Origin of the sequence: Campylobacter sp. MIT 12-8780 (assembly GCF_006864535.1) — a bacterium.
In the GTDB taxonomy this organism is placed as follows: Bacteria; Campylobacterota; Campylobacteria; order Campylobacterales; family Campylobacteraceae; genus Campylobacter_D.
Map to the genome: position 1 here is coordinate 56034 of NZ_QHLL01000001.1, position 56822 is coordinate 112855.

A 56822-nucleotide genomic window follows, 5' to 3' on the forward strand; every position below is an offset into this window, starting at 1 on the left:
TGCTTATGAATTTTTCATTTTTAAGCATATTTTCAAGCTTGCTTTGTTCTTTCTCAATTTTAAGCTTTTGATTTTCAAGCCTTTGTAAAACAGCACTTAGATCAACATTTTCAAGCGGTATAAATACGCTTAAATTTTCACTCACATCAGCACTTGCATTGCTTATTTTTTCAGTGATAAACTCCACTTCCTCGCTCTTTGAAAGCAGACTAATAAAATGCGTATAAGCTTTTAAAGCTTCATTTAAACTTATATCATTAAGCTTGATAAAGGCTTTTTTGATCTTACTTTGATCAATCAAAGCTTTGGCACGACGTATGCTTACTATACTTTCTATGACGAGATTAAAAAGCTTTTCACTTTTTTCATTTTGTGCTTTAAAGCGTGGAAATTTGGCTATCATCAAGGAAGGCGAGTTGGCAAGCTCTGTATTACTAAGCTTATGATATAAATACTCGCTGATAAAAGGCATAAAAGGATTTAAAAGCTTTAAAGCCTCTTTAAATATACTGCCAAGCTCTTTTACACTACTTTTTTCAGCCTTGCTTAGCTCTATGCCCCAGTCGCAAAACTCGTCCCAAAAGAAGCGATAAAGGGTATTTGCAGCGTCATTAAAGCGGTATTGCTCTAAATTTGCTCTTAGCTCTTTTATGCAAGCTTCAAGCCTACTTTGCATGTATAATCCAAGCTCGCTTTTTAACTCTATCTTTTCTAGCTCAGCAAAGCTTTTTTCATTGAGAAGTAGATAATTTGTGGCATTATAAAGCTTGTTTGTAAAATTGCGAATTTGCATAAGCTTATCATTACTTAGCCTTATATCGCGTCCTTGCACGGCTGAGATAGCTAGAGTAAAACGCAAAATATCAGCGCTGTATTCTTTGATAAGCTCATTTGGATCGATGACATTGCCAAGTGATTTACTCATCTTTCGTCCAAGTTCATCTTTTACTAAAGCGTGCAGATACACTTGCTTAAAAGGGAGCTCATGAAGGGCATTTGTGCTTTGAAAAAGCATTCTTGCTACCCAAAAAAAGAGTATATCAAAGCCTGTTATAAGCAAAGAATTTGGATAAAAATCCTTTAAATCCTCTTTTTGATAAAGTTTGCCTTCGCCCCAGCCTTCATTGCCCCAGCCCAAAGTACTCATCGCCCAAAGTCCTGAGCTAAACCAAGTATCAAGCACATCTTGATCTTGTTTAAAATTTACACCCTTGCATTTTGGGCACTCATGAGGTGTATTTTGGCTTACAAACTCAGCCCCACATTCACAATAAAAAACCGGAATTTGATGTCCCCACCAAAGCTGACGCGAGATACACCAGTCTTTTAAATCCCTCATCCATGCATTAAAAGAATTGATCCAATGGCTTGGAAAAAAGCACATTTCTTTAGCATTTACCCTCTCAATGCTTTCCTTAGCTACTTTAGCACTGACAAACCATTGTTTTGAGATATAAGGCTCAACCACATTTTTACAACGATAGCAAAGTCCTATTTGATTGTCATAATCTTCTATCTTTTCAACAAAGCCGTGTTTTTCAAGCTCATTGATGATAAGCGCTCTTGCTTCAAGTCTTTCAAGTCCCTTAAACTGCAAACAATGCTCGTTTAAAATACCTTTTTCATCAAAGATGGTGATAAATTCTAAATTATGCCTTAAGCCCACCTCATAGTCGTTGTGATCATGAGCTGGTGTAACCTTAACTACTCCTGTTCCAAAGTCCATATCCACATGCTCATCAGCAATAATCTTAAGTTCTTTACCCACAAGAGGTAAGATGAGTTTTTTACCAATTAGGTGCTTATATCGCTCATCGTTTGGATTAACCATCACTGCTGTATCACCAAAATAAGTCTCTGGACGCGTAGTAGCTACGACAAGATAGTCCTTGCTTTCTTTTAAAAAATACCTTAGATGATAGAGTTTGCCTTTATTTTCTTTGTATTCTACTTCTATATCACTTAGCGCGCCGTCCTTGCAGCACCAATTAATCATTCTATCGCCTCTAAAGATCAAGCCTTGATCATAAAGCGAGATAAAAGCCTTTTTTACAGCGTTTGCAAGCCCTTGATCCATAGTAAAACGCAAACGGCTCCAAGCTGGGCTAATGCCAAGAGTTCTCATCTGTTCTACTATCTTACCACCGCTTTGTTCTTTCCACTGCCATACTTTTTTGATGAATTCTTCTCTGCCGATTTGCTCTTTTTTAATGCCTTGAGCTAAAAGCTGTTTTTCAACTACATTTTGAGTCGCAATGCCAGCATGATCAAGTCCGGGCTGATACAGCACCCTAAAGCCGTCCATTCTTTTATAGCGCGTGATGATATCTTGCAAGCTAAAAGTAAGCGCATGTCCTATGTGAAGCACGCCTGTAACATTAGGCGGAGGCATCATAATGCAGAAATTTTTGCCCTCGCTTTGCAAATGTAAATTCCCATCAACTTCAAAATACCCTCGCTCCTCACATATCTTATAATACTCTTGTTCAACACTTTTATCATACATTTTAAAATAGCCCTTTTAAAAATAAAATAGCTAGATAATACCCAAATTTGCCTAAGTTTTTGTTGAAAAAGAGCCAAGAATTTGCATTTTCTAGTCAAAATCAAAGCAAGCTTAGATAAAAATATAAAAAAATAGCCTAAAATTGGCTTTTGATTTTAGGCTATTCAAAAAGAGTCTCAACACGGCGATTGACATAACGTTTGCTTTCGTCCATATCGTGAGTAAGTTGTTTGTCTTTTCCAAAGCTTTGAATGATGATTTTACCACTTATCCTTAAAAACTCACTTGCTACAGCTGCACTTCTTTTAAGCCCAAGCATATAATTATACGCTGCATTTCCCACCTCATCAGTATGTCCGCTTAAAACAATGCTTTTAATCTTGCTTTGTGGTTTAAGCGTGGCTTTAAGTTCGTTGATATAAAAGCTATTTTTAATGCTTTGCATTGAGCTTTGGTTGAATTTAAACCAAAGAGGTGGTAAGGGTTTAGGGCTTGCGATAAAGTTTGTTTCATCAAGTAAGCTTTTATTAAAAAGCGTGATTTTGATATTTTCTGTGTTTGTTTTTTCGACAAATAAAGCGTATTCTAAAAAGCCACCTCTTCTTGAAAGCGTGGTGGTGATAGAATTGATCGTTTTTCTTTCATTTGCATGAAGCTTTTGTGAATCAACAATATACACATCATATCGTGGCTCACCAAGACTTCTATCGTGTCTAGATCGCTTCAGCAAGGCTTCATACTCGCTTCTTAAACTCTGCATTGTGGAGGCTGAATTTGGCTTTGAAGCTCTTTGTGTGCTTGCTGGTGTGCTTTGCTCAAGGGCTTTGTTTTGAGGAGAGTTTTGAGCTGGTGTGGTATTTTGTTGTGGTGGAAGTTGTTGAGGTTGAGCCTTGCTCGTTTGAGTGCTTTGAGGAGAAGTTTGTGTTTTTGGCTCATAAAAACTGATATTCTTAGGATCTGAACTCGTAAGCACATAATACCCAACAGCACACAAAATAAGCACCACAAGGATAAGTAAAATCATCAGCTTATTTTTCATCATTTTTCCTTACAATGTATAAATTGCAAAAAAAGCTATTTAAAATGCTAAATTTTAAAGCATTTTGACTGATAGCTTCTTTTTTCATAACACTACCAAAAAAAGCCTTATTTGTCAAATTTACATGCAAAATCAACTCATTTTGCATATTTTTTTACAAAAAATTCAAACAAAGCTACTGAAAAAACCATAAAAAACTTTGTTTATCTCAACCTTAATGCAAAAAATGTCTCACACCAGTAAAATATAAAGCCATGCCATACTCATTAGCAGCTTGTATAACCTCATCATCTCTTATACTGCCTCCGGGCTCTACTATGGCTTTAACCCCAACCTTACTTGCTTCATCTATGCTGTCCCTAAAAGGAAAAAAGGCTTCACTTGCTAAAACGCAGCCTTTTAAATCAAGCCCCAAGTCTTTAGCCTTAGCAATGGCTGCTTTTGCTGCGTCAATGCGACTTGTCATACCCATGCCTATAGCTAGCATGGCTGAGTCTTTGACATACACTACATTATTTGACTTGGTTAAAGCGGCGATTTTAAGAGCGATTTCTAAGTCTTTAAATTCTTCTTTGCTGGCTGCTCTTGTGCTTTTTAAAGTCGCTTGTTTAAGCTCGTTTAAACCCACCTTGTCGCTATTTTGATACACAAAGCCCCCGCTTATATGCTTAAAATCAAAAGCATCATAAGTAGGGCGTAAAAACTTGCTTTCTTGAGTGAAAATTTTTATACGCTTTTTATTTTCAAATACTTCTAAAGCCTTTTTATCCACACTTGCAGCAATAATTACTTCAACATAAATTTCATTGATCTTTAAGGCTAAAGCCTCATCTAAAAGCCCATTTATCGCCACCACGCCTCCATAAGCACTTACTGGATCACATTGTAAAGCTTCTATATAACTTTGCATTAAGTTTTCCTTCAGGGCAAAACCACAAGGATTAGCATGCTTTATGATGGCTACGGCTGGTTCTTTATCAAAGCTTGAAGCTAAATTTAAGGCTGCGTTGATGTCGGTGAGATTATTAAAACTTGCCTCGCCTTTTAGGGCTTTAAAATGGGTGCTAAAAAAATCTTCAAATTCATATAAAGCCCCTTGTTGATGAGGATTTTCGCCATATTTAGTATCAATTACCTTGCGTCCTATGATAAATTTACTTGCTCCAAAGCCTTTATTGAAGCGATCATTGAGATAATTTGCGATAAAACCATCATAATTTGCACTATGTTCATAAGCTTTTATCATCAATTTTAGCCTAAATTCCTCATCAGCTTTACCCTCTTTTAAGGCTTTTAAAACTTTGGCATAATCAGCCTTATCACAAAGCACCAAAACGCTTTTATAGTTTTTTGCCGCTGCTCTTAGCATACAAGGACCGCCTATGTCTATATTTTCGACTATCTCATCAAAATCATCAGTTTTTTGAGTGGTTTGCTTAAAAGGATATAAGTTCACGCATACCAAATCAATAGCCTCAATGCCCTGCTCTTTAGCCTCTTGCTCGTGATCTTTTCTTTTATATAAAATGCCCCCATGAATTCTTGGGTGCAGGGTTTTAACGCGTCCTTCAAAAAGCTCATTTTGTCTTGTAAAATCGCTCACTTCTTGCACCTTTAAGCCCTCTTGCTTGAGTAAATTATAAGTGCCTCCAGTTGAAAGTAGTTCAAAACCTAAATTCACAAGCTCTTTAGCAAATTCCACCACGCCTTCTTTATCGCTCACACTAATGAGTGCTTTTTTCATGATTGTTCTCCTTTTTTTCTGCTGATAATTTTATATCAAATTTAAAACTTAATTCTCTAAATACTTCTTAAGCTTTTCATAAGCTTCGTTAATCTCTTGAAATTTAGCCGCACCTTGTTTAAGCTCGGCTTCGCTGACATTATTTGCGTTTAAGATATCTGGGTGGTATTTTTTGGCTAAGGCTCTGTATCTTTTCTTAAGTTCATTTATATCAGCATTTTTATCAAGCTCTAGCACCTTATAAGCTTCATCAAGGCTAAGTTCTTTGGAGTTTGAGCTATGCCTAAAACTTGCGATAAAACTTTCAAGCTCTAAAGTACTTACACCAAAGGCTGAAGCGATGAGACTTAAAAGCTTGATCTTAGTATCATTCATCACTCCATCTATGCTAGCAACATATACAAACATTCTTAAGACATTCAAACGTTCATTTTGAGGCAGCGGAACCTCACGCATAAACTCATACGCCACACTTTGCGTATCATTAAGCTCGTTTTTATGCTCGTTAAAACTTGCCTTTAAAAAAGCTCTTTCTTTCTCATCGCTTGCATTGGCATTTAAAATTTGAGTGATCATATCCGCTTCGCTTTGAGAAACTCTACCATCGCTTTTTGCAATCTTAGCTAAAAGCGCAACGACATAATAATTCATCTTTCTTTTATACTCATCAAGCCTTTGCTCATAAATTCCTTGAGCAAAGCTCTTGCCAAAACCTTTGCTTGCTCTTGTGAATTTTTGAAAAGTGCTTGATGATTGCCCTGCCATGTAGTTTTTATAATACCAAACAAAGGCAAAAATTGCCAAAAGCAAAAGTATAAAAGCCATTATAAAAGTTCCTTTTTAAAGCTTGAAAAATAAAGCTCATCAAGTTCTTGCTTGCTTAAAGTGAGAGTATTAAGCTTAAAAATTTGTTCTTTTGTGCTTACGCCAAGTTTGATATAATTTACCCCAAACTCTTTTGCAAGCGCTTCAAAAGCCGCCTCATCACTTACACCTACTACTGCTCTGCTTGCACTTTCATCAAAAAGCAAGGCTTCATCGCTTATTTTTGGGTGTTTAAAACATATTTCAGCTTTTATGCCAACTTCGCTAATAGCGCACATTTTTGCCAAGCACACAGCCAAACCTCCTACGCCAACGCTATTTGCACATTCTAAAAGCTTGTTTTCATTTGCCTTTAAAAGCAAATCCCAAAGCTTAAGCTCTGCATTAAAATCAAGTTCATTTAACCTACCCTCGCACAACTTATCTTGCACCTTTGCCACAAGTGAGCCCACAAACTCGCCTTTGGTATCGCCAAGCAGGTAAAGACTGATGTTTTCTTTTTCAAGGCTTGATTTTAAGGAGTTTTGAGCTTTCTCATTTAAACCAACGCACACTATAGTCGGGCTTGGGTAAATGCTTACCCCATCAGTTTCATTATATAAGCTTACATTTCCACTCACAACAGGCGTATTTAAAGCCTTGCACGCTTCTTTTATGCCCTCGCAACCTTGAGCAAATTGCCACATCACCTCAGCATTTAAAGGACTACCATAATTTAAACAATCACTAATCGCCAAAGGCTTTGCCCCAGCACACGCTACCTTGCGTCCAGCATTCATCACATTTAAAGCCGCACCTTTATACGGATCGATGAAATTAAGCCTTGAATTACACTCCACAGCCATAGCTAAGGCTGCGTTGTTTTCTTTGACGCGTATGACGCTTGCACCTAACTTGCCATCAGCTTTAATGGTGTTTGTTTGCACGCTTGAGTCAAATTGATCGTAAATAAAAGCTTTATCAGCGATATTTTCATTACTTAAAAGTGCTTTAAGTGTATGAGTTGCTGAGTTTTTAAGCATAAAATCATACTCTTTCATAAGCTCTAAATACCTTGGCTTTTGCGTTTTTCTATCTAAAATAGGCGCTTTTTCGCTCAAAGGTGCGATTGGGATTTCTCCAACGAGCTCATTATGCCAAAAAAGCTCCATTTTGCCTGTATCACTTACTTCGCCAATCACTGCTGCATCAAGGGTGTATTTTTCAAAAATTTCAATCACTTCTTTTTCCTTGCCCTTTTTTGCGCAAATAAGCATTCTTTCTTGACTTTCGCTCAGCATTAATTCATAAGGACTCATACCCTCTTCTCTCATCGGCGTTTTATCAAGGTAAAGTTTCATGCCCGCACCACTTTTACCAGCCATTTCAAAAGAACTTGAAGTAAGCCCAGCCGCACCCATATCTTGAATGCCAATGATGAGATCTTTCTTAAAAAGCTCTAAACAGCTTTCCATTAAGAGTTTTTCAGTGAATGGATCGCCAATTTGCACGGTTGGACGCAAACTTTTGCTATTTTCACTAAAACTATCACTTGCCATAACAGCCCCGCCAAGCCCATCTCTACCTGTTTTTGAGCCTACATAAATCACTGGATTTCCAACACCTTCAGCCTTAGCATAAAATAACTCTTCTTGCTTGCAAATGCCAAGCGCAAAGGCATTAACTAAGATATTGCCATTAAAGCATTCATCAAAACTACACTCTCCACCTATAGTAGGCACACCCATGCAGTTTCCATAATGAGCTATACCACTTACCACACCTTTGACAAGGTATTTTTGGTGTTTAGCTATTTTAGCATCGTGTATATCGCCAAATTTTAAGGAATTTAAGCCAGCAACCACACGCGCACCCATAGTAAAAACATCACGCATAATCCCACCAACTCCAGTAGCAGCTCCTGCAAAAGGCTCGATAAAACTTGGGTGGTTGTGACTTTCTATCTTAAACACAGCTGCCATGCCTCCGCCTATATCGATCACACCAGCATTTTCTCCAGGTCCTTGTATCACCCAAGGTGCTTTTGTGGGAAAGCCATTAAGGTATTTTTTGCTTGACTTATACGAACAATGCTCGCTCCACATAGCTGAAAACACGCCAAGCTCGAGTAAATTTGGCTCTCTGCCTAGAATTTTAAGTATTTCTTTATACTCTTCATCGCTGATTTTATGTGCTTTTATAGTGTCCTTATCCATACTCACTCCTTTTTAAATTTACTTACCCAAACAAAAATGGCTAAACATCGCATCAAGTACTTCGCTGTGCTCTATCTTTTGCGTGTATTTAGCGATTTCATCTAAAGCTAAATGAAGCTCAAAGGCAAAAAGCTCAAGTGAATTTTCTTCAATTAAAACCTTAGCCCTTTGCAAAGCCTTGCTCGCCTCTTCAAAAGAATGCACTAGTTCTAAATTTGGCAAAACAAACTCCACACTTTCTAAAGAATTCAAGTATAACTTTAAAGCCTTTAAAAGCTCATCTAAAGGCTCTTTGGTGCAAAGTTTTATGAAAGATAAATCCTTTGGAAAATGAAATTTGGGCTTTAAATCGCTTTTATTCAGTAACAAAAAAACCTTTTTTTCACTTTTATCACCCAAAAAAGGCTTAACAAGCTCTAAAATCTCAGCATCTTCTTCATCAAAAGCCCTTGAGTTATCAAACACAGCAAGGATAATATCAGCCTTTGCAATAGCTTCTTTACTCAGCTTTATACCCATTTGTTCTATAGCATCATTTGAGTTTCTAATGCCGGCTGTATCGATAATCTTTGCTAGATGAGAGCCGATTTTTAGGCTTTCTTCTATGGTATCTCTTGTGGTGCCAGCTGTATTTGAAACTATAGCTCTTTCGTAGCTTAAAAGAGCATTTAAAAGCGAGGATTTGCCGACATTTGGCTTGCCAATGATAGCGATTTTAAAGCCCTCGATAAGTCCTTTTTTTGTTTTTGATATTGAAGTGATTTGCTCAAGCTTTTTGGCATTTTGCTCGCACATAGCTTGAATATCTTTGAGTAAATTTAAAGGCAGATCATCATCAGCATAATCAATGCTTGTTTCAACAAAAGCAAGGCTTTTAAGCAAATCATTTCTCATTTGCTCCAAAAGCGTTTGAAGCTTGCCTTCTAAATTTCTTGCGATAAGTTTTGCACCAAAGGCTGATTTGGCTTTGATAAGCTCGCTGATATGTAAGGCTTTTAAAAGACTCATTTTATCATTAAGGTATGCTCTTTTGCTAAATTCACCAGCATTTGCCAAACGAACCCCATACCTTAAAAGTTCTTCAAGCAAGATAAAAGCAACGCTAAAACCACCATGGCTTTGAAACTCAACCACATCTTCGCCCGTAAAGCTATAAGGAGCTTTAAAAAAAAGAAGGATAACTTCATCGATAAGTTCATTTTCTTGGGTGTAAATTTTGCTTAAATGGGCGTAGCGAGGCTTTAAATGCGCTCTTTTACTCATTAAAAGTGCGATTTCATAAGCTTTTATTCCGCTTAATCTGACTATAGATATGGCAGCTTCGCCTTGAGGTGTTGCTATAGCAGCTATGGTTTCATTCATCTTTTTTGAAAAAGTCATTCACCACAACGAATTTTTGATCACCATTTTGTCTTATGCCTACATATTTGTTTGGAAAACGTTCTCTTAGCTTTTCAAGAGCAATTTTTACAAGCACTCCATCTAAATGCTTGGTTTGTGCGCGTCCCGTAGCCTCGACTTTTTCGATGATATTTTTAAGATAAAAATCCATACCTTGTTCTTGATTTTTTAAAAACTCAGCAATTTCAAGCCTTACTAAAAGCTTGTATTTTGAATTGATCCAATTGTGAAGCAAATACGACAAAGCTTTATAACGATACCCTTCCTTACCTATCAAAAGCGCTGCATCCTCGCCATCAAGCTTAATATAAATACTATCTTTGCTATATACTCTAAGCTCGCTAATAGCTATCTTAAAGCCTGAAATAGCCATTAGGTTTTTAAGCTGGGTTTTAATCTCCTCAAGATAAAACTCCGGATCTTTAAGCTCTTGTTCTTCTTTATGAAAACTTGCAAAAATACTTTCTTCTTTGATCGTATATGATGGGGCTTTGAGCCTTTCTTTGCTTTTGTATTCTTGAGCTTGTTTTTCAAGCGTTTTTTCGGTATTTTTTTCACTTACTCTTTCGTCTAATCGTTCATCATGAGCTTTGATATATGGCTTTTTCTCATAAGAAAAGTTTTTATCTTCAAAACTTCGGTGTGTTTTGTCAAATTCTCTTTTTTTGTTTTGCTTGTCTGCTTTGTGATAAGGCTTTTTCTTGTTTTTTGCTTCTATGATCGCATTTTTTTGAAAAAAACCCAAAAAGCCTTTACTTGCTTGTTGGATAACTTCATATTCTAAATCCATAACAGAACAAGATAAGTTCTGTGCTGCCTGTGTTAAGGCACTTTGTAAATCTTTTGCTTCAACTCTCATTGTATTTGTTCCACTTCTTTATTTTTGTGATGTTCTTTTGCGAAAAGCTTATTTACAACCCATTGCTGTAAAAGCGAGCAAAGGTTGTTGGTGCACCAATACAGCGTAAGTCCAGCCGGAAAGGTAATGAAAAAGAAAGTAAAGATGATAGGCAAAAACTTCATAATCTTAGCCTGAGTTGGATCTTGTATAGCCATAGGTGTGATAAGCTGCTGTAAAAACATAGTCGCTCCCATAAAAATAGGCAAGATAAAATACGGATCCATCACAGACAAATCATGTATCCAAAGCGCCCAAGGAGCAGCTTTAAGCTCGATGGCATTTAAAAGCACACGATAAATCGCAAAGAAAATTGGAATTTGCAAAAGTATAGGCAAACACCCAGCAAAAGGATTTGCTCCGTGCTTTTTGTATAGCTCCATCATATGCGTATTCATTTTTTGCGGATCACCTTTATATCGCTCGCGAATTTCTTTCATTTTTGGAGCTAAATCCTTGAGTTTATTCATAGAAATCATTGATTTGTAAGTCAATGGAAATAATACAAGGCGGATCACAAGCACAAGCACAACTATAGCCCAGCCCCAATTCCCAAGATAGCTATGCAAATAATTTAAAAACCAAAATACCGGCTTAGCAATAAAGGTAAACCAGCCGTATTCTATAGCATTAATCAGCCTTTTATCAATGCTTTCAAGTATGCTGTGTTCTTTTGCACCTATGTATGCTCCACTTTTAAATTCATTATTTGAACTCACAAAGATCAGCGAATTTCCTGCTTTATCCTTACTAATCACAGCATTTAAACCTTCATTAAAATTATAAAAAAGCGAGGTATAATAACGATCAAAACCAGAAGCAAGATACACCAAACCAACACTTTCATCTTCTTTGACATCACCATCTTCAAAGGTATGAATCGTATCTTCTTTATCAAGGAACAAAGCTCCATGAACGGTATAAGAGTCAATAATCTCACTTGGGCGCGAGCCGGGTGTGATAAAGTATTGTGCGTTTTTGCTGAGTTTTACCTCTATAGTGTAATTACCCTTTGCGTAAAAAGTAAGGATTTTTTCAATGTTAAGCTCTCCTAAATTTTGAGTGAGCGTAAGTGTAGCAGGAGAGTTTTCACTCACAAGAATTTCATCTTTATCGCTTGTATAGCTGGTGCTAAAAGCAAGCGCATTGATACGAGCATCATTAAATCTTAGCTCTAAAGGCAAAACCTGAGCGTCTTTAGCGATAAGATCAATCGCTTCTTTTGCTTCATTTTGATACTTGCTGTCTTTTAAGACAAAACTTGAGATACGTCCTAGCTCATCGATACTTGCTTTAAAATGTTCGCTTTGGATATTAGCAATAGTTTTTTTACTCGCACTTTCTAAAGCACTTGCTGGACTTTGTGAATTTAAGCTTGCTTGAGTATTTATGCTTGGCGCTTGATTTTGCGTCAAGATGAGACTTTCATTGGCTTCTTGGCTGATATTTTGCTCGATATGAGCTGGCTTGCTTACAAAAAATTCTCCATACACAATGAAAAATAAAAAAGATAAAACAACGGCAAGAATGACGCGTTTTTGCTGACTTGGATTAGATGAATTCACGATTTTCCTTTAAAAAACTTTTTTAACGATGTAAAATTTTTGATGTGCATAAGGGATATAAAAAAATTTAATCTTTATGCCTGCTTTGTATGAACTAGGTTTCAAATCAAGTTTAGCGATCTTTGGATAGTCAAATCCACCTTGAAAATAAGGATTGCACCTTAAAATTCGCCACAAACTTAAAACAAAAGCGACAAAAAAATTTCTTTTTTCAAATTGCCATTTAGCGTATTCAGAACAGCTTGGATAAAAGCGGCAAACTCTAGGTTTTAATGGGCTTAAAAAATGCTGATAAAAAGCTATAGTCTTAATGCAAATCATCTTAAACATTGCAGTTTCTTAAGCCCCCATTTGATATTTTTCTCAAGCTTGTGAAAGCTTAGCTCATTGATCTCATCTTTGGCAATAAATACATATTTGCCCTGTATGAGCTCTTTTTCTACCTTGCGAAAAAGCTCCCTTAAAAGCCTTTTTGCTCGGTTTCTCAGCACTGCCTTGCCAACTTTTTTGCTTGCAACTACTGCCATTTTGTTGCAAAAATGAGCTTGATAGTAGATGATAAAGCCTTCGCAGTGCCACTTCTTCCCTTCTTTGTAAAGGCGTGAAAATTCCCCAGCATCATTTATGCTTGGTGTTTTCACTACACAGCCAATCTTTTTCTGCCCTTTGCTCTTCTTGCATTAATTACCTTGCGTCCGTTTTTTGTTTTCATACGCACTCTAAAGCCGTGTGTGCGTTTTTTAGGCGTCTTGTGCGGTTGGTAAGTTCTTTTCATTTCTTATCCTTAAAAAATATAAATTTAAAGCTTGCTATTATAATCAAATATTACTTAAATTTGCTTTTAATTCACATATTTTTAAGAGTATTTTTTATAATAATTTGTTAAATTTCCATTTTCAAATCAAAAAAAGGAAGCAAAATGTTTAGCATACAAGAAGCACGCAAAGAAGATTTAGATGAAATTTTAGAAATGGTAAAAGAACTCGCTGAGTATGAAAATATGCTTGATGAGCTTGTCTGCACCAAAAAAGACTATGAAGAAAGCTTTTTTAAGGACAATTACGCTAAGGCTCTTATCTTAAGAGAGCAAGGCAAAGCAGTTGGCTACGCGATGTATTTTTATACCTTTTCAAGCTTTTTGGGTAGAGGCGGAATGTATCTTGAGGACTTGTATATCAAAAAAGAATTTCGCAAAAAAGGCTATGCAAAAGCTGTTTTTAACTATCTTGCGAATATATGCAAAGAAAAAGGCTTAAAACGTCTTGAATGGGTTTGTCTTCATGATAATGAACTTGGCATTAATTTTTACACACGCTTAAACGCTGAAAATATGTCACTTAAATGGCGAACCTACCGCCTAGCAGGCGATACACTCAGCAAGCTTTTTTCATAAGATGAAAAGTCTTCGCTCTTTGCACTATCTTAAGGCTTTTGGGTATGAGTTTATCGACAAAGAACTTGATTTTACGCCTCAAAGCAAAGATTATGAAGAGTTACGTTTAAAGGTACAAAACTGCCAACTTTGCCCGCTTTCAAAAAGAAGACGATTTTGCATTATGCAAAACACTTTTAAGCATTATGGCTTAATGGTTGTTGGGGATTTTTTATCGACAAGTGAAAATGACAGCAAAACACTTTTAAACTCTGCTGAAGGGATAAAGCTTAAGCTTTTGCTTAAAGAAAATTTAGGCTTAGAGCGAGAGGATTTTTATATGAGCTATATTTATAAATGTTATAGCCAAAACAAAGATGATGATTTTGCGCTCAAGCAATGTTTGCCTTATCTTTTTGATGAGCTTTTTTTTATCAACCCAAAAATTATTCTTTGTCTTGGAAAGCAAAGTTTTTATCATCTTGGCTTTGAGGATTTTACGCGTTTAAGAGGTGAAATTTTGCATTTTAAACAAAGCTTGATTATGCCGAGCTTTGATGTAAAATTTATACTCAAAAATCCAAGTTTTGAACAAGAATTTATCAAAGATTTAACAAAACTCAAAGCATTTTTATGAAACAATAAGCTTTTAATACTCAAGGAGAAAAGATGAAAAGTATTTTTTATACTCTTGCAATAGTCGTTTTTTTCAGCGCTTGCACGCTTACTCAAGCTCCAAAAACGATCATTATTGGCGAAAACAACACAAGCAAAAAAGATTTTTCTAAAGATTCTTTAAGCAAGCTTGCTATTATCATTCCAGAAAAGACGATAAAAAGCTACTCAAGTACCATTATCAACGCAAGCTTTGCTTATCTTTTAAGACAAAACGCAAAGATTGATACTAAGGTTTTTCTTATCGGCATTGAAGATGAAGCAAGGATTAATCGAGTTTTAGCAGAGCTTGAAGCTGAGAATTTCCGTTTTGTCATCGCTGGCTTTACCTTAAAAGGCGCAAATATACTTGCAAAACATTCAAATGATATGATGTTTTTTATCCCTACACTGCATAAAAAAAATACGAATATAGACGCAAAAAATATCTACTTTGGGCGAATCGATTATGACGCTCAAATAGATAAACTTTTAAGCGAAGTAAATTCAAACAATATCGCTAGTTTTTATGATAATTCTGTGCTTTCAAACACGCTTCATCAAAGCATACTGAAAAAAGTCCCAAATGCAAGAACTTATAAAATCGAGGGCGAAAAGATTAATTTTGCTTCTGTGCTAAAGTCTAAGGGTCCTTTGCATGGATCAAGCATTTTTTTAAACACGCCTTTGGTTACAAGCGCGATCATAAGCTCGCAACTTAGAGTTAATGATATAGAAGTGCAAAATATACTTTCTACGCAGATTGGCTACAATCCTATGCTTTTAAGTCTTACACAAAAAGAAGATAGAGTAAAACTCATCATTGCAAATTCTATAGCCAACAAAGATAAAATTCTAGCCTATTTGAATGAAAATTTTTCTCAAAGCATAGAATACAACTGGCTTGCATACGCCACTAGCGTAGGACTTAACTTCTTTTATACTTCTTTTATGGATAAAAGAAGCTCTTCTTTGTTTAATGAAAGCATAGAAGATACTCAAGTCGTTTATGATATAAAGCTAATGAAGGCTTTAGAATTTAACTTTGCTGAGTACTAAAAAGCCTTACAAAGGTCTCTTTAAGCTCCTTGCTCATCGCTTGGGGCTTACTTTCTTTTACATATACAAGCACAAATTCAGCACTAAAAATCTTCTCTTCGCCCCTAAACAACTCTTGTTTCAGTAAAACAGAAGCGTTTTTTACCTCTAAAAGCTCATTTTTAACTTCTAAAATATCACCTAATTTTGCTGATTTTACAAAAGCACAATTTGCCTTTGCAAGCAAAAAATGCCCTGTTTTTGCTTCAAAAATACTTGGATAAAGGTCAAAAAACAGCTCGCTTCTTGCCCTTTCGCAAAATTTTAAATAATTACTATGATACACCACCCCGCCAGCATCAGTATCTTCATAATATACTCTAATTTTCATTGCCTTTCCTTTCTTTTATATTATATCCTAAAAAGAACCAAATTTGTGCTTATAACGCTCAAGCATGCTTTTATTTCCCAACAATCCACCCTGATGAATGTATAACACAGGCTTTGTAAAAGCTTTTTGATACGCTAAAAGCGTTAAAAGCGCCACACTATCATATAAAAGATCAAATTCGATTTTACATTGCTTTAAAGCCTTGTGATAGATACTTAAAAGCTCTTTTTGAGGCTTTGCAAAATGAAATTTCAAAGGTGGCTCTAAAAAAAATAAATTTGAAAAATCATAATGCGGAATAAGCTTTGTAATCTGAGCCTTCACATACGCCTTATCGCCCACACATGCACATGAAAAAACCTTAAAACAAGAATGCTTTGCTAAAAAAGCTGCACTTGTACCTGTGCCTGAGGGCAAAAAAAGATCAAATTCCAAACCCAAGCACTCACTTTGCCTTTTAAGTTCTTCAGCAAGCTTTTGAAGTCCTAGTTCAGCTTCTTTACATGCCACTCCACAAGGGATAAAAACATCATCTTTTTCAAGCAAGCTTAAAGCCTTTTGCTCTAAACTTAAATTTGAGGTATTTTCGATGATACATGCTTGATTTTTAAGAGCATAGGCAAAATTACCTTGAGGATTTTCTTTTAAAAAATTTGAAATTTTGGGTGTGATAAAAAGAAGCTTGAAGTCATTTTGTTTTGTAAAATCACTCAAGGCAGCCAAAGCATTGCTTTGCGTTGAACCAAAGCTTACAAAACGAGTGCGAGGCTTGTATAAAGCCTTATTTTGCAAAAAATAATACAATTTTCTTGCTTTGTTGCCGTTGATAAGTCCTAAGGTATCATCTCTTTTAACATAAAATTCAAAGCCCTCAAGTGTAATTTTTTGAATAATGCTATCTTGCATCAAAAAACTGCTCGAGTCTTTTTAATAAAGCTTGGTTTGAAATGCTAAAATCAATCTTTATATAAGAGCCTTTATCATCGATTTTTGGGCTGACAAGCAAGAGTTTTTCCAAACGTTCATCTTTATAAAAAGAAAAAATAAAACTCATTAGCTCAAATGCCCTTCTTGAGGATAAATCAAGCCTATATGCAAACGAAGAGCCTTCATTGCTATAAGTTTCAATAATGATATTTTCAATACTTAAAGCTAAATTTTCATCTTTTAAAAGCAGATCAAAATACTCAGTTAAAACCTGTTTCAGCCTTGCTTTTACATCTTCTTTAAGCACATAAGAGCCTTCATTAAAAAGCATATTTGTGTTTAAATTCATCGAAGCAGTGTTTAAATCAAGTGTGATATGAGAATCAAGCTTGGCTTGAAGCTCTAAGATTAAAGCACTTTTTTGCACGCCAAAGCCATTGAGTTCATCTTTAAGTCTGTTGAAATCAGCCCTAAAGGAGCTGAGTTGTTCTTCTTTTTCATTTAAATGTGCTAAAAGGGTTAAAAACTCCTTATCTTGAATATTTAAAGCACTTATATTAAAGTCTTTTCCCAGCTTCTCTCCAAGCTCATAAAGACGGCTTTGACTTTGAACAAATTCCTTTTTTTCAAGCTCAAATTTTTCTTTTTGATTTTTTAAATCTTTTTGTTCGCTAACAATTTCAGTTTTTACAAGAGAATTTTTAAGCAAGAGCACCACGATGATAAGCAAAAAAATAAAAAGCAAGCCAGCCAATAAATTTGCATAAGTTAGATAAAAAAGACCGCTATCTTGCTTATTTTGCTTTTTCATTTCTCTTCGCTGTTTTTGTTTAACTTAGCAATCACTTCGCTTGCTTCATTATCAAGCTCGTTCATTTCAGCTTTAAGCTGACTCATCATTTCGATCTTATCATCTATGCTTCTTTCTTCTTCATACACTTCTTTAAATTCACGCATACCCTGGAGCAAACTATTTTTAAAACCTATAAAAATCTTTTCTTGATTTTCAAGCATAAGATCTTGATAATGCTCAAAATTGCGTTTGAAGTTTTCGATCTTTTCATCTAAAGAAAGCAAAGTTCGATCAAGATGCTGCGTTTTTTCAGAGCTAACATCTAAAAGGCGGTTGTATTGTTCGCTCATTCTTGCAGTAATTTCTTTTAAATTTTGATTGAGCGTATTGATATTTGTCGTCATTTCAAGATAAATTTTACTTAAATCTTTTTGATTTCTGTGCGCTCTGTTAAGCTCGCTCATCGTTTGTTTGATATGCTCGCTACTGACGCGAATAGCCTTTTCTTCAACATTAAGCATTTCTTGAAACAAGCCAAATTTTCGCTCTATACTATGATCAAGCTCTTTGAAAAATTCCTCATTACTGACTTGCTCAAAAATCACAGCAATTTTTTCAAAATGCTTTAAACCCTGAGTAAGATACCTTTGCTCAAGTTCTTCTTTGCTCCAAAAAAAGCCACTTGTAGAGCTTTTTTGTCTATCTAAAAGCTTTTGAATCTTACTTTGTCCAAATTTTTCAAAAAATACCCACCACAAAGCCAGAAAAATTCCATAAATACTTACATAAAAAGCCGTAGATATGCTACTTAAAAACTCAGAAAGTGCCAACTCAAAAGAACTTAAATCGCTACCCTTAAAGCTTGGCATAGATAAAGCTATGCTAATAAAAGTACCTAAAATTCCCATCACAGCAAAGGAACTTGGAGCTACGCTTGCAAAATTTTCATTACGATTAAAACGTATATAAGTATAAGCAAAGTCATCAAAACTCGCATTTGACTTTGTTTCTTTACCTATACTGAGAAAATTTTTCATAATATAACGTTTTAAAGCTTGTTTGAACTCATCTTTTTGCTGCCAAAATATACAAGAAGCGTATTCTGCATTATGTCTTGCAAAAAACAAGGCGATAAACAAAATAACGCCCATTAAAATGAGATCACGAAGCTCTACCTTAAAATCAATATAGCCAAAATACCCAGCCACAAAAAAAAGATAGAGTAAAATAGGAAAGAAAACAATCTTTGAATATACTAAAAAATCTTTTCTCTCCTTGAGCTCTGGTAAAATAAGTTCTGAAATTTCTTGCTTATCTTTATCCATAAATGCTTAATTCCTTGCTATGCAGTTTAAGTCCTCGAAGGCTATCTCAAGACGTTTGATCATACTTTCTTCTCCTGCTCTTAGCCATACTCTAGGATCATAATACTTTTTATTTGGTTTATCATCACCTTCTGGATTGCCAATTTGAGCTTGTAAATACGCCTTATTTTTTGCCTCATAACCACGCACGCCGTCCCAAAAAGCCCACTGCGTATCAGTGTCGATATTCATCTTAATCACACCATAACTCACCGCGTCTTTGATATCCTTTAGCTCGCTACCGCTTCCACCATGAAAGACAAAATTTACAGGCTTGTTACTTGCAAGCTTAAACTTTTCTTTAACAAAAGCTTGTGAGTTTTTCAAAATTTCAGGTTGCAAGCTTACATTGCCCGGTTTATATACTCCATGCACATTACCAAAACTTGCGGCGATTGAGAAATTTGGGCTGATTTTTAAAAGTCTTTCATAGGCTAAAGCCACATCTTCAGGCTGAGTGTAAAGCTTAGCATTATCAATGCCGGTATTATCCACGCCATCTTCCTCGCCACCCGTGCAACCAAGTTCTATCTCTAAACTTATGCCAAGCGGAGCAAGTTTTTTAAGATAAGCTTCACAAGTGCTTAAGTTTTCTTCTAAACTTTCTTCACTTAAATCAAGCATATGAGAGCTAAAAAGGGCTTTTCCATGTTGCTTTTTATGATCCTCGCTAGCCTTGATAAGCCCATCAATCCAAGGCAAAAGTTTGCGTGCTGCATGATCTGTGTGTAAGATCACAGGCACGCCATAATGCTTAGCAAGCAAATGCACATGCAAAGCACCGCTAATAGCTCCTAAAACATCGGCATTTTCGCAAGCTTTCCCAGCTACAAATTTAGCTCCACCATTACTAAACTGAATGATAACAGGAGAATTGACCTTTTTTGCACTTTCTAAAACAGCATTGATTGAATTTGTGCCAACGACATTTACAGCTGGTATTGCAAAACCTTCGCTTTTGGCGTATTCATAGACTTTGTTAAGTTCATCGCCACTCACTACGCCAGCTTTTACAAATTCTAAAACGCCCATTATTTAATCTCAACTTTTGCTTTTGTGAATAGTTCTTGAGCCTTTTGTTGCAAGATTTTATTCACTTCTTCTTTTTTAAGTTCGTTTTCTATAACATCACGCACTTGTTTATCTTTTTCAGTGTATTGCTTTCTTGCTCTTGAATCTTCTTTAAGTATGATATGGTAGCCAAATTGTGTTTTTACCGGTGTTTTTGAAATTTCGCCCTTCTTTAAAGAAAAAGCTGCATCAGCAAATGGTTTTACCATACTTTGAGCATCAAACCAACCAAGATCGCCTCCTCTTGCTGCTGAACCTGGATCTTTTGATCTTGTGCCAGCAAGTTCTGCAAATTTTTGAGTTAAAGCATCACCTTTGAGGTTTTTAAGCTCGTTAATGATATTTTTTGCTTCAGCTTCATTTTCTACTAAGATATGACGCGCTTTTGCAGCAGCTGGATCAACAAAAGCTTGTTTGTTTTTATCATAAAAAGCTTTGATTTGTGCGTCGCTTATTTTTACATTTTGGGCAAGTTTTTGTTGATATACAACCATAGAAATTTGGTTTTTAGCTCTTTCAAGTTCTTTTGCATACAAAGGATCTTTTTCAACATTGGCTTTTTTAGCTTCTTCAAGTATGAGTTGTTCGGCTATATACTGAGTAAGCACCATTTGTTTTTGCTGAGCTGGTAGGGTAGTAATGCTTTGTCCTCTTAAAAGTGGAGCTAAGTCTTCATTGACTTGAGTATCTGTGATATCTTTGCCATTAACGCTTGCGACTACAGCAGCATTTGCAAGTGTGCCAGCAACAAGCAAACTTGCCGTGATGAGTGAAAGTTTTTTCATTATTTTTCCTTTTAAAAATGAGATTTGTTTGAATTATAACGAAGTTTTGTTAAGGCTAATTAACTAAAATAAAAAAATGAAAAGAAACTTAGAAATCAAAAATTTATTTTTAACACATTTTGATAAGGCTAGGACAGAGCTTGTGTTTTCTAGCCCTTATGAACTCATAGTTTGCGTTATGCTCTCAGCACAATGCACCGATAAAAGAGTGAATTTAATCACTCCAGCTTTATTTCAAGCATATCCAGATGTAAAAAGCCTTGCCAAAGCAAATTTAGCAAGTGTAAAACACTTCATTCAAAGCTGTTCTTTTTTTAATAACAAGGCTGAAAATCTCATCAAAATGGCTAAGGCTGTGTGTGAGAAATTTAAAGGTGAAATTCCACTTAATGAAGCGGATTTAAAGTCTTTAGCTGGTGTGGGACAAAAAACAGCTCATGTGGTGCTTATAGAGTGGTGCGGGGCAAATTTTATGGCAGTTGATACGCATGTATTTCGCGTTTCTCACCGCTTGGGCTTAAGCAAGGCAAAAACGCCTGAAGCCACAGAAGAGGATTTGACGCGAATTTTTAAGGATAATCTCAACACCCTTCATCAAGCTATGGTGCTTTTTGGGCGATATACTTGCAAGGCTAAAAATCCGCTTTGCAAAGAATGTTTTTTAGCTCATTTATGCAAAAGCAAAGATAAATAAAGAAATATAAACAATCTTAAGCTTATTTTAATATTACTTATGCTATAAATCAACCCAAGAAATTTAGTGCAAAACTTAATTTTGGAGTTTTGTTGTAGTAGTTTTAAAGAAAGGCTTTGTCCTTTACTTTAAAAATAGTCTTGGAAGGACTTTATCATCATGCAAAGACGCAAATTTTTAGCCCATTTGGGGCATTTAACGCTCGCATTCTCTGCTTTTTCACCGCTTCACGCTCTTGATTTTCAAAAGCCAAAGATAGGCTATTTGCCTATTACTGATCATTTGCTCATTATCGCTAAAGAGCTTTATCCAGATAGTTTTACTGCTGTAAAATTCAGCTCTTGGGTAGATTTAGCTGAAGCTTTAAGAGCTGGTAGCATAGATGCTGCTTTTATTCTCACGCCACTTGCTTTGAAACTAAGCAGTGAAAACTTAGGCTTAAAAGCCCTTATGGCAGCTCATAGAAATGGTTCAGCTCTCACTACGAGTATTGAAATTTCAAATATCAATGAACTCAAAAACAAACGCATAGCTATACCAAGTCGCTTTAGCACGCATTATTTACTTTTGGCTGAACTTTTAAAAAAACATTCTTTAAGTATAGACGAAGTAAAACTCGTGGATATGAGCCCACCTGAAATGCCTTTTGCCCTACAAAGCAAACAAATTGATGCTTTCATAGTAGCTGAACCTTTTGGAGTTATTGCCCAAAATTTCAAAGCTGGCAAAACCCTAGTTACAAGCTATGACATACAAAAGGATCATATTTGCTGCCTTTTTGTTGCCTCAAAGAAAATTTTAGAGCAAAAAGAGCTTTGCCAAAAGCTTGTCAATAACTTTGTAAAAAGCGCTAAGCTCATCAAAGAAAACCCTGATAAAGCCTTAGTCTTGGCAAAAAAGATGTTAGGGCACAGCGAAGCAGTTTTAAGACAAGTTATAGAAACTAAAAACTTAATTTCTTATGAAAGTTTAGTGCTTAGTCAAGATGATATATTACGCACCACAAACGAGCTTAAAGAGCTTAAGCTTGGGGATTTTAAAAACACTTATGCAAATTTTGTAGAATCAAGCTTCATCAAGAACGCATTTTAAGGCTTTTTGAACATGAGAGCAGTTTCTTTGGTTTTTGTATTATTATTACTTATTTTGTGGCAGTTTATTAATCTTTTTTATCAAAGCCCTTTTATACCAAGTCCTTTGACGATATTAGAAAGTATAAAAGAATTTTTTGAAAACAAAAGCTTGCTTTACAATATATATGACAGCCTTAAACGCTTTATTATAGGTTTTTGTATAGCTTCTTTGCTTGGAATTTTTATAGGGCTTATTTTTGGATATTTTAAGAAAATCGAACTTTTATTTGAGCCACTTATTGCCTTTTTTCGTCCTATTTCAGCCCTTGCATTTTTTCCGCTTATCGTGCTTTATATTGGCATAGGCGATAAAGCAGTTATCCTAGTCATTGTCTATGCTATGTTTTTTCCACTTTGTTTGCTTTGCATAAGTGCAGTTAGAAGCATAGCTAAAGAAAAATTTTTAATGGCAAAGAATTTCGGTGCTTCATCAAGGCTGATTTTTACGCAAATCATCATACCAGAAACCCTACTTCACATCGCAAGTGGCTTAAAAATCGCCGCAAGCTTAGCATGGATAAATCTTGTAGCAGGAGAAATGCTAGGCGTGCAAAGCGGATTAGGATATATGATTATAGATGGACGCAATCTAATGCGTATGGATATGGTCTTTGTAGGCATTTTCTTTATCGGACTTATAGGCATACTTATACATTGGTTTTTTGCCTTTATAGAATTTGCAATCAAAAAGAGGCTTGGCAAGATATGAAAATAAAACTTGAAAATATCAGCAAATTTTATGGTAAAAATCCTATTTTAAAAGACTTTAATCTTGAGCTTAAAAACGGCGAATTTGTATGTATTTTAGGCAAAAGTGGTTGTGGAAAAAGCACTTTACTTGACATTTTAAGTGGCTTTACTTGTTTTGATGGAGGCAAAGCCTTGCTTGAAAACAAAGTTTATGAAAAAAGCTTGCCTATTAGCAAAAAACGCATTAAAATCTTTCAAGATTATGCACTTTTAGAGTATAAAAGCGTTCTTGAAAATGTAAAATTTGCCCTAAAAGCTCAAAATTTCAACAAAAAAGAGCTCGAAAAAAGAGCTTTGCAATTTATCTCCCTGGTAGGACTTAGCGAGAAAAAAGATGAATTTGTAAGTAAATTAAGTGGGGGACAAAAACAACGCGTAGCTTTAGCTAGAGCACTTACTTGCGAGCCTGAAATTCTCTTGCTCGATGAGCCTTTTTCAGCCCTTGATAATTTTACAAGAAAATATTTACAAAAAGAGCTTTTAAAACTTGCCAAACAAAGCAGCTCAACTATGATTTTAGTAACTCATGACATAGAAGAAGCCTTGTTTTTGGGCGATAGGATCATTGTTTTAGAAAAGATGGGTAAAATTTTGGGGGATTTAAAAGGCATAAAAAATGAACAAGAAAAAGAAGGGCTAAGCTTTTATACCCTTAAAAATAGGATAGAAAATCTACTTCTAGGAAAGGTTTCAGAAGATGATTATATTGCAATCTAACCAAATTCAAAGGAGAAAAAATGGAACAAAATAAAGTTGCGCCAACTTGTGCGTGTTTGAGCCCTATAGATAAGGCTGCTCTTGAAGCTTTGGCCCAAAGCGGTAAAGAAAATCCAGATGTGATTAAAACTCTTAAATGCAAAAGCGTTGCTGTAGGTAAATTTCGCCATGAAAACTACATAAGAAATTTACCTCCTTACATAGTCGATGAGCCGCCAACACTTTTAGGAGATGATACAGCACCAAATCCTAGTGAAGCTGTGCTGGCTGCACTTGGTTCTTGCCTTTGTGTGGGTATTCATGCTAATGCCATTGCTCAAAATATCATTGTCAATAAACTTGAGATAGAGCTTGAAGGCGATTTAAACATCACAGCAGTTTGGGGCACAGGGGATCTTAGCAAAAATAAGCCTTTGGGCTTTACTGATATTCGCATTAAAGTCAATTTTGATTGCAATGCTGATGAACAAACCAAACAAGCCATCATCGAACACGCTACAAAATATTCACCAGTAGCTAACACCATGATACGCGTTGTCAATGTCCTCGTTGATGATGCAAAATTTAAAGGCTTATAATGCAAAACCTTGCTAAAGAACTTTTGAGCAAAAAAGCACAAGTTATTCATCAAGGCTATTATCCAAAAGAAGAGCTTAAAGCACTTGCTAAGGCAGGGGCTTTTAAGCCTTTTGAAAAAGGTATTTCAGGCTTATTTGAAGTATGTAAAAATATCAAAATCATCTCTAGCCATTGTGGTAACACAGGCTTTCTAGCCTGGTGTCATGCAGCTTTGATCTATTATCTTTTGCACAGCCCAAATAAAAGCTTGCAAGATAGTTTTTTACAAGGTTTAATCAACGGAGAAATTTTAGGAGGCACGGGACTTTCAAATGCTGCCAAGGCTCAAGCAAAGCTAGAAAAGAACTTTCTCAAAGCAAAAAGTCACGAAAATGGCTTTATCATCAATGGAAAACTACCTTGGGTATCAAATTTAGATGATGATGCTTTATTTGCAGTGCTTTTTGAAAGTGAAAATGGCTCTAAAGTTGGCTTGATCAAAGCAAGCGAGATCAAAACAAGCCAGCATATACGCTTCATCGCCCTTGAAGGTAGCGCAACAAAAAGTATTGGCTTTAAGGATTACTTTTTGCCACAAAGCAGACTTATAGCAGAAGATGGTGAAGCATTTTTTACAAGCATAATAACCGGCTTTATTTTGCTCCAATGTGCGCTTGGTTTGGGGCTTTTGTATAATTGCTATGAGCTGATCAAAGATAAAAACTATCAAGCCTTGCCCTACAATGCACAAAAACTTCAAAATGAAATTCACAAATTCGAACAAAAACTTGAAAAATTATGCAAAGATCCTCACCCAAAAACTCCAAAAAAAGCCTTAAAACTCAAGCTAAACATTGCCAAAACTTGTCAAAAAGCAAGCTCTTGGGTTGTCATCTATAATGGCACAAAAGGCTTTTTGCAAGGCTCAAGTACAAGCAAACTCTTGCTTGAAATTTGTTTCTTTGCCCTAGTAAGCCCCAGTGTAAAACATTTGTACAAACTTTTGCAAAAAGATTAAGCTAAGTTTTGCTACAATGTCGCCTTTTAAGGAATAAAATGACATTAAATGAGCAAAAACAAATTCTTTCACGCATCGCTACCTTAGCTAAACTAAGCCATGAAGCAAAGCTCAGCCTAAATGAAGCCGTATGCTTAAAATGCGATCCTAGCCTAGATGAAGATATAAAGCAAATCGCTTTAGAGCTAAAACCATGGCGAAAAGGTCCCTTTTGCATTAATGAGCTTTTCATCGATAGCGAGTGGCAAAGCTTTGTTAAATTTGATATTTTAAAGCCTTTTATGAATGAGCTTGAAGGCAAAATCGTTGCTGATGTGGGGTGCAATAATGGTTATTATATGTTTAAAATGCTTGAGTTTAAGCCTGCAAAAATCATAGGTTTTGATCCTTGTTTGCGTCCTTTTTTGCAATTTCACCTTTTAAACACACTTGCAAAAACTAATATCTCTTTTGAGCTTTTGGGTGTTGAGGATTTAAGTGCGTTTTGTATACAAGCTAAGCTTAAATTTGACTTTATTTTTTGTCTTGGTGTTTTATACCATAGAAGCGATCCGCTTAAAACTTTAAAACAATTAAAAAGTGCTTTAAATAAAGGCGGGGTTGTGTTTTTAGATACTATGTATATAGAAGATGAAAGAGAAATTGCTTTGATTCCTCGAAAAACTTACTCAAAAATTGCAAATATTTTTTTCATTCCGTCGATATTAGGCTTACGCAATTGGTGTGAAAAAGCTGGTTTTTCTCATTTTGAAGTATTGGCTACTAGGGATACGGACGAATTTGAACAAAGAACAACAGCTTGGAGTGAAGGATATTCGCTTAAGGATTTCTTAAGCGAAGGAGATAAGAAGAAGACTTTAGAAGGCTATGATGCACCTAAACGCGTATATGTTAAATTAAAGGTTTAAGATGATTAAACAAAATTCAAATTTTGATGATTTTACTCAACTTGAGCAGTATGTAAGTCAAGAAGAGCTTGCCCATATCAAAACCGAGCTTATGACTTGCCCTGAGATAAACAATGCTTTGTGTGGCACGATATGTGAGCTTTCTAAAAATCATGCCAAGTCCATTTTTATCAGCTCTCCTGAAATGGTGATTGATGATCAAGGCTTGATCTTTGAAGGCTTTGTTTTTGCTGCTGCAAATTATGTCGCTCAAGCTGCTATAAACAAAGAATACTCCATCATTATATCAGCAAGGTCTTCATTTTACGCCCCTTTAAAGCTAGGTGATGTGCTGATACTTGAAGCCCAAGCCTTGTTTGATGAAACTTCCAAAAAGCGAGAAATACGAGTTATAGGGCATGTAAATGATATAAAAGTATATGAGGCAAGCATGCAAGCTGTGGTAACTGAACAGCATATATTCAAGCTCAAACGCCCACCAAGCAATGTAACTCAAGCCCCAGCAGCCGAAGAAGAAAATCCGGCACCAGCAGTAAGCCCTGATGCAGCAGCTCTTGCTATGCTTAACTCAGCTAGCAAATGATTATCTTGGTGCAAGGGGCAAGTTGATCCAATTTTTGGGACATTCTTCATGATAAGTCCCGCTTGCATCATAATAAGGCTTACAATCATCATAAAAGCGATTTGATATGCCCCTTTCGCTGATATAGCAAGCATTCAATGCAAGCACACACAAACACAATGCCAACTTTTTCATTATTTTTCCTTGAAAGAATGAGTTTTTCGCCATTTATAAGGCTCTATAGGTTTTTTATCCGCCCAAAGCCCAAGTTTTTTGCTTTTGGCTAGGTTTTGTTCAGCAACATAAGCTTGTGTATAGTAACTATACGCCCACGCAAAGCCGTTTTCTACCATTATTTTGTTGATATCTTTACCCTCAAACTCAATCACGGCTAAGATTCTATCATATTTATCTGTGTCTTTTTTGATAACTTTTACTTCTTTACCAGCAACAAGCGAGGCTAAAAATTCCTTTGATTTTTTGCCAAAGGCTTGATTTGACTCAGGCGCATCTATGCCAAAAAAACGCACTCTATAGTTTTGCTTATTTTTATCTAAAACCTCGATAGTATCACCATCTATCACTCTTACAACTTGGGCTTTAAAGCTGGTATTATAACTCGCAAAAGAATTTAAAAGAAAAATCAAGCCAAAGGCTATAAGCAAGAGCATAAGACGTTTTGGATCGCTAATCGCCTTTCTTAAATTCAACGCATTTTTATAATTTATCTTCATTATAAGCCTTGTGTTTTTTTGTAATTATAGTAAATTTTTATGCAAATTATGGTAAATTCTATTTTTATTTAAGATAATATCTTGTGATATGCCTTTATTTTGAGTGTTTGAAGTATGTTTATGCGTTTTATTTATATCATTTTTTTTGTAGTTTTGAGCTTGTATTTTTTAACTCCGATTTTTTATAGCTCAAGTCAAAACTCAACTTCAAAAGAACAGAATCTAAGCACCATAAAACAAAGCTCAAGTTTTGTTTTAACTAAACCAAATAGCACCCAAACCCAGCCCCAAATTCAAGACAATAATACAAGCAAAATAATCCAAGAAAAAAGTTTGCTTGAAATTTTTGCTTTTATACAAGATGATGAAAGTATTTATTTTTCATGTGAAAAAAAAGATGAAAATACAAGCTGTGATGAAGCTAAACTTGACTTTTTTATCAATGAAGCTCAAAGCCAAAGTTTAAGAAGTATGCAAAAAAATGAGGATTCTTTTGTTTTTGAAAACTCCTTTTATCTTTATGAGTTTATACCCAAACACCACATTCTTAAAATCAAAAATAAAACAAATTTACCTTTTTCTCAAGAGTTTGCTTTGCATAAAATGCCTTTTTTAAAAACAAGTGTAATACAAAGTAAATTTAAGCCCGATGAGTTTGTATTTGAAAGCTCAAATTTAAATCTTGAAGAAAAACTTTTTGATGATAAAATGAAGCTTTTTAGCGATAAAAAGCATTGGCAATTATGGCGAGATAATAGCTTAAAAAGCTATTATCTACACACGCTCATCAATTCGACTTGGTATCTTTATCAAAATGAATTTAATAAAGGCTTTTTAAGTGATGAATTAAGCATAACTTTACAAAAAAAGGATAAAGACTTTTTCATTGCTTTTGTTACGCCAAAGCATTATAAAAAAATGCGAATTTTAGATCTTAAACATACTGAGAATTTATATATTTTTAAGCTTGATGGGCTTGATTTTATGCTTGTGGCTGAGATGATAAATACTCATTTTACACAATGGTGGAAAATAAAACTTGATGCTATGGGTGTAAGAGCAAAGATTTTTGGCACGCAAGATCCAAACACTCTTTTTAGTAATGATACGCAAGGCTTGGAGCTAAGACTAAGTGATATGGGGTGTAAGGATTGTAATGAACTACAAGAGTGAAGAACAAATAAGACTGATGAAGCTCTCTGCAATAGATCAAAATCACCAACATAAAATCAAAACGCAAGCTTTTATCATTATAAACTTTAAAGATAAAATGCTACATTACTTTAAGCTTTTAAAATCCTACAACAATAAATAATTTTTACGCGTAAAATAAAATTAAAAAAAGTTTTTTGTAAAACTCTTTGAAATAAAAAAGATAAAAATTAAAAAAATATAAGCAGAAAAGCCCTTACAAGGGCTTTTTATCATCACAAACCCTCAAAAGGATTTGTAACTACATTTTTTCTATCAACGATATATGGGATCAATGCAACATGTCTTGCACGTTTGATCGCTTTTTCTACCATTTCTTGGTATTTTTTGCTTGTGCCTGTTAAACGACGTGGCATAATCTTAAATCTCTCAGATAAAGCATGCTTAAGCATCGCTGTATCTTTATAGTCGATAAATTCAACCTTTGCCTCAGTGTATTTGCAATACTTGCGTGAATATTTTCTCTTTTCAGCCATTGTTTTTCCTTTTTAAAATGGTAATTCGCTTTTATCATCGACATCATAATCATCAATATCGATTTCTTTTAGCTTTTCTTCTTGATAATTTTGGTTTTGATTGGCTCGCTTATTAGCGTTAAAATTGCTATTTGAAGGGCTTTTATTCATATCGCTTGCGTATGGATCATAACTTTGCTGTGTTTTATTTGGTGCATAGTTTTGATTTGTATTGCCTGCGAAATTTCCTTGTGGGTTTGGACTTGAGCCTAACATTTCCATATTTTCTACATATATGCTGTGTTTTGAGCGATTTTGTCCGTTTTGATCGCTCCACTGCTCAAATCGAAGCCTTCCTTCAATAAGCACTTTACTTCCCTTTGAAAGATATTGATTGGCTACTTCTGCCGTGCGTCCAAAAAAACTTATATCGATGAAACAAGTTTCTTCTTTTTTTTCGCCATTTGCTCCATTATATCTTCTTGTTACAGCGATTGCTGAAGAGCCTATAGCACTGCCTGAGGGCATATAACGCATTTCTATATCTCTGGTTAAATTGCCTACCAAAACAACTTTATTAAACATTGAATTTCCTTAAACTTCTGGAGCGTCTAAAGGTTTGATTTCCTTTTTAGCTTGCTTGACACCATGACTAAGCTTTTCCCAAGCAGCGATTTCTTGCTTATTTTCATACTTAACGATTAAGAATCGTATCACTTCTTCAGTGATTTTAAGCACCCTTTCAAGCTCAGCAATAAAGCTTGGCTCGGCTTTAAAATAAATCACAAAATAAGTCCCTCTTTCGTATTTTTTAATCACATACGCAAGCTTTCGTGTTCCCATTGGGATAACAGACTCAATTTGTGCGTTATTTCTAGTGAGGAGTTCTTTAACGAATTCCAACTTTGCATTCACCTCTTCTTCGGTGAGCGTAGGTTTTAAGATAAATAAAACCTCATAATGTCTCATTTTTTCTCCTTATGGATAATATAGCCTATTTTCATAGGCAAGGATTTTGCTTTTTAGAGCAAGGCTTTATTATATTAAAATTTTACTTAAGTTTTAATGAAAGCAAAAAGCTTTAATTTTTAAGATAAATTGCAGGTTTAAAATAAAAAGCTACAAAGCTTGGCTTTTTATACAAAAAAGGCAAACTTTGCTAAAATCACGATAACAAAACCCAAACAAAAGACTATCTTATGCGTATAAGCTGCGAGTGGATTTGCTCTTTTAAGCACAAGTTTAAAACACAAGGCATTAAGCACAAAACACACTATGACAAGGGCTAGAATGATTTTTATACTCAAAAGAGTTTGCAAAGGCGTATCAAAAAAACCTTTTGAAAAACCTATATATGAACTCATCATTGCCCCACCACTTAAGACAAGCAAAAGCACACAAACAGGCATTATCTTCACGCCTACTTTCATAACAGGAGTTAAAATCTCACTTGTTTTTTGCTCGCCAAAAGCTTTTTTCAAGCGACTCAAAAGCACCACATCAGTAAAAATAAAACCCAAGAAAATAATCACACAAAGCAAATGAAGGGTTAAAAAATACGGATATAAAATTTGCATAGAACATAACCTCTTAAAATAATTTTGATTTATTCTACATAAAAATTGTGTTTGTGTTTTTGATTTATGTTATTTTTTTTAAAAAATAAATTTAAAAACAAATAAAGATTGTCAAGATTAGATAAGCTCAAGCCAAAAGGCTTGAGATAGGTTTATGCACGACTTGTTGGTGTGTCATGCACTATGCTTACCGCACCCTTTATATCACTAAGCACAGCACAAGCTGCTTCTGCACCGCTTCCCATCGCGCAAGTTACCATTGTTGTAACTCCAGAAGCCAAGCCACCTACATAAATACCCGGTTTTACTTCTTGGCGTCCGCTGTAAGCAAGGCGAATTTTGCCCGGTTTATTCATCAACTCATGAGGCTTAACTATATCGCCTAAGCCAGAAATTTCAAATTTTGAAGCACCTGTAGCAAGGATAATATACTCAGCTTTTATCTCCTCGGCAGCCCCCTTAAGACTAAAATCCCCCTTAGAGCCACTAATTTCGCTAATCGTGCCACTTACATACTTCACTTTTAGCAAGTCATCAATTTGTTTTTTTGTGTGCTCGATAATCTCTTTACCTTGAATCCCTTTTGGAAACAAAGGCACATTATAAATCGCAACAGCCTTCAAATCCGCCTTGTCATCATCGATGATAGTGATATCAAAATCAAGTTCAGCATTTTTTGCTGAAGCTAAAACTAAAGCCGCGCTCAATCCTGCTATACTTCCACCAACTATGGCTACTGATTTTTTCATCTTTTCTCCTTTTATTTTAAATATGAAAAAATTGTAACAGCCAAACTTAAATAAATGATAAATAAAGCCTTATTTAAGCTCTTTTTTATTTTTAAGGATTTGGCTAAGCTCGAGCAAAGTGGCGATAAGAAATTCTTTTTTGATGAGTTTTGAATTTGTTTTAAGCTCATATTCACTTTGCAAACATAAAAAAAAGATTTTTTGATACTGAGTCAGACTTAATGCAAAGGCTTGCATTTGAAGCTTGCTCGCTACATTTGGTGGTGGGGCATAGCCTAAAAGCTCTTTTAAATCAACCTTGCCATAAATTTTAGCATACAAGTTAATCTTAAAAAGGCGGTAAAAATTGCTTGACAAAGAGTTAAGCAAGGCAATTTCATTAAAATTTTCTAAGAATTTTTCAAGCTCAACTCTTAAATCTTTACCTTGCAAAAGCTGTTCAAAAAAACTTTCAAAACCAAGCACACTAAGACTAAAACAATACTTTTCAACCACATTTTCATCTATGCTTAAGCCAGCGAATTTATTAAGCTCGCTTGAAGCAAGATATAAGTTTTCATCAAAATTTTGATATAAAAAAAGCAAGGCATTATGCGTTGCGTTAATGCCAAGTTCTTTTGCTTTTAAACTTAAAAGCTCTATACCTTCTTTGGCTGAGCTTGGTTTAAAAAATCGTGCAAAATTATTCTCAAAGCTTTTTTCAAGCTCGTTTTGCTTGCTTGACTCATCATAGAGTTCAAGCAAAAAGAAGTTATCCTCGCTTTGTTTGCAAAGACTAATTAAAGCCTCAAGCTCTTTTTTGCTGGGCTTTTTAAAGCTTTTTAATTCAAGTAGTTTTTTTTCGCTAAATAAAGAAGCACTCGCCAAATAATCACTCGCCCTTGCAAAATCATACTCCTCAAAATAAAGCTTTAAGCATTCATCAACACCAAATTTTTCTTTAATAAAGCTTGCAAAAAGCTCGGTTTGAAAATCATCTGCCCCATATAAAGCAAAAAAATGCGGAAAATAATTGCCTTTTAATAAATTCTGCAAATCCTTTCTATACATTTTTTCGCTCCAAGCTCTCTAAATTTTGTGTAATTTTAGCAAAAATTTTCGCCATTATAATATCAACATCACAAATTTCAAGCTCAACTTTTTGAAGTAAATTTGCACTTTCATCAAGCAAAATCAGCTCTGCGCCTTTAAGCTCATCATCAAGTTTGGCTATATTAATATTGATATTTTCACTTACAAAAGCCCTAAAACGCTCATGCAAATGCTTCTTTGCCCAGCGAGCAAATTTCCTATCCATAAAGTCAAACGCCACCTTATCAGCTTCTCGTTCAAGCACGCTTAAACTTTCACAAGTGCTATTTATGTTTAAAAGCAAATATTTAAAGGTTTTTTCATCTTTTCTTAATTTTGCTTTTAAAAGCCTATGCAAAATAAGATCAGAATACCTTCTAATAGGACTTGTAAAATGAGTATAGCGCTCAAAACCCAAGCCAAAATGTCCTAAATTTTCACTCGCGTATTCAGCTCTTTTTTGTGCTTTGATGATAAGCTTATCAACTTCTTCTCTAATGCCTAAATCCTGGGCTAAAGTTTGCACATCTTTGATAAATTCAAACAAATTTGCTTTTAATTTTGCGTCAATGCCAAGGCTGGCTAGCTCTGTGATAAGCTTAGTGATTTTTTTGCGATCAGCTGGAAGATGATTTCTAAAAACGCCCGTTTCTATGAGCTTTGCAGCTGCTTTGTTTGCTAAAAGCATACAATCTTCGATCAAAGCATGTGAAGGCGTATCGCTCTCATAACGCGTGGCTGTAAGCTCTTGTTTTTGATTTAAGATCATTTTAAGCTCTAAAGTATGAAACTCAAAGGCATTTTTAAGACGTCTTTTTCTAAGTATTTGCGTTAGCTTAAAAAGTGCATAAAGCCAGTTAAATGCACCTAAATTTGGCTTTTTTTCTAAAAATTCATCAACCTCATCATAATGAAATCTTGCCTTTGAATTAATAATCCCCTCAAAAAGCTCTTCTTTAAGCACTTCGCCAGTTTCATCAAAGCTAAATTTAAAACCAAAAACAAGACGATCTTCATTTGGCTTTAAAGAACAGATATTTTCACTTAATTTTCGAGGCAGCATAGGAATGGCTTTGTGTGGAAAATAGATCGAAAAACCCCTTGCCCTTGCTTCTTTATCTAAGGCACTATAAGCAGCCACATACTCGCTCACATCAGCAATCGCTACAAAAAGTTCTCTTGCTTTTTCATCATAAAAGATCGCATCATCAAAGTCTTTTGCGTCGATTGGATCGATGGTGCAAAAGTTTAAATGCCTCAAATCAAGCCTGTTTTCATACATACTTGCTTCAACAAAATCCCCATACGCCTCAGCTTCCTCAAGACAAGCTTGCGTAAAAGCCTCGTTTTTATTGTATAAAGCAAGTGAAATTTTCTCATCAACACACTCATCATCAATATGCCCTAGAACCTCAACTATAGTGTTGTTTTCATTTTCTACCTTAAATATAGTGCCAAGTGGCAGGGCTTTAAGGCTTTTTTGACTTGCATTTAAGCTTTGCATTAAGCCTGTTTTGATATTCATACCAAGTATAAGATTGCCTTGTTTTTTACTCACAAGCAAGGAGCTTTTATTTGCCCTTTTAAGCACCATTACAACTTTAGCTTTTGGACGTTTTTTACGCAAGGGCAAAAGCTTGCAAACAACTATATCTTGATAATTTGCTGTGTTTAAGTCTTTATGCTCTATAAGCAAATCCCTTTCAAAGCCTTCGTTAAAGACTTCTAAAAAGCCTGTTTGTTTACTTGAGATGTCTATTTTTCCAAAAACAAAGCCGTTGTTAAGGTAAAATTTATGCTTGTATTCTTTGACTATGTCTTTTAAGACAAGCTCTCTTAAAATTTGCTTAAATTCATTGAGAAGCTGTTTTTCTTCAAGTCCAAAGCTGAGTGCTTTTAAAAATTCTTTCACTTTTCTATCTTTGTAAATATATATTTTTAAGTTTTAAACACAATTTTACACAAAAAATATTTAAAAAGAATGTTATTTTGTTATAATTTCCTAATTTTTTAAAAATAAAAGGCTGAAAATAATTCATTATGTTTAAAAATAAAACCCTTATTCTTTTTGTATTTATTGGCATTATCCTGCTTTGCGGGCTATTTTTTGTTTTTATGGATTTTGATCCTAAAGAAGAGCTTAAACTCGCACAAGAAAATACGCTTCATCAAATTCAAACACAAGAAGAAAATGAAAGCAAAAAGCTTATAAAAGGCTTATTTGCTGATTATATAGCTGATGATGAAAATAACACAAGCAAGGACACCCTCACTCTTTGGCAAAGTCAAGAAAAAAACACCACAGAAACAAATGCTACAAATGAATTTTTTGCAAATTTCAAACTCAGCCAAAATCAAATTTTGCATAATCAAAAAGCATATTTTGACTTTTTTGCACTTCCTTTAAAACCCTTAAAAGAAGAAAATTTAAGCACCTTGTCAAACAAAAATGAAGCAAATATCACACTTGAACTCAATACAAGTTTAAGCCAAAACGACACATCACAACTGCCTCAAAAACCACAAAACATAAATTTCAAAAATAATACAAAAAAAGCCAAACTCGCCATCATTATCGATGATATAGCAAGTAAAGATCAAGTAAAAGCGCTTAAAAAAACAGGGCTTAAACTCATACCTTCTTTTTTTCCAAGCGATAAAAACCACCCTCGTACAAAGGAATTTGCAAGAGAATTTGACTTTTTTATGGTGCATTTGCCCTTAGCTGCTCTTCATTTTAAAGGAGAAGAAAGAAGAACTTTGCAGCCAAATGATACTCAAGAACACATTGATGCAAGGATAGCTGAAATTGATAAAGATTTTGTTGGCTTAAAATTCATTAACAATCATACAGGAAGTTTATTTACCAGCGATGAAAAAGCTATGGAAAAGCTCTTTAAAGCTTTTAAAAAATATAATTTTATCTTTGTGGATTCTGTAACTATAGGCTCGAGCAAGGCTGTGAAGCTTGCTCCTCAATTTCAAAGATTGTATATCAAAAGAGATATTTTTCTTGACAATGAAGATGATGTGAAAAAGATCAAAAAAGAGCTTGCAAAGGCTGTTGCTTTAGCTCACAAAAAGGGTTTTGCTATAGCTATAGCCCACCCGCGCAAAAATACCTTTAAGGCTTTAGAACAAAGCAAAGATTTGCTTCAAAGCGTTGAACTTGTGTATTTGAATGAAGTGTATGAGTATGATTAAAGCGCTTGATGAACTGCCAAATGAACTTTTAAGCCTTAAAAATCCACCTTCAAAGCTGTATTATAGAGGAAATTTAGCCTTACTTAAAAAGCCAAAAGTTGCGATTATTGGCTCAAGAAAGATGAGTGTTTATACCAAAGAATGCGTTTTAGAGCTAGCTTCTTTGCTTTCAAAACTTGGTGTTTGCGTGGTAAGTGGTGGGGCAATTGGTGTTGATATTAATGCTCATTTGGGAGCTATGCCTTGCACTATAGGCGTTTTTGCTAATTCACTTGATCTGATTTATCCTCAAAGCAATGCTCCTATCATCAAACAAATTTATGAAAAAGGCTTAGCTCTAAGTGAAAAAGAAAAAAACTATAGCCCAAAACGTTACGACTTTTTACTAAGAAATCGCCTTATCATAGCACTTTGCGAGCATATTATCATCGCTGAAGCGGATTTGAAAAGTGGCTCTTTTGCGAGTGCAAATTTAGCTTTGGATTTAGGTAAAAAGCTTTTTGTGCTGCCTCAAAGAAAAGATGAAAGCAAGGGCACAAATTTTTTACTTTCCCAAAACAAAGCTCGTCTTATTTATGATTTTAATGACTACGCCTCGCACTTTGGCACACTCATACAAAAAGAACAAGATGACGCATTTTTAAGCTTTTGCAAGCAAGGTGTAAGCTTGGAAGAAGCTTTAGCTCGGTTTGGATCAAAAGTCTATGAATACGAGCTTGAAGGCAAGATAGATATACAAGGTGTATTTATAAAGGTGCTTGAATGAATGCTTTAGTGCTTGATTGGGGTTTAAAACGCATGGGTGTCGCACTTTGTATAAATTCTCAAGTTGCTATCCCTCTTCAAGCTATATTAAGAAAAAATCGCAATCAAGCCGCAAATGAACTTAAAGAACTTTTAAAAGAGTATCAAATTTCACTTTTACTTGTTGGCAAAGGCTCAAATTCTGATGAAAGTATGCAAAAAAGGATAAGACATTTTATCTCTTTACTTGATTTTAAGGGCGAAGTTTGCTTTATAGATGAAAGTTTTACGAGCAAAGACGCTGCAAAGCTTAGCTCCTTAAGCACACAAAAAGATGGCAAGAGTGATTCTTTAGCGGCTTTGCTGATGGCAAAGGATTATTTTGGCTTACTTTGACTTAAAAGCCTATCTCATAGGACTTTACGGACAAGACTTAAGCCAAAAGATTTTGCACTCTTTTACACAAAATAAAGACATAGGCATGTTTGTCAATAGTTTAAAATGCAGTGCTTTAAATTTTGAAAAAGAGCTTACAAAAGCAAATATTGCTTTTAAACAAATCGATGAAAATTTTTATAAAATCGCCTTTTTAGATAAAAGCACGCTCACTCATCTTCAAATTTTCTCACAAGGCTTTTTTTATGTGCAAAATTACAGCTCATATTTGTGTGCGAAAAACCTTGATCCAAAAAGCGATCAAAGCGTGCTTGATCTATGTGCAGCGCCGGGTGGAAAGAGTATAAATTTAGCTAATTTTATGCAAAATAAAGGCGAATTAGCCTGTGTTGAGGCAAGCAAAGAACGTTTTTTTACACTTAAAAACAACCTTGTGCGTTATGGGGTAAAGGCAAAAGCCTTTCATAAAGATGGTAAAATCATAGGGCGACTTTGTCCTTTGAAGTTTGATAAAATCTTACTTGATGCTCCATGCTCAAGTTTTGCAAAATTTGGTCCCAACTTAGAAAAAAGCCCAAAAGAACTTAAAAACATAGCCTTGCTTCAAAAAAAGCTCTTGCACTCTGCTTTAAAAGCTCTAAAAAGAGGTGGAGAATTAGTATATAGCACCTGCACTTTCTTAAAAGAAGAAAATGAAGAAGTGCTTGAAAATGCTTTAAATAGTGAGTTTGAATTTGAGTTTTTGCCTTTAAAGCTTGACAATATCACAAGCATTGAGGCTTTTTCAACACATAAAAAGCTTGCAAATAACGCAAGAAGAATCATCGCTGATGATTTTAATGATGGTTTTTTTATGGCTAAAATTAAAAAGTTATGAAAGCTCTCACTTTGCAAGTAATGCATGTATATCTAAGCTTGAACCTTAAAAATAAGGCTCAAGAAAAAATCAAGAACAAAGCTTTTAAAATGATCAATCAATTTTTTTAGGCTTTGCTTCTTTAGCGTATTTAAGTCCTAAATCATAAGCTTTTGCGTTTGCTTCTCTTGTTTTTGGTGGCACGCTTTCAAGCATGATTTCTTTTAAAAGTTCTAAGTCTATACACTTACTCATAAAAGCTGCTATTGCTAGAGCGACAACTGATTGGGTAGCTACATTGCCAGCTTCGTCTTTAGCTATAGTGATGATAGGAATTTCAAACACCTGCCATTTTTTATAGTCCTCGTCCTTTGCATGCACCAAATTTGGCTCGATAACGATGATACCTCCGGGTTTTACTCCATCTTTAAAGCCATGATAGCCCTTATCAGCAGTTGCGAGCATAAACTCGATCTCGCCTTCTGTTGCATAAGGAAAAAGTATGTCCTTATCATCAATAACTATATCAACCTTTGTAGGACCGCCTCTTACTTGAGAGGTGTAGGTTGAAATTTTAAAAGCAAAACGTCCGCTTTTAATCGCCGCATCAGCTAAAATTTCACCAGCTGTAATCACCCCTTGTCCGCCTTCGCCTCCAAATCTAAGCTGATGTCTCATTTTAACGCTCCTAAATCAACCATTCTTTTTTCTTTCATCGCCCTACGCACTTCTTCATACGCATGACAATACTCTGCCTTACTTTCATCTTGATGAAGTATGCCTGTAGGGAATTTATCCACCCTTTGTTCATAATCCATCTTTTCAAATTTATCCTTATCCACAACCCTGCCCTTGATCCAATCAAGCATTTGCACAGCCTCACCCATCTTGTTTTTGCGCCCTAAGTTAATATGGCAGTTTGAAAAAACATCAACAAAGCTATAGCCATTATGAGCTAAGGCTTTATAGATAAGATTTTCAAGTTTAGCTGCTTCGATAACATTGCCCCTTGCAACAAAGCTTGCACCAGCTGCGATAGTCAGCTTACATGCATCAAAATTTGGATCGATATTGCCCTTTTGAGCTGTAACGGTGTAAAAGCCAAGTGGAGTTGTAGGCGAGGTTTGCGAATTTGTAAGCCCATAAATGAAGTTATTAATCAAAATATGCGTTAAGTCTATATTACGTCTGCAACCATGTATGGTATGATTGCCGCCAATTGCCAAGGTATCGCCGTCTCCGCTTACGACTATGACTTTTTTGTTTGGATTTGCTAGCTTTATACCTGTAGCATAAGCAATAGCCCTGCCATGCGTTGTATGAACGGTATTGCAATTCACATAAGAACTCATACGCCCAGAACAGCCAATGCCTGAAACAAGGCACACATCATCCATCTTCCAGCCTATCTTTTGCACTGCTCTAATGATACATTTTAAAACTACTCCATCTCCACAGCCCCAGCACCACTGCGTAGGCATTTTATCTACGCGTAAATATTCATCATAATCAAAAGCCATTTTATAAATTCTCCTTAATCTTTACCATAATCTCACTTGGTGTTAAAGGGCGCCCATTTGCTCTTAAACAAGGGATAAGATCATCTCTTTTGCTCGCTCTTTGCACTTCCTCAAGATACTGCCCCATATTGAGCTCGCATACCATTACCTTTTTGAATTTATTTACCACCTCAGCGATCTTTTTTTCATGCACTGGATAGAGTGTGATAGGACGGAAAAGCCCTACTTCTATACCTTGATCTTTAAGCCTTGCGATAGCTTCTTTGACCGATCTGCTTGTGCTTCCATAAGCGATGATTAAAAGCTCGGCTTTTTCTAGGTTGTATTCTTCAAATTTGCAAATTTCATCTTTGCGGCTGTGAATTTTGCCAAATAAACGCTCGATATTGTATTTGACTATATCGCCATCTTCTGTTGGAAAGCCTATATCTCCGTGATGAAGCCCAGTAATGTGATAGCGGTAGCCCTCAAAGAAAGGATTGAGCGTAGCTGGCTCATTCATAGGTGCAGCATAAGGCTTATATTCTTTTTTATCTCCGCTAAATTTAGCTCTATCAATGATCTCAAGTTCGTTTAGCTCTGGTAATTTTGCCTTGCCATTCATATGTCCTACGGTTTCATCAAGAAGTAAAAATACCGGAGTCATAAGCTTTTCAGCTAAATTAAAAGCACGAATAGTTTCAGTGTAGGATTCTTCTAAGCTTGCTGGAGCTAAAGCAATGCTTGCAAAATCCCCATGCGTAGGAGCTTTTGCCTGCCAAAGATCGCCTTGTGCTACGCGCGTAGGAAGTCCAGTTGAAGGGCCACCTCGCATAACATTTGCGATAACCAAAGGAATTTCAGCGATAAAAGCATAACCGATTTGCTCGCTTTTAAGTGAAATCCCCGGACCGCTACTTGCTGTCATAGCCTTAGTTCCACTCATTGAAGCACCTATACTTACGCTAATGCCTGAAATTTCATCTTCCATTTGAATGAAAGTGCCATCATTTAAAGGTAAAAGCTTTGAAAGCTCGTGTGCGATTTCTGAACTTGGAGTGATGGGATAGCCTCCAAAAAACCTACAGCCGCATTCTATGGCTGCTTTTGCCACTAGGACATTGCCCGTTGATATTAATTCTCTCATTGTAATCAGCCTTGTAATTTTTTATATTTATTTTGCTTTACAGCTTCAGCTCTTTCTTTGGCTTCTGGGGTAAGTTTTGCGAATTTAAACTCATCTCTTTTCGCCACCATAATAGCAAAATCCGGACAATGCACCTCGCATTCCATACAACCTATACAGGCTTGAGGATACACAACCTCGATCATCTGTCCTAGCACAGCATTAATATCATCACGCATAGCCAAAACACCAGCAGGGCAGTAGCTTACGCAGATATTACATGCTTTGCACCTTTGTTCATTCACCCAAACGGGCGTATCTTTAGGAGCAATAACACTCATTTTTTTTCCTTATCATTTTTTTAAAACACAACTAAAAATTAATCTTTTATATAATTATACTTTTGAAGTGATTTTTTAAGCTTGTTTCTTTCTTCTTCATCAAGCTCAAGACTTAAAAGCTCGATCACTCCATTTAAATTTATCCTTGCTAAAACCCCAAAGGCTTTATTTTCTATACCAAATTCGCCGTGCAAAATCACACTCATAGGCAAAAACTCGCCTGTTCGAATAGCTTCTACCATCCTTATGCAAGCTGCTGCTGGGGCAAGATAAGCTGAAGTTTTAAGATGTTTTATAACCTTTGCACCACCTGTTTTTACTTCATTTTCTATATCATCAAATTCTTCCTCATCTAAAAGCTCGCTGATCTTTTGTCCTTTATATAGTGAGTAGGATTTTAAAAGCACCATATCATCATTATGAAAACCCAAAAGCTTTGTATCTATGTCTTTAGTGTTGCACTGAAATTTCTTAGCTAGCTCGTATTTAAAGCGCGCATTATCAAGTGTGCCTGCCATAGCAATGATCTTTTTAGAATCAAAAATATTATGCTCAAAAAGGGTATTAAGCAAAAAATCCACCGGATTAGTTAAGATAATAAAAAGTGGATCATTTACAAAGACTTTTACCTTTTTTGCACAATCAAGCATAATATCAGCATTGATTTGCAAAAGCTCATCTCTGCTTTGCCCGTCTTTTCGTGCAAGTCCAGCACAAAAAATAACTATATCACTTCCCACGCATTCATCATATTCGCTTGTGCAAGTAAGCTTGATATTTAAATTTAAAGCTGCTATACTTTGTCCAAGTTCTAAATCCCTAGCAAGTAACAAGGTTTCATCTCTATCAATCAAAATAAGCTCGCTTGCCACATTTCTTAATATCATCGCATAGGCAACGCTTGATCCAACATTGCCAGCTCCAATAATCGTTACTTTCATCTTGTGCCTATATTTTCTAAAATTTCATTAAAAGTTTTGCTTGCTCTCATCACAGCATTTGCTTTTGTGTCATCAAATTTATAATAGCCCCCAAGATCAACTTTATGTCCTTGAGCGTCGATAAATTCAGCTCTAATTTGCTCTTCGTTTGAACTTAGCGCTAAAGCCACTTCTTTGAAAGTATTTTGTATGCTTTTTTCATTGCCCTGTCTTGCTAGCTCGTTTGCCCAATACAAAGCTAAATAAAAATGGCTCGTTCTATTGTCATCTTCTTTTACCTTTCTTGAAGGTGCTTTGTTGCTCTCAAGCCACAAACCTATAGCTTCATCAAGACATTGTGCAAAAACTTGAGCTTGATAATTTTGTCTTTTTTGAGCAAAAAACTCAAGCGCAGCTTGCAAGGCTAAAAACTCGCCCAAACTATCCCAACGCAAGTGATTTTCTTCTATAAGCTGTTCAACTTGTTTTGGTGCTGAGCCACCTGCTCCTGTTTCAAACATCGCTCCACCAGCAAGCATAGGCACAACTGAAAGCATTTTTGCACTCGTGCCAAGCTCAAGTATAGGAAAAAGATCGGTTAGATAATCCCTTAAAACATTGCCCGTAACACTGATGACATTTTTACCCTCACGGATAAGCTCTAAGCTTCTTAAACACGCTTGTTTTGGGCTTAGAATTTTTAAATTTGCGTTTTGTTCTTTAAGTCTAGCTTTAACAAGCTCTATCATGATCTTATCGCTTGCTCTGTTTTCATCAAGCCAAAAAATAGCTTCCTCGCCACTTAATTTTGCCCTTTCAATGCCTAAATCAATCCAATTCACAATAGCATCGTATTTAGCCTCGCAAGCTCTAAATATGTCACCTTTTTGCACTTTTTGCTCGATTAAAAGCTCATTATCCCCAGTAAGTATGCGAAAAACTCCATCTTCTTTAGCGATGAAAGTTTTATCGTGTGAGCCGTATTCTTGAGCTTTTTTTGCCATTAAGCCCACATTTGACACACTGCCTAATTTGCTTGGATCAAGCGTGCCATTTTTATGTAAGTCCTCAAGCACAGCTTCATACACTACAGCATAAGTTTTATCAGGGATCAAAGCATTTGTATCTTGCACCTGCCCTTTGGCATTATAAAGCTTTGCGCCATTTTTAATCATCGCTGGCATAGAAGCATCAACAATCACATCACTTGGAACATGTAAATTCGTAACACCTTTATCTGAATTTACCATAGACAAAGCCGCACTTTTGCTTAAAATTTCTTCATAAGCTTGTAAAATTTCAGCCTTTTTACTTGAGTTTTCAATCTTGCTTAAAAGCTCGCTTATACCATTGTTTTCATTGATACTTAAAGTCTTAAATTCATCTTCAAAGCGAGCAAAGAGCTCCTTAAAATACACTCTCACACAATGTCCAAAAATCACCGGATCGCTTACTTTCATCATCGTTGCTTTAAGGTGTAAAGAAAGTAACAAATCTTCATCTTTGCTGAGCTTGATTTGCTCTTCATAAAAGCTATCAAGTGCTTTTGCACTCATAAAAGAAGCGTCTAAAATTTCATTTTCTTCAAGCTTTATCTCATCTTTTAAAATGATTTTTTCGCCTTTGTTGTTTGTAAATTCTATACGAGCTATACTTGGCTTTGTGATTAAAACTGCTTTTTCATTAGAGAAAAAATCGCCCTCTTTCATATAAGCCACTCTTGTTTTTGAGCTTTTTTCAAAAGGTACGACTTTATAGGGATTGCATTTGGCGTATTCTTTTACAGCCTTTGTTGAGCGGCGATCTGAATTGCCTTGTCTTAGCACAGGATTTACAGCTGAACCTAAAACTTTAGCATATCTTGCTTTAATCTCTTTTTCCTTTTCATCTTTTGGTTCATCAGGAAACTCTGGCAAAGCAAAGCCTTTTTCTTGAAGCTCTTTAATGGCAGCTTTAAGCTGGGGGATAGAAGCTGAGATATTTGGTGTTTTAATGATAATAGCTTGTGGGCTTTTTACAAGTTCAGAAAGCTTGTCAAGCGCGTCCTCACAGCGTTGTTCTTCTTTTAAATACTCAGGAAAACTTGCAAGTATGCGGGCAGCCAAAGAAATATCAGCTGTTTTTATAGTGATATTTGCCGAAGCTAAAAAGGCTTTGATAATCGGTAAAAAAGAGTAAGTCGCAAGGGCTGGGGATTCATCTGTGAGTGTGTAAGTCATCAGTATTCCTTTGTTTTTTCATTATTCAAGCTTAATTATACACAAAAAGCAAAATTTTTGAGTTCTTTTTCATAATAAGCTTTTTAAAAAGTGTATTTTAAGCATTTTATAAGCTTACTCAAACCAAGTTGATGGTATATCAATGATGTTTTTAAGTAAGTTAAAAGGAAGTTTTAAAGTCTCTTTGATGATTTGAGTTTTAAACTTTGGATTATCAAGATCGCCTTCAACTAAAATTTGTGTAGAAATGACACGATCTTTGCCAAGTATGATTTGATTGATGATAGGCACTTTTGAGATGATATCTGTGGCGGATTTTAGTGTTTGAAGCTCAAGTTCAAGATCAAGTTTTTTATCATCAAGGTTTATATCCCCAACACCTAAAATATCGACACTATCTCCATCAAGCGTAAGAGCTTGTATGGTGATTTTATTTTTTTGTTTTTCAAAAAGCACAGCACCTTTTTGTATGCTTAAGCCTTTTTCGTTAAAGGTTGGACTTTTAAAAAGCAATAAACTCGGTATAGTATCGATAAAACTAATGAGCTGATTATGAAATTTAAGCTCTTTGAAATAAGTATCATTCATGATAATCTCACCATTAAAACGCTCAAAACCACTTCCTTTGATATGAAGTTCAAAATTTCCTTTTTCAACTATGTTTGAGCCAAAAAATTCATTAAGCGTTTTGTCATTTACCTTATTGATCTTGCCAACAAGCTGTTTTTCATCTTTATTAAGCTCATATATAGCTTCATTTCTTTTGGCTTTTAAGCTCATTTTTTGCTTATCCATATCAAAATGAAGCTCATCAAAGCTTAGTTTTTTACCAGAATTATTTGCACTTTGCAAAATAATGCCAGAATTTAAAGCCTCAAGCTCAAGTTTAGAGCTAAAATTAACATCGTTTATTTTTTGAGTATCTTTAAGAATATAGTGTAAATTTTTTATCTTCGCCTTTATCACATCTTCGTTCAAACTAATATCCAAGTTCTCACTCGCACTTTTAATATGTGTGGTTTTAGCATCCTTGCTGATAAAAAAATCATCGTTTTCATAACTTAAACCATCGCTTTTTTGTAAATCATTTTTAAAATTTGTACCTTTGAGTTTGATTTGGAAATTAACAAAATCCGCAGTTTTTAAATCAAAATTCTTTACATTTTCTATGCCAAGTTTTTGCATTAGCGCTGAATTTTCTTTAAAGCGACTTAAGGTTGAAGCACTCAGTTCTAAACCTTGAGTGAGATTCATATCAACATTAAAATTTTGAGCTTTTAAAAGGATATCTTGTGAATAATCAAGCTCAAGATTTTCTTGTGCGTTTTTAATATCAAGCAAGTCTTTAAAATAAAGCCTTGAAATTTCAGTGTTAAAGTGAGCTTTTTTTGCATCTAAATCAAAACTTGCATTCACATCAGCTTGCAAAAAGTCATTTTTCACCACAAATTCATTTAATTTTAAGATAGTATTTTCAAGGCTGATATTGCCTTTTTGCACCAAAAAATTTGCCATATCAAGCTGAGTGTTTTCAAGATCAAAATTCGCTTTGAAGCTGATTTTTTCACTCTTTGCGAAGGGGATATTGATAATAAAGTCTGTATTAAGCTTGCCTGAAAGCTGTTTGAGTGGGAGTTTGATACTATAAAGATTGAGTATGTTTAAAAGCTTTTGATCAAGCATAAGTTCATTTGACTTGATTTGTATATAAATACCTGATTTTGTGGCACTTGCAGGCTCATATACATAAATTTTGCTTTGACTTAAATCCTGCTTTGCAAAGCTTGCTTGATCGAAGTTTAAATCAAGTCTTTTTTTATTTAAATTTAACTTCAGTTTTGGTATCAGTATGCTTTCAACATTTTTGCCAAGCTTGACTTTTAAATTTTTTACCTCACCCGCACCCTCAAGCTCTTTAATGCTAAATTTTTTACCCAAATCCATCGAAGCTTTAAGATAGCTAATAGAATATAAATCAGCGATGAGTTTTTGAGAAAACCACTCATTTAGTTCTTTATTTAAGCTTAAATGCTTGCCTGCTGTGCGAAACAAAAAAGCCATATTGCTTGCGTTGATATCCTTAAGATCAAGATTTAATTTATCTTTAGCATAAGTAACATTAAAATCAAAATTTAAATTTTGCGATCTTAAAATGCCTATAAAATCATAACTATCTTGAGCTGCGTTGATTAAAATCTGTCCGTCCGCACTGGCATTATAATCCTTAAAAAGCAGCTCTTTAATATCAGCCTTAATCTCTTTTCCTGTCCTATTTAATGCCAAATTTAAAGAAAATTCATCATTGTTTAAAAAAAACTCATCGCCTTTAAATAAAAAACGAGCATTTTGCCCGCCAAAACTTAAATTTTGTATATCAAGTTCTTGAAAAAATATATAAAGATATTCAATTTTTTGCACCGCATCAACAATTTGCGTTGAAACAGCTAGGCTTGAATTTGAATCCTCTAAATCAAAAATGCTTAAATTTTTTGCTTTTATGATGAGTTTTTTATCTAATTTTATATATAATTCGTTTGCACTAAAAACATGTGTTTGGAGTGTAGATATGCTAAAACCTATCTTAAGGATAACAAAAAGGATTGCAAAAATGATTAAAACTACTGCTAAATACCACCAAATTTTTTTTATCTTCATTCAACTCTTTCTCATTTTGCTTATCGCCTTGTTTTATTATATGATTCTACCTTTTAAAAGTGAATCTGTAGTTTATATCCCTCAAGGTTCTGTGAGTAAAATTATAGCTGATTTAAATAAAAATAATTATAAAATGAGTAGGATTGATAATTTTATTTTACGATTTTTAGGACACCCTCAAGCAGGCTGGATTAATATCGGCACCAAGCCCCTAAATAGAGCTGAGTTTTTATACAAGCTCACCGTAGCCAAAGCTGCACTTGAAAGCATTACTTTAATACCAGGTGAAACAACTTATATCTTTTTAACTCAGCTTGCCAAACAGCTTAATCTTGATCAAGAAAAACTTTTTGCAAGCTATGCAACAAAGGCAGCATATAAAGAAGGTTTGTTTTATCCAGAAACTTATAAAATTCCAAAAGGCATTAGCGAGGATTTGCTTATCGATTTGCTTTTAAAACATTCGCAAAATGCTTTTAAACAAGCTTCGATGAAAATTTTTGGTGATTATAATGAAAAAAAATGGCATAATTATGTCATCATCGCTTCAGTTATACAAAAAGAAGCTGCTTCAAATGAAGAAATGCCTATCGTCGCCTCAGTCATTTACAACCGCCTTAAAATCGGTATGAAGCTTCAAATGGACGGCACGCTAAATTATGGAGCATATTCGCATGTTAAAATTACACCTGAGCGTATCAGAAGCGATCAAAGCTCTTACAACACCTATAAATTTGAAGGCTTGCCAGAAGATGCGGTGTGTAATGTATCGTTGCAAGCCATTAGAGCAGCGATTTTTCCAGCAAAAAGCGAGTATTTATATTTTATGCGAGATAAAAGTACTGGAAAGCATATATTTACCACTAATGCGAGCGATCATAATAAAGTCGTAGCAGATCAAAGAGGAAAATAATACACACAAAAGGCGAATTCGTGCTTGTTTTATTTACTTCTTAGCTGTAAAATATAAAGATATATTTTATAAAAATTTATAGTCTTTTAAAAAAGCTAGAAGCAAAAACTTGGAACACTTTTTGCTTCATTTAGGACATAAATTAAAAATCGAGGATAAAAAGATGATTACTCCATTTAAATCAAAAGAACTTGTTAGCAGTGCTTTAGCGGGTAGAAATCTTAGAAATCAAATGATTAATTCAAATTTAGCCAATGTTGATACACCTTTTTACAAGTCAAGAGATATAGAATTTGAAACAGCTCTTGTTAATAGAGCTAAAGAACTTTTTAAAACAGACGATAGTAAAGAACTCAAGCTTGCTCAAACAAGTAGCGGACATCAAGAGCCTTGGAAATTTCCTGATCCAAATAAATCAACAATTTATCTAAGAGATGGACATTTAGCAAGAAATGACGCAAACACTGTTGATCTTGATGTGGAAACTACTGAGATGAGTAAAAACACAGCGATGATCACTGCGCTTGATGGAGTATTAAGGAGACAAAGCAATATCTTTGGCTCTATCATCGATGCAAGCTCAAAGCTTAGTTAAGGAGGGGTAAGATGGCATATTTAAGTGATTTTGATATAAGCGGTTATGGACTAAGCGCGCAACGTTTTCGTTTAAATGTTATCAGCTCAAATATAGCTAATGCAAATACCACCAGAACAGCTGAAGGCGGACCTTATAGAAGAAGAGAAGTGATCTTTAAAGCTACTGATTTTAGCGAACTTTTAAACAAACAAATCAAAGAAGATAACAATCTTTTAGAGTATGAAAACCCACTTAAAGATCCAAGTTCTCAAAAAGACGCACATCCAGCAGTAATGAGCGTGGTTGTGGATAAAGTCGTTCGCGATGATAAAGAATTTCGTCTTAAATATGAACCCGGACACCCAGATGCAAACGCTGAGGGCTATGTAGCTTACCCCAACATCAACCCAGTGGTTGAAATGGCGGATTTAATCGAAGCAACAAGAGCTTATCAAGCCAATGTTGCAGCATTTAACAGCACAAAAGCTATCGCTCAAAGTGCTATAGATTTATTAAAAGGTTAAAAAAGGATAAAAGATGAACGAGATAAACAAACTTAATTCTTTAAATAGTATTTCAAATACCCAAAATTCAAACAAAGCAAACGAAGCTGGTATAGGCGATGAATTCGCCAAGCTTTTAAAAAGCTCGATCAGCGATCTTGATGCAGCACAAAAAGAAGGCGAAGCAGCGATGACTGATATAGCCACAGGCGAGGTTAAAGACTTGCATCAAGCTGCTATTGCCATTGGTAAGGCTGAAACAAGTATGAAATTTATGCTTGAAGTAAGAAATAAGGCGATTAATGCCTATAAAGAAATCACGAGAATTCAAATTTAATTAATGCAAGAAGCAAATAAAACAAGAGTTTCTAAGGTTGCTTTTGCCTTTATTATGGCTTCTTTTTTTATGCTTTTATTTTTAAGCTCAACCTTTTTTCTCACTTCTAAACGCAATATCCCAAACACTGAAAAAGATCAATACGACACAGCCCTCAGGGGCAATATCATCACAAGCGATCATTTTATCATCGCTTCTTCAAAGCAAATTTATCGAGCTGAAGTTGATTTGAGGAGCTTAGATAAAGGCAAGTTGGAGCTTTTTTTAAAACTTTTTGAAATTTATAGTGGCTCAAGTAAAGCACAAATGCAAGATATCAAAAAACGTCTCGAGCTTGCTTTTAAAAAAAACACTTACAACTTCATACTTTCTCAAAATTTAGACTCAAAGCACGCAAGCTATCTTAAAGAACTCTCTAAAAAACTCTATGTGCAAGGCTTTTTCAAAGCTTTTGCAAACAACAATAATAAAGTCGAAACAAGAGGCTTAAGCATAAGTTTGCATAAAGAAGATAGAAATTATATGTCAAAAGATACCTTAACACCGGTTATTGGCTATACTAGAGCTTTTTTTGATGAAGAAAGCAAAATGCTTAAAAATATCGGCGTAAAAGGGCTTGAAAAATACTATGATGAATGCTTGCTTCCTTTTCAAAATGAAAAAGTGCAAGGACTTAAAGATATAGGTGGAAATATCATCTTAGATTTAAATTCCGTGCAAAAACGCAAAATTAATGGCTGTGATTTATATACTAATCTTCACCTTAAACTTCAAAAAACTATAGAAAAAGCCATCGATCAAAGAAATGCTGATCTTAATGCAAGCGAAATTATCGTCGGCGTTATGCAAAGTAATACCGGTAAAATTCTAGCCCTAGCAAGCTCAAGAAGGTATGATCCAAGCAACCGGGGCAAAGATTTAAGCGTGCTTAATGCAAGTGCTGTAGAATATGCCTATGAAACAGGCTCTGTAATCAAGCCTTTTATATTTACAACAGCCTTAAGACTTAACAAACTTCAACTTAACGAGCAGATCAACACACATAATGGTTATTACAAGCTTGGACGCTTCACTATACAAGATGATCACAAGGCAAAAAGTATGAGTGCTGAAGAAGTTTTAGTGTATTCTTCAAATATAGGCATGATACAAATCGCTAAAAGACTTAGCAATTTTGAGATCGTCTCAGGTCTTAAAATTTTTCGTTTTGGTGAAAAAAGTGGCATTGATCTGCCTTACGAACAAAAAGGAGAACTGCCAAATCCTAGTCGCTTAAGAGATATAGAAAAATCCGTTTTAAGTTATGGATATGGACTAAAAACAACCTTTATGCAACTTCTAGCAGCCTACAATGTCTTTAATAATGATGGCATTTATATCACGCCAAGCCTTGCAAACGCCTTTTATCAAAATGGCAAAAAAGTGGATTTAAGTGCTGAATTTAGCAAAGAAAAAATACTCTCAAGCACAGCCGCAAAACAAATTCAAAATATCCTCATCGCTACAACAGAAAAAGGCACAGGACGAAAGGCTTTAACTGAGGGCATTATCATAGGTGGAAAAACAGGCACAGCAAGGATAGCTCAAAAAGGCGGCTACTCCACCACTCGCTATAATGCAAGCTTTTTTGGCTTTGCAAATGACGCAAAAAACGCTTACACCATAGGCGTTTTAGTAAGAACACCTACAAAGCCTTATTCTTACTATGCTGCACAAAGTGCATTGCCTATGTTTAAAGATGTGGTGGATATACTCATACAAGAGGATTTTTTAGAACCTATAAAACCTTAAATTCTTCTTAATCCGTGCAAGTATCCACAAGATAAATGATATGCTGCCACGCAAAATGACTTTTGGTGCTTAAGCCTATCTCACAGGTGCTTGAGCTACTAAAACCTTTTATGATACCCTTAAAAGCGTCATTTCCTTCATCATCTTTTCCAAAATTCCTTAAAGCACTTTGATTAAGTTCTGGGGTTAAAAAGCCTTTATTACCAGCAAAACCACAACATTTTACATTTTTATCCTCACAAATTTCAGCCCCACAAAGTCTTGCAAGCTCAAAAATAGCATTTTCCCAAGCTAAATTTTGTTTTTTAACAAGCAAATTTCGAGTCGAGCAAGGTGCATAAAGGGCTATTTTTTCTTGACTTTGCTTAGAAAAGCTTAAATTTGAGCTTAAATACTTTAAAACAAAAGCTGGCATATCAATGATATTTAATGTAAGTCCTGCTTTATTCTCATACTCTTTTGCATATCTTAAAAGCTCTAAAGAACACGCGCTATGATCGCATACTATAGGTAATTTAGCATTTAAACTTACTTCGCATAAACTTTGAAAAGTCTTAAAAGCTAAGTCTTTGGCTTCTTTTTCGTGATTTTTAAAGGCTTTTGAACAGCAAAGATTATTTAAATTTGAAGGATATATCACGCTAAAATCAGCCTTTTTACACAAGCTTTCAAACACTTGGGCTATACTTCTTTGATCACTTGCCTTTTTACTTGGGCTAAACATTCTGTTTAAGCATGAACTAAAATACACCACTTGCTTTTCATTTGTTTGTGTAAGCTTAGAATGAAGCTTGTAAGTATTTTTACTTGGAAAAAACGCACTCACCAAAGGCGTATGACAAAGTCGGTTCAGCTTTTCACTCATACCTTGCACAAACTCAGCACCAAACACATTTTGAGCTAAATTTGCCCCACTTACACCAAAACCAGCAAGTTTGGTTGTAAAAGCCATATTTTTAGCTAAATTTGAAGCGATTTTTGAGCTTAAAAAACCCTTAGCTTGACTGGCTTTTGAAGCGATTTTTGCCGTGTCTATTTCAAGCGGACAAAGCGTAGCACACATAGAACAAGTCGCGCAAGTTTTTACCACAAGGTATTCAAAACCTTTTTCAAGCTCGTTAAGCTCTTTTTGTTCGCTTGGGGTGCGGATTTTGCTTTTTAAGCGAGCGATTTCTCTATATACGGCTATGCGTTGGCGCGGAGTAAGGCTTAAGTCTTTGCTTGGACAAATTTTTTCACAAAAACCACACTCCATACAAGTATCTAAGTAATCCTCTATCAAATTCGCACTTGCTGGTTTGAGATTTTTAAGATGGATATTTTGATCTTCAGTGATAATAACATCAGGATTAATAAGCCTTTTAGGATCAAAAATTGCTTTGATCGCTTGGTTAAATTTATACGCTTTTTCGCCCCATTCTTGCTTCACAAAAGGAGCCATCATGCGTCCTGTGCCATGCTCTGCTTTAATACTGCCATTATAACTTACCACAAGATCAACCAAATCTTGCATAAAAATGCCAAAACGCTCACTTTCTTCTTTTATACCAAGTAAAGGCGTGATGATAAAATGCACATTGCCACTTAAGGCATGCCCAAAGATAATGCCCTTAAATTTATGCTTTTCAAACAAAGCTTCAATGCCCTCAATCCCAGCTGCAAAATGCTCTATCTCAAAGCAAATATCCTCAGTGATAACCGTGCTTGCACTCGCTCTTGTAGCTGCTGTTAAAGGAAGTAAACCCTTACGCACCTTCCACCAAGACTCTTGCTCTTTTGCATCAAAGCTAAAACGCACCCCAAAAAGGCTTTGAATACTTGCTAAACTCTGACTTATAAAAGCGATATTTTGCTCAAGTTTTTCTTTATCGTCTTCTTCAAGTTGGATCAAAATAGCACAATTTTTTGGCTTTATTTGCTTAATCTCAACAGGCAAACCCTCTAAATTCTGCACACTTAATAAAGAAGCATAGTCCATAATCTCAGCAGCACTAACCAAATCATCATTTTGAGCTAAAATTTTTATAGCCTTAGCCGCAGTTAAAATATCCTCATAAAAGATCAAAGCACAGGCTTTGTGTTTAAAATCCTTCACACACTCAAGCTCTACCCTTGAAATAAAGGCTAGTGTGCCTTCAGCACCGATAAAGATATGATTGAGTATATCTTTAAGCTTGTTAAAATCAAGTAAGGCATTTAAGCTATAGCCGGTGGTATTTTTAATCTTAAATTTATGTCTGATAAAACTTGAAAGCTCGCTATCAGCTAAAAGTTCAGCTCTTAATGTCAAAAGCCTTTCAGCCATATGTGGATAAGTTTTCATAAACTCAAGCACACTTTGATCTTGTGAGGTATCAAGCACAAAGCCATTTTGTAAGATAACACGCACTGATTTGATAGTTTGATAAGTGTTTTGCTTTACTCCACAGCACATACCACTTGAATTGTTTGAAAAAATTCCACCAATAAGAGCATTATTTATAGTAGCTGGATCAGGACCTATCTTTTTTGCATAAGGCTTTAAAGCTTCATTTGCGCTTGCTCCTATCACACCACAATCACACCAAATCGAGCTTGGCTGTTTGCTCTCATCAAAAACAAGCTGAATTTTCTTCCAGTGAGTATTACACAGCACCAAAATACTCTCGCAACAGGCTTGCCCGTTCAAAGATGTCCCAGCTGCCCTAAAACTTAATGCCAAATCAAGCTCATCGCTAAGCTTTAAAATTCGCACGATTTCATCTTCATTACTTGCGATAATCACTATTTTTGGGATATAACGATAACAAGAAGCATCGATACCATAAGCAAAACAACGCAAATAATCCTTAAAAATTCTATCCCCTAAAAAAAGCTTCGCCCTCTCATAAAAAAGTTCATAAGGGGGTATCTTAAAAACAAGTTCTGCCTTACTCATACTTATCCTTTAAAAATAATCTTTTTCATTGTAGCTTAAAACAAAATACAAGTATGAAGTATAAAAATAAAGTTTAAAAACTTGATACTTTTTGAAACATTTCATCTTTTTGCGTGTGAATTTAGAGTGTTTTTAAAGGATTTGACAATGCTTGCTTTTTAGATTTTTTTAAAATAGGCACAAAAGAAAGTTTAAAAATACTGCTTGATAAATTCAACAAACTCAACACTATCATTTGGACAAGCAACGACTTTATAGTCTTTTGAGGCGATTTTTCTATACTCTATCTCAAGCTCAAAAACCGTCTCAGAACAATCTATACAAAAAGCAAGTGGATAAATCAAAGCTTCATTATCTAAATTAGCGATAATATCACTTGTATTTGGCTCAAGCCATTTTACAGGACCAAGTTTGGATTGATAGCCTAGCTCTATTTTATCAAAATACGGCTCAAGCTCTTTTTTGAGTGCATTAAAATGCTCATTGATATGCTTTTCATACACATCGCCTTTTTTGATGATAGATACAGGCAAAGAATGAGCTGAAAAAATCAAATGCTTTTTATGCCCTTTTTTAAAATCCTCATTGGCTTTTAAGATATGTTTTTTAATCAGCTCATTATAGCTTTTATCTTCATAAAAAACATCAATTTCGCTGACTTTGCTTTGAATTTTTAGCTCGCTTATAGCTTTTTTAAGCACTTCTAAAGATGAAGTAACCGTGGTTTGAGAATGATGTGGATAAAGAGGAAAAAGCACGAGCTCATCATCTTTACTAAGCTTATATTTGCTTAAAACTTCTTTTGCAAAAGGAGGCACATATAAATTTGCAAAATCAAAGCAAACTTTTCCTTTGAATTCTTTATTAAGCTTATCGCAAAGACTTTGAGTGAGCTCATTTAGGGGAGATTTTCCACCTAAGTGCTTATAATTTTTTTGCATAGCCTTAACTCTTGCTTTTGTGATGCAAAATGCTACAAAAGCCCTTAAAAGATTGTTTTTAATAGTTAAAATATAAGGATCGTTAAACATATTTTTTAAAAAAAGCTCACAATCTTTTAAATTCTCAGCCCCACCCATATTTAAAAATAAAACAAGTTTCATCACTCAAGCCATTTCTGCACTGCTAAGGCATCTTGTATAGTCCCTAAAGCGCTCAAACGCCCCCCCCCATGCGACATTTTTTCATTTGTCATATTTAAGCTTGCTAGCTCAAAAAGAGCTTCATGCTCTGCTGATAAAGGGCTTTTTTCTTTTATACTTACAGCCTTGCCATTTTTAAGCAAAATAAAATCATTTAAATTCGCCTCAAAAAAAGCATTTTCAGTGATAACACTGACCCTTCTTAGCTTTTGCTCACAATTCCAGCTTTGATGTGCATAAGCTAAAAAGCCCTCGCACTCGCAAAGTTGTGTAGCCTCATCTTCTCTTTGACTATCTTTTTTATACAGCTTTTTAAGCGTGCAATTTTTAATTAGTTCGCCTCCTAGAAAGCCTATAAGATCAAGATCATGCACAGCTAAATCCTGCAAAACACCCACATCGCTAATCCTTTGTGGATAAGGTGAAAAACGTTGTATATCCATGCTGATGATTTTTTCATTATGCAAAAGCTCTTTTAAAGCTACTATGCAAGGATTAAACCTCTCACTAAAGCCTACAGCTACACGCACGCCATATTCTTTAGCTAAATTTTGAATTTCTTGCATTTGAGCTAAATTTAAAGCCAAAGGCTTTTCAATCAAAACACATTTTACACTCTTAAACACTTCTTTTGCTAAGTCTAAATGCGTCTTTGTAGGACTTGAGATGATGATAATATCTAAGTTTTGAGCTAAAAATTTAGCCAAATCATTAAAAAAAGGCTCCTTAAAACCTTGTTTTAACTCAGTATCATATAAAGCACAAAGTTGCAGTTTTTCATTTTTTTGCAGCTCTTTTAAATGGTTTTGCCCCATTTTACCAAGTCCGGCTATGCCTATTTTCACTTAGTTTTCCTCATTAAAGGCAGCTATAACCTGCTCTTGATCGCCTTGCTTTAAAAAAGCACTCATAGGCAAGGATAAAATTTCTTCACTAACAAGCTCAGTATTTGCTAAATCGCCCTTTTTATAGCCTAAATCCTTAAAAGCCTCTTGTAAATGAAGTCCTAAAGGATAATGAATAGCACTTGGAATGCCTGCTTTTTCAAGTTTAGCGACAACTTTACTTCTATCTTTTACCCGCACGCTAAATTGCGCCCAAACACTCTTAAAGCCTTCTTTTACACTTGGCAAAATGCAGTTTTGTAAATTTTCAAGATACACCCTAGCCTTTTGTTCTCTTAAAACAAGCTCTTCATCTAAATGCTTTAATTTTACATTTAAAATCGCTGCTTGAAGAGTATCAAGTCTGCCGTTAAAGCCTATGTATTCGTGCATATAACGTTTGACTTGTCCGTGATTAAGAAAAATTCTAATTTTTCTTGCAAGCTCATCATCATCTGTAAAAACAGCCCCAGCGTCCCCATACGCTCCTAAAGGCTTAGAAGGAAAAAAGCTTGTGCAAGATATATGAGCTAAAGAGCAGGATTTATGCTCGTTTTGCTTTGCGCCAAAGCTTTGAGCCCCATCTTCGATCAAAATGAGATTTTTGTTTTTACAAAATTCTTTTAAAGCAAGTATATCAGGCATTTGTCCAAACATACTTACAGCGATTATGGCTTTAGTTTTTTCACTCACTAAATTTTCTAAAGTATTTATGTTAAGATTATAATCTTGTAAATTTATATCAGCAAAAACAGGTTTTGCACCGATGAAGCTTACCATTTCAGCCGTAGCTATGAAAGTAAAACTAGGCACGATAACTTCATCTCCTGCCTTGATATTTGAGGCTAAAAGTGCCAAAAGTAAGGCTGAAGTGCCACTAGAACACCCTATGGCGTGTTTTGTGCCTACATACTTGGCTAAATTAGCCTCAAATTCCTCAAGTTTAGCCCCGCCTATAAAAGAAGTGCTGTGTAAAACTTCATTAATCGCTGTTTGAATTTCATCTTGATAGCTTAAATATTGTGCTTTTAAATCGATAAATGGGATATTCATCTTTTGCCTTTACTGCTTTTAAAAACGAAATTATACCTA

58 protein-coding genes (1 of these 58 only partly in view) are annotated in these 56822 nt (G+C 35.1%); 21 read left to right on the forward strand and 37 right to left on the reverse strand.

What is annotated here, in order from left to right; genetic code table 11:
* The 11 genes from DMB95_RS00295 to rpmH all read right to left on the reverse strand — a co-directional run.
* Window positions 1–2506: the 5' portion of a valine--tRNA ligase gene (locus tag DMB95_RS00295; protein ID WP_142930423.1), read on the reverse strand. It extends 116 nt beyond the left edge of the window; the window shows 2506 of its 2622 coding nt (coding positions 1–2506); the start codon lies at window positions 2504–2506; the stop codon falls past the left edge of the window.
* A 160-nt stretch (window positions 2507–2666) separates the two neighbouring features.
* Complete coding sequence (locus DMB95_RS00300) at window positions 2667–3545, reverse strand: OmpA family protein (protein WP_185906670.1); 879 nt, start codon at window positions 3543–3545, stop codon at window positions 2667–2669.
* A 214-nt stretch (window positions 3546–3759) separates the two neighbouring features.
* Entirely contained in the window at window positions 3760–5289 is a 1530-nt protein-coding gene (gene purH / locus DMB95_RS00305; RefSeq protein ID WP_142930425.1) for a bifunctional phosphoribosylaminoimidazolecarboxamide formyltransferase/IMP cyclohydrolase, read from the reverse strand.
* Between the two features lie 48 nt (window positions 5290–5337).
* Window positions 5338–6114, reverse strand: coding sequence for a TerB family tellurite resistance protein (locus tag DMB95_RS00310; protein ID WP_142930426.1), 777 nt, complete (start codon window positions 6112–6114; stop codon window positions 5338–5340).
* Entirely contained in the window at window positions 6114–8309 is a 2196-nt protein-coding gene (gene purL / locus DMB95_RS00315) for a phosphoribosylformylglycinamidine synthase subunit PurL (RefSeq protein ID WP_142930427.1), read from the reverse strand. The genes DMB95_RS00310 and purL overlap by 1 nt, the downstream gene beginning before the upstream one ends.
* An 18-nt stretch (window positions 8310–8327) precedes the next feature.
* Entirely contained in the window at window positions 8328–9671 is a 1344-nt protein-coding gene (gene mnmE, locus DMB95_RS00320; protein ID WP_142930598.1) for a tRNA uridine-5-carboxymethylaminomethyl(34) synthesis GTPase MnmE, read from the reverse strand.
* Window positions 9664–10569, reverse strand: coding sequence for a Jag N-terminal domain-containing protein (locus tag DMB95_RS00325; RefSeq protein WP_142930428.1), 906 nt, complete (start codon window positions 10567–10569; stop codon window positions 9664–9666). Before DMB95_RS00325 ends, mnmE begins: the two co-directional genes overlap by 8 nt.
* Window positions 10566–12176, reverse strand: coding sequence for a membrane protein insertase YidC (gene yidC / locus DMB95_RS00330; protein ID WP_142930429.1), 1611 nt, complete (start codon window positions 12174–12176; stop codon window positions 10566–10568). Before yidC ends, DMB95_RS00325 begins: the two co-directional genes overlap by 4 nt.
* Window positions 12177–12182: 6 nt before the next feature.
* Entirely contained in the window at window positions 12183–12503 is a 321-nt protein-coding gene (gene yidD, locus DMB95_RS00335; RefSeq protein ID WP_137632837.1) for a membrane protein insertion efficiency factor YidD, read from the reverse strand.
* Window positions 12491–12814, reverse strand: coding sequence for a ribonuclease P protein component (gene rnpA / locus DMB95_RS00340; protein ID WP_170999470.1), 324 nt, complete (start codon window positions 12812–12814; stop codon window positions 12491–12493). The genes yidD and rnpA overlap by 13 nt, the downstream gene beginning before the upstream one ends.
* Window positions 12814–12948 carry a 50S ribosomal protein L34 gene (rpmH, locus tag DMB95_RS00345; protein ID WP_004277342.1) on the reverse strand — a complete coding sequence of 45 codons (135 nt, stop codon included), beginning with the start codon at window positions 12946–12948 and terminating at the stop codon, window positions 12814–12816. Before rpmH ends, rnpA begins: the two co-directional genes overlap by 1 nt.
* Before the next feature lie 144 nt (window positions 12949–13092).
* Here rpmH and DMB95_RS00350 point away from each other — a divergent pair, with 144 nt between their 5' ends.
* Genes DMB95_RS00350 through DMB95_RS00360 form a run of 3 tightly spaced genes read left to right on the forward strand, consistent with a single transcriptional unit; the run spans window position 13093 to window position 15258 of the window.
* On the forward strand, window positions 13093–13566 hold the full coding sequence (locus DMB95_RS00350; protein WP_137632836.1) for a GNAT family N-acetyltransferase: 474 nt from the start codon (window positions 13093–13095) through the stop codon (window positions 13564–13566).
* A 1-nt stretch (window position 13567) separates the two neighbouring features.
* Window positions 13568–14182, forward strand: a complete 615-nt coding sequence (locus tag DMB95_RS00355) for a uracil-DNA glycosylase family protein (protein ID WP_142930430.1) — start codon at window positions 13568–13570, stop codon at window positions 14180–14182.
* Between the two features lie 32 nt (window positions 14183–14214).
* Complete coding sequence (locus DMB95_RS00360; RefSeq protein ID WP_142930431.1) at window positions 14215–15258, forward strand: hypothetical protein; 1044 nt, start codon at window positions 14215–14217, stop codon at window positions 15256–15258.
* On the opposite strand, the gene DMB95_RS00365 is transcribed toward DMB95_RS00360, so the two are convergent.
* From DMB95_RS00365 to DMB95_RS00390, 6 genes are read right to left on the reverse strand one after another with little or no spacing between them, the layout of a single operon-like run.
* Entirely contained in the window at window positions 15239–15628 is a 390-nt protein-coding gene (locus tag DMB95_RS00365) for a YbgC/FadM family acyl-CoA thioesterase (RefSeq protein WP_142930432.1), read from the reverse strand. The genes DMB95_RS00360 and DMB95_RS00365 overlap by 20 nt on opposite strands.
* A gap of 27 nt (window positions 15629–15655) precedes the next feature.
* Window positions 15656–16534: a 1-aminocyclopropane-1-carboxylate deaminase/D-cysteine desulfhydrase gene (locus DMB95_RS00370; RefSeq protein WP_142930433.1), complete on the reverse strand. Its 879-nt coding sequence runs from the start codon at window positions 16532–16534 to the stop codon at window positions 15656–15658.
* Window positions 16524–17366 carry a hypothetical protein gene (locus tag DMB95_RS00375; protein ID WP_142930434.1) on the reverse strand — a complete coding sequence of 281 codons (843 nt, stop codon included), beginning with the start codon at window positions 17364–17366 and terminating at the stop codon, window positions 16524–16526. Before DMB95_RS00375 ends, DMB95_RS00370 begins: the two co-directional genes overlap by 11 nt.
* A complete protein-coding gene (locus tag DMB95_RS00380) occupies window positions 17363–18673 on the reverse strand; it encodes a MotA/TolQ/ExbB proton channel family protein (RefSeq protein WP_142930435.1) in 1311 nt (436 codons plus the stop codon). The genes DMB95_RS00375 and DMB95_RS00380 overlap by 4 nt, the downstream gene beginning before the upstream one ends.
* Before the next feature lie 6 nt (window positions 18674–18679).
* Window positions 18680–19744, reverse strand: a complete 1065-nt coding sequence (gene fbaA, locus DMB95_RS00385) for a class II fructose-bisphosphate aldolase (RefSeq protein WP_137632829.1) — start codon at window positions 19742–19744, stop codon at window positions 18680–18682.
* The gene (locus DMB95_RS00390; protein ID WP_142930436.1) at window positions 19744–20568 is read right to left on the reverse strand and encodes a peptidylprolyl isomerase; all 825 of its coding nucleotides are present in this window, start codon (window positions 20566–20568) and stop codon (window positions 19744–19746) included. The genes fbaA and DMB95_RS00390 overlap by 1 nt, the downstream gene beginning before the upstream one ends.
* A 76-nt stretch (window positions 20569–20644) precedes the next feature.
* Between DMB95_RS00390 and nth the strand changes: the two genes are divergently transcribed.
* From nth to DMB95_RS00430, 8 genes are all read left to right on the forward strand, one after another.
* The gene (nth, locus tag DMB95_RS00395; RefSeq protein WP_142930437.1) at window positions 20645–21262 is read left to right on the forward strand and encodes an endonuclease III; all 618 of its coding nucleotides are present in this window, start codon (window positions 20645–20647) and stop codon (window positions 21260–21262) included.
* Window positions 21263–21421: 159 nt separating this feature from the next.
* Entirely contained in the window at window positions 21422–22354 is a 933-nt protein-coding gene (locus DMB95_RS00400; protein WP_142930438.1) for an ABC transporter substrate-binding protein, read from the forward strand.
* A gap of 12 nt (window positions 22355–22366) precedes the next feature.
* The gene (locus DMB95_RS00405) at window positions 22367–23104 is read left to right on the forward strand and encodes an ABC transporter permease (protein WP_142930439.1); all 738 of its coding nucleotides are present in this window, start codon (window positions 22367–22369) and stop codon (window positions 23102–23104) included.
* Window positions 23101–23862 (forward strand): ABC transporter ATP-binding protein, encoded by a 762-nt coding sequence (locus DMB95_RS00410; RefSeq protein WP_142930440.1) that lies wholly within the window; start codon window positions 23101–23103, stop codon window positions 23860–23862. Before DMB95_RS00405 ends, DMB95_RS00410 begins: the two co-directional genes overlap by 4 nt.
* Window positions 23863–23882: 20 nt before the next feature.
* On the forward strand, window positions 23883–24440 hold the full coding sequence (locus DMB95_RS00415) for an OsmC family protein (protein WP_142930441.1): 558 nt from the start codon (window positions 23883–23885) through the stop codon (window positions 24438–24440).
* Window positions 24440–25438, forward strand: coding sequence for an acyl-CoA dehydrogenase family protein (locus DMB95_RS00420; protein ID WP_142930442.1), 999 nt, complete (start codon window positions 24440–24442; stop codon window positions 25436–25438). The genes DMB95_RS00415 and DMB95_RS00420 overlap by 1 nt, the downstream gene beginning before the upstream one ends.
* 38 nt (window positions 25439–25476) lie before the next feature.
* A complete protein-coding gene (cmoB, locus tag DMB95_RS00425) occupies window positions 25477–26346 on the forward strand; it encodes a tRNA 5-methoxyuridine(34)/uridine 5-oxyacetic acid(34) synthase CmoB (RefSeq protein ID WP_142930443.1) in 870 nt (289 codons plus the stop codon).
* Window positions 26347–26350: 4 nt separating this feature from the next.
* On the forward strand, window positions 26351–26929 hold the full coding sequence (locus tag DMB95_RS00430; protein ID WP_260604806.1) for a hypothetical protein: 579 nt from the start codon (window positions 26351–26353) through the stop codon (window positions 26927–26929).
* Here the strand turns inward: DMB95_RS00430 and DMB95_RS09505 are convergent, their stop codons facing one another.
* Together DMB95_RS09505 and DMB95_RS00435 are read right to left on the reverse strand one after the other, a co-directional pair.
* On the reverse strand, window positions 26930–27103 hold the full coding sequence (locus DMB95_RS09505) for a hypothetical protein (protein WP_170999469.1): 174 nt from the start codon (window positions 27101–27103) through the stop codon (window positions 26930–26932).
* Window positions 27103–27642 (reverse strand): thermonuclease family protein, encoded by a 540-nt coding sequence (locus DMB95_RS00435; RefSeq protein WP_142930445.1) that lies wholly within the window; start codon window positions 27640–27642, stop codon window positions 27103–27105. Before DMB95_RS00435 ends, DMB95_RS09505 begins: the two co-directional genes overlap by 1 nt.
* Window positions 27643–27762: 120 nt before the next feature.
* Between DMB95_RS00435 and DMB95_RS00440 the strand changes: the two genes are divergently transcribed.
* Window positions 27763–28815, forward strand: a complete 1053-nt coding sequence (locus tag DMB95_RS00440) for a hypothetical protein (protein ID WP_142930446.1) — start codon at window positions 27763–27765, stop codon at window positions 28813–28815.
* 254 nt (window positions 28816–29069) lie between these two features.
* On the opposite strand, the gene rpsR is transcribed toward DMB95_RS00440, so the two are convergent.
* From rpsR to DMB95_RS00475, 7 genes are all read right to left on the reverse strand, one after another.
* A complete protein-coding gene (gene rpsR / locus DMB95_RS00445) occupies window positions 29070–29330 on the reverse strand; it encodes a 30S ribosomal protein S18 (RefSeq protein WP_034906620.1) in 261 nt (86 codons plus the stop codon).
* Window positions 29331–29342: 12 nt separating this feature from the next.
* Window positions 29343–29894 (reverse strand): single-stranded DNA-binding protein, encoded by a 552-nt coding sequence (locus DMB95_RS00450; RefSeq protein ID WP_142930447.1) that lies wholly within the window; start codon window positions 29892–29894, stop codon window positions 29343–29345.
* 9 nt (window positions 29895–29903) lie between these two features.
* Window positions 29904–30278: a 30S ribosomal protein S6 gene (rpsF, locus tag DMB95_RS00455; protein ID WP_137632821.1), complete on the reverse strand. Its 375-nt coding sequence runs from the start codon at window positions 30276–30278 to the stop codon at window positions 29904–29906.
* Window positions 30279–30445: 167 nt separating this feature from the next.
* A complete protein-coding gene (locus DMB95_RS00460; RefSeq protein ID WP_142930448.1) occupies window positions 30446–30886 on the reverse strand; it encodes a copper resistance protein CopD in 441 nt (146 codons plus the stop codon).
* 152 nt (window positions 30887–31038) lie between these two features.
* Window positions 31039–31635, reverse strand: coding sequence for an NAD(P)/FAD-dependent oxidoreductase (locus DMB95_RS00465; protein WP_137632819.1), 597 nt, complete (start codon window positions 31633–31635; stop codon window positions 31039–31041).
* Between the two features lie 69 nt (window positions 31636–31704).
* Window positions 31705–32685 carry a DNA polymerase III subunit delta gene (holA, locus tag DMB95_RS00470; RefSeq protein ID WP_142930449.1) on the reverse strand — a complete coding sequence of 327 codons (981 nt, stop codon included), beginning with the start codon at window positions 32683–32685 and terminating at the stop codon, window positions 31705–31707.
* Window positions 32678–34618 carry an RNB domain-containing ribonuclease gene (locus tag DMB95_RS00475; RefSeq protein WP_142930450.1) on the reverse strand — a complete coding sequence of 647 codons (1941 nt, stop codon included), beginning with the start codon at window positions 34616–34618 and terminating at the stop codon, window positions 32678–32680. The genes holA and DMB95_RS00475 overlap by 8 nt, the downstream gene beginning before the upstream one ends.
* Before the next feature lie 128 nt (window positions 34619–34746).
* Between DMB95_RS00475 and DMB95_RS00480 the strand changes: the two genes are divergently transcribed.
* Genes DMB95_RS00480 through DMB95_RS00495 form a run of 4 tightly spaced genes read left to right on the forward strand, consistent with a single transcriptional unit; the run spans window position 34747 to window position 37927 of the window.
* Complete coding sequence (locus DMB95_RS00480; protein WP_238386808.1) at window positions 34747–35910, forward strand: divergent polysaccharide deacetylase family protein; 1164 nt, start codon at window positions 34747–34749, stop codon at window positions 35908–35910.
* Window positions 35903–36676, forward strand: a complete 774-nt coding sequence (locus DMB95_RS00485; protein ID WP_238386836.1) for a DNA-processing protein DprA — start codon at window positions 35903–35905, stop codon at window positions 36674–36676. The genes DMB95_RS00480 and DMB95_RS00485 overlap by 8 nt, the downstream gene beginning before the upstream one ends.
* The gene (gene ruvX / locus DMB95_RS00490; RefSeq protein ID WP_142930452.1) at window positions 36673–37050 is read left to right on the forward strand and encodes a Holliday junction resolvase RuvX; all 378 of its coding nucleotides are present in this window, start codon (window positions 36673–36675) and stop codon (window positions 37048–37050) included. The genes DMB95_RS00485 and ruvX overlap by 4 nt, the downstream gene beginning before the upstream one ends.
* Window positions 37037–37927 carry an RsmB/NOP family class I SAM-dependent RNA methyltransferase gene (locus tag DMB95_RS00495; RefSeq protein ID WP_442861436.1) on the forward strand — a complete coding sequence of 297 codons (891 nt, stop codon included), beginning with the start codon at window positions 37037–37039 and terminating at the stop codon, window positions 37925–37927. Before ruvX ends, DMB95_RS00495 begins: the two co-directional genes overlap by 14 nt.
* 93 nt (window positions 37928–38020) lie before the next feature.
* Here DMB95_RS00495 and DMB95_RS00500 read toward each other — a convergent pair whose 3' ends face one another.
* The 7 genes from DMB95_RS00500 to DMB95_RS00530 form a co-directional block, all read right to left on the reverse strand.
* Window positions 38021–38584, reverse strand: a complete 564-nt coding sequence (locus DMB95_RS00500) for a 2-oxoacid:acceptor oxidoreductase family protein (protein WP_137632814.1) — start codon at window positions 38582–38584, stop codon at window positions 38021–38023.
* The gene (locus DMB95_RS00505; RefSeq protein ID WP_142930453.1) at window positions 38581–39426 is read right to left on the reverse strand and encodes a 2-oxoglutarate ferredoxin oxidoreductase subunit beta; all 846 of its coding nucleotides are present in this window, start codon (window positions 39424–39426) and stop codon (window positions 38581–38583) included. The genes DMB95_RS00500 and DMB95_RS00505 overlap by 4 nt, the downstream gene beginning before the upstream one ends.
* Window position 39427: 1 nt before the next feature.
* Window positions 39428–40552 (reverse strand): 2-oxoglutarate synthase subunit alpha, encoded by a 1125-nt coding sequence (locus DMB95_RS00510; protein WP_142930454.1) that lies wholly within the window; start codon window positions 40550–40552, stop codon window positions 39428–39430.
* 5 nt (window positions 40553–40557) lie between these two features.
* Entirely contained in the window at window positions 40558–40872 is a 315-nt protein-coding gene (locus tag DMB95_RS00515) for a 4Fe-4S dicluster domain-containing protein (protein ID WP_142930455.1), read from the reverse strand.
* 38 nt (window positions 40873–40910) lie between these two features.
* A complete protein-coding gene (locus DMB95_RS00520; protein WP_142930456.1) occupies window positions 40911–41813 on the reverse strand; it encodes a malate dehydrogenase in 903 nt (300 codons plus the stop codon).
* Window positions 41810–44017 (reverse strand): NADP-dependent isocitrate dehydrogenase, encoded by a 2208-nt coding sequence (locus tag DMB95_RS00525; protein WP_142930457.1) that lies wholly within the window; start codon window positions 44015–44017, stop codon window positions 41810–41812. Before DMB95_RS00525 ends, DMB95_RS00520 begins: the two co-directional genes overlap by 4 nt.
* Before the next feature lie 108 nt (window positions 44018–44125).
* On the reverse strand, window positions 44126–46666 hold the full coding sequence (locus DMB95_RS00530) for a YhdP family protein (RefSeq protein WP_142930458.1): 2541 nt from the start codon (window positions 46664–46666) through the stop codon (window positions 44126–44128).
* Between DMB95_RS00530 and mltG the strand changes: the two genes are divergently transcribed.
* The 5 genes from mltG to DMB95_RS00555 all read left to right on the forward strand — a co-directional run bounded on the left by mltG (window position 46620) and on the right by DMB95_RS00555 (window position 50787).
* Window positions 46620–47579, forward strand: a complete 960-nt coding sequence (gene mltG, locus DMB95_RS00535) for an endolytic transglycosylase MltG (protein WP_238386810.1) — start codon at window positions 46620–46622, stop codon at window positions 47577–47579. The two genes, DMB95_RS00530 and mltG, sit on opposite strands and share 47 nt — an antisense overlap.
* Window positions 47580–47742: 163 nt before the next feature.
* Window positions 47743–48174, forward strand: a complete 432-nt coding sequence (gene flgB / locus DMB95_RS00540; RefSeq protein WP_137632903.1) for a flagellar basal body rod protein FlgB — start codon at window positions 47743–47745, stop codon at window positions 48172–48174.
* 11 nt (window positions 48175–48185) lie between these two features.
* On the forward strand, window positions 48186–48680 hold the full coding sequence (gene flgC / locus DMB95_RS00545; protein ID WP_034906009.1) for a flagellar basal body rod protein FlgC: 495 nt from the start codon (window positions 48186–48188) through the stop codon (window positions 48678–48680).
* A gap of 13 nt (window positions 48681–48693) precedes the next feature.
* Entirely contained in the window at window positions 48694–48996 is a 303-nt protein-coding gene (gene fliE, locus DMB95_RS00550) for a flagellar hook-basal body complex protein FliE (protein WP_142930460.1), read from the forward strand.
* A gap of 3 nt (window positions 48997–48999) precedes the next feature.
* Window positions 49000–50787 carry a peptidoglycan D,D-transpeptidase FtsI family protein gene (locus DMB95_RS00555; protein ID WP_142930461.1) on the forward strand — a complete coding sequence of 596 codons (1788 nt, stop codon included), beginning with the start codon at window positions 49000–49002 and terminating at the stop codon, window positions 50785–50787.
* A 7-nt stretch (window positions 50788–50794) separates the two neighbouring features.
* Here DMB95_RS00555 and DMB95_RS00560 read toward each other — a convergent pair whose 3' ends face one another.
* The 4 genes from DMB95_RS00560 to DMB95_RS00575 form a co-directional block, all read right to left on the reverse strand.
* Window positions 50795–53704 carry an FAD-binding and (Fe-S)-binding domain-containing protein gene (locus tag DMB95_RS00560; RefSeq protein WP_142930462.1) on the reverse strand — a complete coding sequence of 970 codons (2910 nt, stop codon included), beginning with the start codon at window positions 53702–53704 and terminating at the stop codon, window positions 50795–50797.
* Between the two features lie 191 nt (window positions 53705–53895).
* Window positions 53896–54807 (reverse strand): ferrochelatase, encoded by a 912-nt coding sequence (hemH, locus tag DMB95_RS00565; RefSeq protein WP_142930463.1) that lies wholly within the window; start codon window positions 54805–54807, stop codon window positions 53896–53898.
* Entirely contained in the window at window positions 54807–55691 is an 885-nt protein-coding gene (locus DMB95_RS00570; RefSeq protein ID WP_142930464.1) for a Gfo/Idh/MocA family protein, read from the reverse strand. Before DMB95_RS00570 ends, hemH begins: the two co-directional genes overlap by 1 nt.
* Window positions 55692–56777 (reverse strand): DegT/DnrJ/EryC1/StrS family aminotransferase, encoded by a 1086-nt coding sequence (locus DMB95_RS00575; protein ID WP_260604807.1) that lies wholly within the window; start codon window positions 56775–56777, stop codon window positions 55692–55694.
* Between the last annotated feature and the right edge of the window lie 45 nt (window positions 56778–56822).

What these genes read in the sequence shown, in the direction of transcription:
- DMB95_RS00300 (WP_185906670.1), bottom strand. Translation starts at nt 3,545, where the DNA reads ATGAAAAATAAGCTGATGATTTTACTTATCCTTGTGGTGCTTATTTTG.
- purH (WP_142930425.1), bottom strand. Translation starts at nt 5,289, where the DNA reads ATGAAAAAAGCACTCATTAGTGTGAGCGATAAAGAAGGCGTGGTGGAA.
- DMB95_RS00310 (WP_142930426.1), bottom strand. Translation starts at nt 6,114, where the DNA reads ATGGCTTTTATACTTTTGCTTTTGGCAATTTTTGCCTTTGTTTGGTAT.
- purL (WP_142930427.1), bottom strand. Translation starts at nt 8,309, where the DNA reads ATGGATAAGGACACTATAAAAGCACATAAAATCAGCGATGAAGAGTAT.
- mnmE (WP_142930598.1), bottom strand. Translation starts at nt 9,671, where the DNA reads ATGAATGAAACCATAGCTGCTATAGCAACACCTCAAGGCGAAGCTGCC.
- DMB95_RS00325 (WP_142930428.1), bottom strand. Translation starts at nt 10,569, where the DNA reads ATGAGAGTTGAAGCAAAAGATTTACAAAGTGCCTTAACACAGGCAGCA.
- yidD (WP_137632837.1), bottom strand. Translation starts at nt 12,503, where the DNA reads ATGTTTAAGATGATTTGCATTAAGACTATAGCTTTTTATCAGCATTTT.
- rpmH (WP_004277342.1), bottom strand. Translation starts at nt 12,948, where the DNA reads ATGAAAAGAACTTACCAACCGCACAAGACGCCTAAAAAACGCACACAC.
- DMB95_RS00350 (WP_137632836.1), top strand. Translation starts at nt 13,093, where the DNA reads ATGTTTAGCATACAAGAAGCACGCAAAGAAGATTTAGATGAAATTTTA.
- DMB95_RS00355 (WP_142930430.1), top strand. Translation starts at nt 13,568, where the DNA reads ATGAAAAGTCTTCGCTCTTTGCACTATCTTAAGGCTTTTGGGTATGAG.
- DMB95_RS00360 (WP_142930431.1), top strand. Translation starts at nt 14,215, where the DNA reads ATGAAAAGTATTTTTTATACTCTTGCAATAGTCGTTTTTTTCAGCGCT.
- DMB95_RS00365 (WP_142930432.1), bottom strand. Translation starts at nt 15,628, where the DNA reads ATGAAAATTAGAGTATATTATGAAGATACTGATGCTGGCGGGGTGGTG.
- DMB95_RS00370 (WP_142930433.1), bottom strand. Translation starts at nt 16,534, where the DNA reads ATGCAAGATAGCATTATTCAAAAAATTACACTTGAGGGCTTTGAATTT.
- DMB95_RS00375 (WP_142930434.1), bottom strand. Translation starts at nt 17,366, where the DNA reads ATGAAAAAGCAAAATAAGCAAGATAGCGGTCTTTTTTATCTAACTTAT.
- DMB95_RS00380 (WP_142930435.1), bottom strand. Translation starts at nt 18,673, where the DNA reads ATGGATAAAGATAAGCAAGAAATTTCAGAACTTATTTTACCAGAGCTC.
- fbaA (WP_137632829.1), bottom strand. Translation starts at nt 19,744, where the DNA reads ATGGGCGTTTTAGAATTTGTAAAAGCTGGCGTAGTGAGTGGCGATGAA.
- DMB95_RS00390 (WP_142930436.1), bottom strand. Translation starts at nt 20,568, where the DNA reads ATGAAAAAACTTTCACTCATCACGGCAAGTTTGCTTGTTGCTGGCACA.
- nth (WP_142930437.1), top strand. Translation starts at nt 20,645, where the DNA reads ATGAAAAGAAACTTAGAAATCAAAAATTTATTTTTAACACATTTTGAT.
- DMB95_RS00400 (WP_142930438.1), top strand. Translation starts at nt 21,422, where the DNA reads ATGCAAAGACGCAAATTTTTAGCCCATTTGGGGCATTTAACGCTCGCA.
- DMB95_RS00405 (WP_142930439.1), top strand. Translation starts at nt 22,367, where the DNA reads ATGAGAGCAGTTTCTTTGGTTTTTGTATTATTATTACTTATTTTGTGG.
- DMB95_RS00410 (WP_142930440.1), top strand. Translation starts at nt 23,101, where the DNA reads ATGAAAATAAAACTTGAAAATATCAGCAAATTTTATGGTAAAAATCCT.
- DMB95_RS00415 (WP_142930441.1), top strand. Translation starts at nt 23,883, where the DNA reads ATGGAACAAAATAAAGTTGCGCCAACTTGTGCGTGTTTGAGCCCTATA.
- DMB95_RS00420 (WP_142930442.1), top strand. Translation starts at nt 24,440, where the DNA reads ATGCAAAACCTTGCTAAAGAACTTTTGAGCAAAAAAGCACAAGTTATT.
- cmoB (WP_142930443.1), top strand. Translation starts at nt 25,477, where the DNA reads ATGACATTAAATGAGCAAAAACAAATTCTTTCACGCATCGCTACCTTA.
- DMB95_RS09505 (WP_170999469.1), bottom strand. Translation starts at nt 27,103, where the DNA reads ATGAAAAAGTTGGCATTGTGTTTGTGTGTGCTTGCATTGAATGCTTGC.
- DMB95_RS00435 (WP_142930445.1), bottom strand. Translation starts at nt 27,642, where the DNA reads ATGAAGATAAATTATAAAAATGCGTTGAATTTAAGAAAGGCGATTAGC.
- DMB95_RS00440 (WP_142930446.1), top strand. Translation starts at nt 27,763, where the DNA reads ATGCGTTTTATTTATATCATTTTTTTTGTAGTTTTGAGCTTGTATTTT.
- rpsR (WP_034906620.1), bottom strand. Translation starts at nt 29,330, where the DNA reads ATGGCTGAAAAGAGAAAATATTCACGCAAGTATTGCAAATACACTGAG.
- DMB95_RS00450 (WP_142930447.1), bottom strand. Translation starts at nt 29,894, where the DNA reads ATGTTTAATAAAGTTGTTTTGGTAGGCAATTTAACCAGAGATATAGAA.
- rpsF (WP_137632821.1), bottom strand. Translation starts at nt 30,278, where the DNA reads ATGAGACATTATGAGGTTTTATTTATCTTAAAACCTACGCTCACCGAA.
- DMB95_RS00460 (WP_142930448.1), bottom strand. Translation starts at nt 30,886, where the DNA reads ATGCAAATTTTATATCCGTATTTTTTAACCCTTCATTTGCTTTGTGTG.
- DMB95_RS00465 (WP_137632819.1), bottom strand. Translation starts at nt 31,635, where the DNA reads ATGAAAAAATCAGTAGCCATAGTTGGTGGAAGTATAGCAGGATTGAGC.
- holA (WP_142930449.1), bottom strand. Translation starts at nt 32,685, where the DNA reads ATGTATAGAAAGGATTTGCAGAATTTATTAAAAGGCAATTATTTTCCG.
- DMB95_RS00480 (WP_238386808.1), top strand. Translation starts at nt 34,747, where the DNA reads ATGTTTAAAAATAAAACCCTTATTCTTTTTGTATTTATTGGCATTATC.
- DMB95_RS00485 (WP_238386836.1), top strand. Translation starts at nt 35,903, where the DNA reads ATGATTAAAGCGCTTGATGAACTGCCAAATGAACTTTTAAGCCTTAAA.
- ruvX (WP_142930452.1), top strand. Translation starts at nt 36,673, where the DNA reads ATGAATGCTTTAGTGCTTGATTGGGGTTTAAAACGCATGGGTGTCGCA.
- DMB95_RS00500 (WP_137632814.1), bottom strand. Translation starts at nt 38,584, where the DNA reads ATGAGACATCAGCTTAGATTTGGAGGCGAAGGCGGACAAGGGGTGATT.
- DMB95_RS00505 (WP_142930453.1), bottom strand. Translation starts at nt 39,426, where the DNA reads ATGGCTTTTGATTATGATGAATATTTACGCGTAGATAAAATGCCTACG.
- DMB95_RS00510 (WP_142930454.1), bottom strand. Translation starts at nt 40,552, where the DNA reads ATGAGAGAATTAATATCAACGGGCAATGTCCTAGTGGCAAAAGCAGCC.
- DMB95_RS00515 (WP_142930455.1), bottom strand. Translation starts at nt 40,872, where the DNA reads ATGAGTGTTATTGCTCCTAAAGATACGCCCGTTTGGGTGAATGAACAA.
- DMB95_RS00520 (WP_142930456.1), bottom strand. Translation starts at nt 41,813, where the DNA reads ATGAAAGTAACGATTATTGGAGCTGGCAATGTTGGATCAAGCGTTGCC.
- mltG (WP_238386810.1), top strand. Translation starts at nt 46,620, where the DNA reads ATGATTAAAACTACTGCTAAATACCACCAAATTTTTTTTATCTTCATT.
- DMB95_RS00530 (WP_142930458.1), bottom strand. Translation starts at nt 46,666, where the DNA reads ATGAAGATAAAAAAAATTTGGTGGTATTTAGCAGTAGTTTTAATCATT.
- flgB (WP_137632903.1), top strand. Translation starts at nt 47,743, where the DNA reads ATGATTACTCCATTTAAATCAAAAGAACTTGTTAGCAGTGCTTTAGCG.
- flgC (WP_034906009.1), top strand. Translation starts at nt 48,186, where the DNA reads ATGGCATATTTAAGTGATTTTGATATAAGCGGTTATGGACTAAGCGCG.
- fliE (WP_142930460.1), top strand. Translation starts at nt 48,694, where the DNA reads ATGAACGAGATAAACAAACTTAATTCTTTAAATAGTATTTCAAATACC.
- DMB95_RS00555 (WP_142930461.1), top strand. Translation starts at nt 49,000, where the DNA reads ATGCAAGAAGCAAATAAAACAAGAGTTTCTAAGGTTGCTTTTGCCTTT.
- DMB95_RS00560 (WP_142930462.1), bottom strand. Translation starts at nt 53,704, where the DNA reads ATGAGTAAGGCAGAACTTGTTTTTAAGATACCCCCTTATGAACTTTTT.
- hemH (WP_142930463.1), bottom strand. Translation starts at nt 54,807, where the DNA reads ATGAAACTTGTTTTATTTTTAAATATGGGTGGGGCTGAGAATTTAAAA.